This is a genomic window from Mesorhizobium atlanticum (assembly GCF_003289965.1).
GTDB lineage: Bacteria > Pseudomonadota > Alphaproteobacteria > Rhizobiales > Rhizobiaceae > Mesorhizobium > Mesorhizobium atlanticum.
Genome location: NZ_QMBQ01000010.1, coordinates 109,102 through 159,309, shown reverse-complemented (window position 1 = coordinate 159,309; position 50,208 = coordinate 109,102). Strand labels below are relative to the sequence as shown.

Here is a 50,208-nt window from a genome sequence, read left to right as displayed (position 1 = left end):
CGATGTATTCGAAGGCAGGGCGGTCAGCACGACTGGCGACGCTCCGCTCGGCCTCAGGCTGACCGCCGAGACGAGCCGGGCCGGGGAGATGGACGAAATAGCGATTGCGCTGGAGATCGAGGCGGGCGGCGGTGAGGTGGCGACGGTGAAAGTCCACGTCAACGGCGAGCCGGTTTCCATGGAAGACGGCCCCAGCCGCCTTGTTGGTCGCGTGATCCTCCCGGCCGCGACTCATCAAGGCTTTCACAGTGTCTGGCGCGGTTCCTATGGCTCGATCGTCACGGCCATTGTGAGGTTGCCGGATGGGATGGTCGGCGGTGCCTATGTTGTGACGGGCGGGATTGGCTGAGGCGCCGAAGCTGCCGATCTCCCCCACAAGGGGGGAGATTGAGCGCTCCGGCGCCGGCGCTACCTCCACAAAGCATACTCCACCCAGTCCACCATCAGCGCTGCCACCCCGAACAGCGCTCCAACCGCGCATACCGCGTTCCAGCCGCCCCAGGCCCAGGCGAGGCCGGCCAGCAGCGAGCCGATCGCGCCGCCGATGAAGAAGATGCCCACGAACAGCCCGTTGATGCGGCCGCGCGCCTTCGGCTGCAGCAGGTTGACAGCGCGGCGGCCCAGCGTCTGATCGCCGGTGACGCCGATGTCGAGCAGCACGGCGCTGACGCCCATGAGGATGAGCGGCACCCACGCGTCGCCGGTCCTGGCCGCGCCAGCCCACGCGGCGAGGCCGGGCGCCGCGATCAGCGCCAGATGGCAGAGGATCGTGGCGGAGCGTGTAAAACCGCGGTCGCCGGCGCGGCCGAAGATCGGCGTCACCGCCGCGCCCCCGGCGCCGACCAGCGCGAACAGCGCGATGCCTTTCTGGCCGAGGTCGAAGGGCGGAGCGGCGAGGCGCAACGCCACCGCCGTCCAGAACACGCTGAACGCCGCCATCACCAGGCTCGCCGTGAAGGCGCGGCGCCGCAGCACCGGCTCCTGACGCAGAAGAGCGACCAGCGAGGCGATGAGCCCGGCATAGCTCGTATGCGCCAGCGGCTGCCGTCTCGGCAAGGTGAGGCCGAGCAGGATGGCAAGCAACGCAAGCGCCGCGGCGCTGATGCCGTAGAAGGCGCGCCAGCCAAAGGCGTCGGCGACGAGGCTGGCAATCGGACGCGAGAGCAGGATCCCGAACATCAGGCCGCTCATCACGTCGCCGATGACGCGCCCGTCCTGTCGTGGCGGCGCCATCGAGGCGGCCACCGGCACCAGCACCTGGATGCAGGAACAGGCGGCGCCGAGGATGAACAGCACAACCAGCAGCGAGGCGGCGGACGGCGCGAGCGAGGCGACCGCCGCCGCGAGCACGGCCGCGCACAGCATGCGCAGCACCAGCACGCGGTTCTCGACCAGATCCGACAGCGGCACCAGGAAGAACAGGCCAGCCGCATAGCCTAGCAGCGTGGCCATCGAGACCAGGCCGCCCTCCGATGCCGCGGCGCCGAGCGACGGGCCGATCAGCCCGACCAGTGTCTGCGGCGCGAACAGATTGGTGACGATGATGCCGACCGAGGTGGCGAACAACAGGATCTGGGACCTGGTGATGGCGCTGCCGCCGGTATGTCGCGGCCGTTCGGCCAACTCGGCCGTGGCGACCCGCGCATTGTCTGTTCCGTTCATGGGTTGGCCTCACAGTTTCGCGAGGACTTTATTGGCATCAATCATAATGCTACAATTGAAATGATATGATAATGATTATGCGAGTTACGCATGAATATCCACGACCTTGAGGCCTTCGTCGCCGTCGTCGAAACCGGCTCCATCGTCGGTGCTTCGGCAAGGCTCAACCTCACCCAGCCCGGCGTGACGCGTCGGGTTCAGAATCTCGAGGAGCGGCTGGCGACGCCCTTGCTGGACCGCCAGTCGAAGCCGCTCAAGCCCACCGCGTCCGGCCGCGAGGCCTATGAGCATGGCCGCCGCGTTCTGCGCTCGCTGGAGGACCTGAAAGCGGGCGTCTCGCCGGCGGGCGAAGTGAGGGGCGAGTTTCGCCTCGGCATCATGCCCTATCTCTCGACCAGCGCGCTGTCCGAGCCGCTCGACAGTCTTCGAGGGGCCTTTCCGCAACTGACGCTGAAGATCACCTCAAGCCTCTCGCCGCGCCTGGTGGAGCAGGTGCTGCACAGCGAGATCGACGCGGTGGCCGTCTGCCTGGCCGAGGGCGTCGCACCGCCGCCCGAACTCGTCGGCGACGATCTCGGCGTGCAGGCCGTGCTGCTGGTGGCCTCGCCAAGTCTCGGCGTGCCGAAGCCCGCCGAGCTCGATGATCTTGCGCGCTACCCCTGGGTGCTCAACGAAACCGGCTGCGGCTTCCGCGCCTTCATCCGCCACCGCTTCGAGGCGGCGCGGCTGCCCTTCCATGTCGGCGTCGAGGCGCAGGGCGCCGATCTCAGGATGTCGCTGGTGGCCCGCGGTCACGGCATCGGCGTCGTCACGCCCGGCGCGCTGTCGGGCAGTCAATGGCGCGACGCAGTCGAGGTGGTCGACTGCCCCGGCTTCAAGCCGCAGGTGCGCTGCTGGCTGCTGCACCGCCCGCCGGCCGGCAGGCTGGCGCGCCCGATCGCCGTCTTCCGCGACGCGCTGGCGGAAGCGCTGAAGGGGCCGATGCCGTTGATGTCTTGAGGGCTCCTCCTTCTCCCCTTGTGGGAGAAGGTGGCCGCGAAGCGGCCGGATGAGGGGTGTTGGAAGGATCGCCAAGTCTGAGATTTAAGCGCTGGAAGCACTTGTTCTTCCAAGCCCCATTCCTTCGCGCACCCCTCATCCGTCTCGGCGCTATCGCGCCGATCCACCTTCTCCCACAAGGGGAGAAGGGGAAGTCGCGCTGCCTTGACCCACTCCCCGCCGACGCTATCTTCGCGCCATGCCGAACACCGCTCCCTCCGCCGCTGCGCCGCTCATCGTCATCGACCTGCAGACCGGCATGTTCGACGGTCGTTTCGACCCGCCGATCCATGACGCCGATGCCATCGCCGAGCGCTCGCGCGCGCTGATCGACTGGGCGCGGCGTTCCGGTCGCAAGGTGGCGTTCATCCGCCATGACGGGCCGGAAGGCGATCCGCTCGCGCCGGGTGCGTCCGGCTGGCCGGTCTGGCCGCTGCTCGGCCAGGCGGCCGACGAGCCGACCTTCGGCAAGAGCGTCGGCAACGCCTTCTCGAATCCCGAACTCGCAGAATGGGTTGCGGGGCAGGGCGCGAAGGACGTCGTGCTCATCGGCGCCCAGACGGATTTCTGCGTCGCCGCAACGGTCAAGGGCGCCCTGGCCGAGGGCTTGGGCGTCACTGTGGTATCGGATGCGCATTCGACGCTGGATTCGCTCGAGGAGAAAGCGCCCGACATCATCGCCCGCCACAACGAAGCCTTCGCCGGGCAAGGCGCGCGGATGACGACGACGGCGGAGTTGACTGAAGGCTGAGCGCCTTCTCCTTCTCCCACAGAGAGAAGGGAACACCCCAACCCAAGGAGTCCATCTTGCCCACCCTCGCTCTTCCCGCCGAAGGAGGCTGCCGCTGCGGCCGCGTGCGCCTGAAAATCTCGGCAAAACCGCTGCTCACCATGGCCTGCCACTGCACCGGCTGCCAGCTTATGTCATCCAGCGCCTATTCGCTGAGCGCGGCGATCCCCTCGGAAGGTTTCGAGGTGACGAAGGGCGAGCCGGTGATCGGCGGCCTGCATGGCGCCTCGAAGCACTATTTCTGCGCCTACTGCATGACCTGGATGTTCACCCGACCCGAAGGGATCGACTGGTTCGTCAATCTGCGCCCGACCATGCTCGACCACCATGCCTGGTTCACGCCCTTCATCGAGACCTGGACGGCCGAGAAACTGCCCTGGGCGGCGACATCGGCGGTGCACAGCTACGAAACGCTGCCTGCCTTCGCGGACTATGAGGGGCTGGTCGCCGAATACGCCGGAGCGCAAGCCTGATCGAAACAAGGCCGATCGAAAAAAAAACGGCGACCCTGGGCAAGGTCGCCGTCGGCACTTCCTTTCATGGTCGACGCGGCCGTTGGGGGCGCATTGTTGGGGATGTGCTTGGGCGTCCGCGTCGACCACGGCGGCCTCATACCGCAGACTTCATCATGGCACATTTGCCGTCCGCTGAAACTTCCGCGAAAGCGCTATATAACGGGCGTTGTACCTGCCTTCTTTCACAACGGGAGAAGGCAATGGCGAAACACTTTCTATCCCATCCCGCATTGACCTTGGCCAGCCAAGCGACGACCACTGATGCGTTCACTTTCAGTGGGATGCATCTTGAACCAGGCTCATTTTCTCAATGCCAGGCTTGCCGACGGCACCGTCGCCGACCTCGCCATCGTTGATGGGCGCTTCAGCGCCATCGCTCCTGCCGCCAATGCCGCATCGCCGCCGCCAGGCGCCGTCGACCTCGCCGGACAGCTCGTGCTGCCGGCCTTCGTCGAGGGCCATATCCATCTCGATACCTCCTTCTATGGCGATACCTGGCGGCCGCATATTCCCTGCACCAACGGTTTTGATGTGCGCGAGCGGGTTGCTTTCCAGATGCGCAACCTTGAGCAGGCGGCACCCATGGCGGAGCGCGCGAAAAACCAGATCGAGCTTTGCGTCGGCCATGGCAGCCTCGCCATGCGCAGCCATGTCATGGTCGATGCCGCGGTCGGGCTGAAGCATGTCGAGACGATCCTTGGCGTGCGCGAGAGATATCGGGACCTGATCGACATCCAGCTCGTCGCCTTTCCGCAGAGCGGCATCCTGTCCTCACCCGGCACGGCCGAGCTGCTCGACGAAGCGCTGAAGCTCGGCTGCGACCTGGTCGGCGGGCTCGATCCGGCGAGCTTCGACCGCGATGTGAAGGCCCATCTCGACGTGGTCTTCGGCCTTGCCGAAAAGCGCGGCGCCGGCATCGACATCCACCTGCATGACCGCGGCGCGCTCGGCCTCTTCGAGATCGAGGAGATCGTCGCCCGCGCCTCGGCATCGGGCATGCAAGGAGAAGTCGCCGTCAGCCACGCCTACGCGCTGGGCGACATCTCCGCCGAAGCGCTGGCGAGGGCCGGCGAGAGCATCGCCGCCGCCGGCGTCGCCATCATGACCAACGCGCCTGGCGACCATGCTTTCCCGCCGGTGGCGGCACTGCGCAAGGCAGGCGTCACCGTCTTCGCCGGGTCCGACAACATCCGCGATTCCTGGTGGCCCTATGGCGATGGCGACATGCTGAACCGCGCCAACATGATCGGCTACCGCTCGGGCTTCTACGAGGATTGGGAGCTGGAAGCCGCCTATGACGTGGTGAGCCATGCCGGCGCCAGGGCGCTGGGGCTGGAGGGCTACGGCATCAGGGTTGGCGCCAAAGCCGACTTTGTCGCGCTCAGGGCCGAGCATGTTCCGGAAGCGGTGGTGGCGGTGCCGAAGGACCGCGCCGTCTATCGAGGCGGCAGGGCGATCGCCAGGAATGGCGAAATGATCGGCTGAGCGCGGCGCGGGAAACCGGCAGCGGCTCGTTCCGGCATGGATCGTTTCGCCGTCACCGACGTTCCTCCTGATGAAATCGAGATCGGGAGGAACCGATGGCAGATGAAACCAGAGAAGAGCGCATCCGCAGGCGTGCCTACGAACTTTGGGAAAAGGAAGGAAAGCCCGAGGGCGCCGACTTGCGCTTTTGGGAACAGGCGATGGGTGAGATCGACGAAGAGGATCAGCGCAACGATCCGTCGAAGCAGCCTGCCAGCCAATAGCCGCCGGCCGCTTTCGGCGCGGAACGTGATTGAACACCACCACGCACAATCACCACGCACAAAAGCAAAGACCTGAAGCGCGTCGCCTGAATCCGCTTCAGCGCGACGCGCTTTGGTTTGCATGCATATGTTTCAGGCCGCTCCGGTTTCGTGAAGCATTTCACCGTTTCCGCGAAATCCACCGGTTACAGACGCATCGCAAAAGCGGCGCCGGGCTTTCCGCTGCTGATTTATGGGGGCTTTCATGTTCAAGAACCTTAACCGGATCCGCGCCGCCTTCGCCGAAGCAAGCAAGCGCCGCCGCACGACGCGCGAGCTGAACGAGCTGCCGCCGGAGATCCGCAAGGACATCGGCTGGCCGCAGGTCGCGCAGGACGACGAGATTCGTTTGCCGTTCTGAGGCGGACGCAAGGGCGCCACACCGGCGCGGCCGGCATCTCGCGGCTCGTCGCGCCGACGCGCCGGCCCGGCGCGCAAGGCGGCCCGGCCGGCGCCAGACGGCGGCGCCTTCAGCCTATATTTCCGCAACGACCGTGCCGGACACCGGATCCGTCACGCCGAGATCGCCGCCGAGGTCTTCGAGCATATTTCGGAACGTGTCGAGAATGCCGATCATCATCGGGCGCGCCGCGGCGAGGCTGTCCATGTCGTCCCATTCGCCGACCATGCAGAAGGTGCGCTCGCCGGTCTTGATCAAGGCACCCTTGCGAAAGCCCTTGGCGTTCAGTGAGACCTTTTCGTGTGCCTCGACGAAGGCCTTCTCCTTGCCTGGCTTGGTGCGAAAGCGGACTACGTTATAGGCGGTCATGGCGTCCTCCGTTCGATGAGACATCAGCCGGCCGGCTTGTAGGCGCCGGCGGCCTTGTTGGCGGCCGCGATCACAGCCTTCATATCGAGCTCTTCGAGGACGACGAGATCGCTCACCGAGCCGCTCGCCCGCACGGCAAGCGTCATGCCCATGCCGGCAATCTGGTCCGGCACCTCGCCATTGACGATGACGTCATAGATGCCGCGCGTGAACATCAGGCTGTTCATCTTGCCGCCCACGCTTTCAAAGAGCGCCTTGATTGCAACTTCCCGGTTCGATCCTTGCATCAGCCCCTTGGCGGCATGGGGTTCGTAACTCGCCAATATGGTAACCTTCATGCGATCCTCCTCCAGATATCACGACGGCCCGCCTGCCTCGGCAGCGCGGACTTGCCGGTCTTTTCCTGACATTTGCCTGGTTCGTGGACCGCCTGGGCAACATCGCCAGCAGCGGTTCAGCCGGAGCATGGCTTCGGCCTCCTGCAATATGCGCTTCTTCTAATATAACGGCAATCCCGCTATGTGCCTGCGCCGGCGCGCGCCGGCTTATCGACCGTCGTCGGCGGCTGGCGCGACGGTTTTTGTTCGCAATCGCTAACATGTTCGAATCGACCGATTGGTCAGGGTGGCGGTCCCCTCCCGGTCCGCCACCCATGGTTGTAGAGTATGTCAGGCGTGGCCGGCCAGCGCGTTCAGCTTGGCGCAGAATTCGGCATGCGGCTTGCTCATCGCCGCATCCTGGCATTCCTTCATCATCGCCGCCTGGTGCTTCTTGGACATCTTGGCCCAGACCTTCTTCATGTCGGCGTCCGACTTCATCGTCTTCATGGTCTTGTCGGTGAAGAAGGGCGCCATCATCTTCGGCTCGTCGAGAATGCCGGCGAAAGCCGTGCCGGCGATGACGGATGCGGCCAACAGGCTCAGAAACGCGGTTTTGGTTTTCATGCTCGATCTCCCATCTTTTTAGCCCCATGCGGAGCCACCTTCATCAGTACCACCTATGCTGGTTGAATTAGAGGCAGCTGATATTTACCGACGGTCACGTTTCGGTGACTATTGCGGCCTGGGCAGGAGGCAGGGGCGCGGCCGGAGGGATTGGCCTGCGCCCGATGCGCGGCTGGGCTATTCAACTCGGCAGAAAAGCCTGATAATAGGTCAGCCAGGTTGACCTAAATAGAACACGCCCCGTGGGAGGTGCGCCTTGACCCTGATGAACCTTCTGGCCTCGCGCTCGTCGCGCATGAAAGCCTCGGAAATCCGCGAGCTGCTGAAGCTGCTCGACCAGCCCGATATCATCTCCTTCGCCGGCGGCATCCCGGACCCGTCGCTGTTTCCCGCGCAGGCCATCGGCGACGCCTACCAGGCGGTGCTGGGGGGCAAGGAGGCTGGGGCCGCGCTGCAATACCAGGTCAGCGAGGGCTACCTGCCGCTGCGCAAATGGCTGGCCGCCTATATGGGCAAGCTCGGCGTTCAATGCGACGAGGGCAACATCTTCATCACCTCCGGCTCGCAGCAGGCGCTCGACTATCTCGGCAAGCTGTTCCTGTCGCCGGGCGACACGGCGCTGGTCACCTGGCCGACCTACCTTGGCGCGCTGCAGGCCTTCAACGCCTACGAACCGCGCTACGACCGGCTGAATCCCGCCGGCGGCAACATGACGCCGGAGGCCTACCGCGCCGCCGCCGCGGCAAATGGCGGCAAGGTGAAGTTCGCCTATCTGGTGCCGGATTTCGCCAACCCGACCGGCAACACGCTGGACGTCAAGCAGCGCGAGGCGGTGCTCGATCTCGCCGGCGAGCTCGACATCGCTGTCATCGAGGACGCCGCCTATCGCGCGCTGCGCTATGACGGCGTGGGCGTGCCGCCGATCCTGGCGCTCGACTGCGCCCGCTCAGGCGGCATCGACAAGGCGCGGACGCTCTATTGCGGCTCCTTCTCGAAAATCCTCTCGCCCGGCATGCGCGTCGGCTGGGTCTGCGCGCCGCGCCATGTGGTGGAGAAGCTGGTGCTGATGAAGCAGGCGTCCGACCTGCACAGCCCCTCGATCAACCAGATGGTCATGCACCGCGTCGCCGACACCATCTTCGATGCCCAGGTGGAAAAGCTGATCGGCGCCTACCGCAAACGGCGCGACGCGCTGCTCGGCGCGCTCGAGGCCAACATGCCCGACGGCATTTCCTGGAGCCGCCCGGAAGGCGGCATGTTCGTCTGGCTGACGCTGCCGGAAGGCGCCGACGCCACTGAACTTCTGGCGCGTTCGGTCAAGGAGGCCCGTGTCGCCTTCGTGCCGGGCAACGCCTTCTATGCCGACGGCAGCGGCCGCAACACGCTGCGCATGTCGTTCACGCTTGCCGACGACCGCGCGGTGAACGAAGGCGTGCCGCGGCTGGCGAAACTGCTGCGGGATTTGGGCGCCTAAGCCGCCAATCTTCCCCGTCGCGGGAAGTTGAGCAGTTGCATTGCCGCCTATCACCCCGATCTCGCGCAGGCGCAATTGGTAGTGCGCAGGCGTGATTGTCCGCGCGCCCCATTCCTCGGCTAGGGTCGCGGCCGATCCAACACTCCCTGGATCGACCCGACCGTGGGGTTCCCACCTTCATGGTCCGAACGAAAGAGCCCCGACGGCCTCCACCGGCGGGGCTTTTTTCGTTGCCCCGGCGGTCAGCGCGCCGGTCTGCCCTTTTTCGGGCCGCTTTTCCGCTAGGCTATAGCGTTCAGGGAGGATCAGATGACCTTGCGTTTCGGCTTGACCATGCTTGCCGTTGTCGCCTTCGCCGGCCATGCAGCGGCTTTCGAGATCTCCAGCCCATCTGTTTCGGACGGCAAATGGGATGCGAAATATCTCGGCGACAAGGCCGGCTGCGGCGGCAAGAGCGTTTCGATCGCGCTCGCCTGGAAGGACCCGCCGGCAGGCACCAAAAGCTACGCGCTGACCATGTTCGACCCCGACGCCAATGGCGGCAAGGGTTTCTGGCACTGGCTGGCCTGGAACATCCCCGCCAGCGCCAAGGGCCTGGGGGAAGGCGCCGGCGCCGAGGGCGGCAAGCACATGCCGAAGGGCTCGGTGCTGGGCAAGGGCGGCATCGGCCGCGCCGGCTATTTCGGCCCATGCCCGCCGCCAGGCAGCGGCCAGCATCACTATGTCTTCACGCTCTATGCGTTGGGCGAAAAGACCCTGCGCATACCGGAGAACCCGTTGCCGGATATGGTCTCCGTCGCCGCCAAGAGCTCGGCGCTCGGCGAGGCGACGGCGACGTATACTTATGGAAGGTAGCTACAGTTGACCTCCCGGCGACCTTCGCCTTCGTCATCCTAGGTGACGCTAAGGTGTTGCAACGGTTGGGAATTTTGCTCCGTTGCGCCCTTCGGCGGCCGTCACGGCATGGATCCTCGGGTCAAGCCCGAGGATGACGAAGCACTGGCGGAGCCGGAGAACAAGCGCCGAAATGCTGGCGGGACAGCACCCCCTCTGCCTGCCGGCGCGAGGGGAGATCACCTATCACTCCGCTGCTTCCAGCTTGTCCTGCGTCTTCGTCTCGAAGTCGCTGGCGTCGTGGCGCTCGCGCAGCTGGAAGGCCGGATCGCCGGACATGCGGTTGACCATGCGGCCGCGCTTCACCGCCGGCCTGGCGTCGATCGCGTCGGCCCAGCGCTGCACGTTCTTGTATTCATGCACCGACAGGAACTGCGCGGCGTCGTTGTAGCTGCGGCCCTTGGCCAGCCCGCCATACCAGGGCCACACGGCCATGTCGGCGATCGTGTAGTCGGGGCCGGCGAGATATTCGCTCTCCGCCAGACGGCGGTCGAGCACGTCCATCTGCCGCTTGGTCTCCATGGCGAAACGGTCGATGGCGTATTCGATCTTCTCCGGCGCATAGGCGTAGAAATGGCCGAAGCCGCCGCCGAGATAGGGTGCCGAACCCATCTGCCAGAACAGCCAGGAGAAGGTTTCGGCGCGGGCCGCGCGCTCGGTCGGCATGAATTCGCCGAATTTTTCGGCGAGATAGGTGAGGATCGACCCGGATTCGAACACCCGCACCGGCTTTGGCTCGCTGTGGTCCATCAGCGCCGGGATCTTCGAATTCGGGTTGACCTTGACGAAACCCGAGCCGAACTGGTCTCCATTGCCGATCTTGATCAGCCAGGCATCGTATTCGGCGCCCTTGTGGCCGAGCGCCAGAAGCTCTTCCAGCATGATCGTCACTTTCTGGCCATTGGGCGTGGCCAGCGAATAGAGCTGCAACGGGTGCTTGCCGACCGGCAGCTCCTTCTCATGCGTCGGGCCGGCGATCGGCCGGTTGATCGAAGCGAACTCGCCGCCATTCGGCTTGTTCCAGGTCCAGACTTTCGGCGGGATATATTGGTTCATGTGCAAGGGCCTTGCGGGTTCGGGAGGGCAGCGCGTCCGCTGATGGCGCTAAATTTAGGTGCGGGTTTGCCGACGTCAAAGAAAAAAGTTCAATCTTCGTTGAACTAGCGCTTGTGCCAGCCCGGCAAGGGGAAGATCACCCTTGCACCACGGCCCTTTGGCCATACTTATAGAAAAAACCCGCAATGCAGGATGGATCGATGACCATCGAAAAAATTTCGCGCTCCGTCGTTGCCGTGCGCGCCACGGTTCCGGACGATGCCTTTACCGCCAACGCGCTGGGCACGCGCCGCGAAGGCAGCGGCGTGGTGATCCGCGACAATGGCCTGGTGCTCACGATAGGCTATCTCATCACCGAGGCCGAGGAAGTGTGGCTGACCGACCAGGACGGCCGCGTGGTCGCCGCGCATGCGCTGGCCTATGACCAGGAGACCGGTTTCGGCCTGGTGCAGGCACTGTCGCCGCTCAATCTGCCGGCTGTCCAGTTCGGCGACGCCAGGAAGGCCAATATCGGCGACGCCGTCACGTTGGCCGACGGCATCGGCCAGCAGGTCGACGCCCACATCGTCACCAAGCAGGAGTTCGCCGGCTACTGGGAATATCTGATCGACGAGGCGATCTTCATCGCGCCGGCGCATCCGTCCTGGGGCGGGGCCGCGCTGTTCGACCGCGACGGCAAGCTGCTTGGCATTGGCTCGCTGCGCCTGCAGATGAGCCGCGCCGGCGAGGTGGCCGACATCAACATGGTCGTGCCCATCGATCTTCTGACGCCGATCCTCGACGATCTCATCAAGCGCGGCCAGGCGGCCAAGGCGCCGCGTCCGTGGCTCGGCGCCTTCTCGGCCGAGTCGAACGGCATGGTGGTGGTGATGAGCGTCGCCGAAGGCGGCCCCGCCGCAAAGGCGGGCCTGCGCCAGGGCGACATCATCTCCGACGTGCGCGACGGCGAGGTCGACGGTCTGGCCGATTTCTACAGGAAACTCTGGCAGAATCCGGCCGGCGCGGAAATCCCGCTGCGCGTCGTGCGCGACGGCCGCGAGACCTGGCTGCGCGTCAAATCCGCGGACCGCAATTCCTTCCTGAAGAAGCCGCAGCTGCAGTAGCGCCGGATGCATCCCAGGCTGCTGAAGACCTTTCTCGCGGTCGCGCGGACGGGCAACGTCACGCGCGCCGCGCAAGAAGTCAATCTCGCCCAGTCGAGCGTCAGCGACCAGATCCAGGCGCTGGAAACCGAACTTGGCGCCAGCCTCTTCACCCGCGCGCGGCAGGGGCTCAGCCTGACGCCGGCGGGTGAGGCGCTGAAACCCTATGCCGAAGACCTGCTGGCGCTGGCCGACGACGCGCGCGCCGCCGTCGATACCACCAAAGCCGGGATGGCAGGCAGCCTGTCGATCGGCGCGCTGGAGACGATCGCCTCGGCAAGGCTGGCTCCATGGCTCGCCGGTTTCCGCGCGGATCACGCCGGCATCGACATCAAGCTCCGGATCGCCGGCAGCGGCGACTTGCTGCGCCGGCTGGGTGAGGGTGAGATCGACGTCGCCTTCTGCTTCGAGCGGCCGCCTGTGCTCGACACCGACGCATCCGACCAGCGCCTTGCTAGGCGCGTGGTTGCCGTCGAGCCGCTGGCGCTGATCGCCCCGCCCCGCGACAACCGGGCGGATATCGATCTGGCGGCGCTGGCCGAAAAGCGCTTCGTCGCCACCGAGACCGGCTGCGTCTACCGCGCCATGGTCGACAAGGCGTTCGGCGAAGCGGGGCTTGGCAAGCCAAGGCTGGCCGCCGAAGCCGGCAGCATCGACGCGATTGCCGGGCTGGTGGCGGCCGGCGCCGGCTTTGGGCTCGTGCCGCGGCTGGCGGTCGCCGCCGCGATCGAGCGCGGCGAGGTGGCCGAGCTTGCCTGGCCAGGTCCGGTCCGCTCGGCCGACATCGTGATGGTCTGGCGCCGCCGTCGCGCCCAGCCGCCGGCGCTGAAGGCGCTGCTGGAGCAATTCCAGGAAAAGTGTGCAACGGTTTTCCGTCCGGAATTGCGGAAAAACAAATAGCCGCTGCAGGGGGTACTTCGCGCCGGTCACACCAGCCGGTGCCCGCCCTCGACATGCAGCGTCTCTCCCGTCGTAAAGCCGTTGCCGATCAGGAAGCGGATCGCGTCGGCGATGTCCTCGGGCCGTCCGACCCGCCCGGCCGGCAGGCGCTCCGCCATCGCGGCCAGCGTCTCTTCCTTTTTGTCGCCGGCGACAAACTCCCAGATCGGCGTGTCGACCCAGCCGGGCGAGACGGCGTTGACGCGGATCGGCACCAGCTCGACCGCCAAGGCCCGCACCAGCCCTTCGAGCGCCGCATTGACGGCGGCAACCACCGCGCCGCGCGCCGCCGGCCGGTAGGCGGCAATGCCGGAGACGAAGGTGAGCGAGCCGCTCGGCGGCAGTTTTGGCGCGCCGTGCTTGGCGAGCAGCAGCGGGCCGTAGAGCTTGCTCTCCACCACAAGCTGCGCGGCCGAAAGCTCGATCTCGGGCAACAGCCGGTAGGCGCCTTCGATCGCGGCGGCTGTGCTGACGATATGATCGAGCCTGCCGATGCGCGCGAACAGCGCCGCGACCTCATCCTCGCGGCTGATGTCGGCCACCGCGGTTTCGAGCGCTTCCGGCCGGCCGAGCCCATCCCGCGCCGCGCTCAACTTCGCTTCGCCACGCCCGGCGATGATGACGTGCGCGCCTTCCTCGAGGCAGCGCCTGGCAAGCGCCAGCCCCATGCCCGAACTGCCGCCGACGATCAGGATCTTTTCCATGTCCATGCCTTTCCTTTGCATGGACGGTCATGTGGCAGGCCTGCGCTCGTAGCGGAAACGGAAGAAACCGATAGTTATATCGGAAGGTCCGATGATGATGATCCAGCCAATCTCCCCGCCAGGGGGAGATCAGCAGCTTCGACGCCGCGCAAGGAGGAACAACGATGGCCCCGATCAAGGTCGATCCGGAAAAGGTCCGGGAATTCCCCGATGCCGACAGTTTCTATGCCTGGCTGGCCGACAACCACGACCGCGAAAGCGAGATCTGGATCAAGATCCACAAGGTGGGCTCGGGGTTACCCTCGATCACGCCGAAGGAGGCGGTCGACGTCGTGCTCTGCTTCGGCTGGATCGACGCGGTGCGCAAGTCGCTCGACGACAAGAGCTTTCTGCAGCGCTACACGCCGCGCGGCAGGAAGAGCCTCTGGAGCAAGATCAACATCGACAATGTCGCGCGCCTGATCGGGGAAGGCCGCATGACTGAGCACGGGCTGCGCGAGGTCGAGGCCGCCAAGGCGGACGGCCGCTGGCACCGCGCCTATGCCGGCTCGAAGGAGATGACCATTCCGCCAGACCTGCAGGCCGCGATCGATGCCGAGCCGAAGGCGAAAGCGATGCTGGAGAAGCTTTCGGCGCAGAACCGCTTCGCGCTCGCCTTCCGCACCCACAACATGAAGACCAAGGCAGGGCGCAAGAAGAAGATCGCCGATCTGGTGGCGATGCTGAAGCGCGGCGAGACGATCCATCCGCAGAAGAAATAGCGAATGATCCCGAACCGAAGGACCGGCTTGACGAAAGGGGGTTGCCGGTTGCCGGAAAAGACCATGCCGCTTCGAAGATGATACAAAAACGCCGCCCGGTAGGAGGGGCGGCGTTTTCGGGAAGCGATGATCTGAACCCTTTGGAAGCGGTCCGGGATCATCCGGTCATGAAGGTGTTCGCAGTTTTGAAGCGGTTTTCCTGGAATTGCGCGGAAGCAGAGGCAGCGCTTACGCGGCCTTCTTCGCGGCAGGCTTCTTCGCCGCATGCTTCTTCACGTGATGCTTCTTGACGTGATGCTTGTGGTGCTTCGCCACGTGATGATGCTTGCGGGCGTGATGACGGTGATGCTTGCGGTGATGCTTCTTGTGCGGGCCATTGGCGGCGGGCTTCGCCGTCGCGGTGGTGGCTGCCGGAGCAGCGGTGGTCGCGGCCGGAGCGGTGGTCGTTGCCGGGGCGGTGGTCGTCGTCGTGGCGGTCTGTGCGTTGGCGGCCGGCACCGCGAAAGCGAGCGCAACGGTCAGGCCGAGAGCGGAAAGAAGCGTCTTTTTCATGGTCGTCAATCCTTGGTTCAAGATCGATGTCTTTTGTCGCGCGCCGCAATCGTTCGGCTGCTCCGGTACAGTTTATGACAGAGGGTTTTTTCGCGAGTTTTTCCGGATTGTTGAATCTTGTTTCTGGATTGTGTCCGGCGAGGCCTACGCTCCCATGCGGCGAGGGAGGTGGCCGCTTGGCGGCCGGCGGAGCAGCGCTTCGGATGCGATTACACTCCCGCCTCGGTGGTGCGAATCCGGTTGGTTCAGTGCTGAGCCGCGTCGCATGATGATTGCGAACTTTTCGCCCTAATCAAACGGTGCGCTCGATGCCATCTTGCAGGTGGTGCAAGGAACCAAGGGAGCTGCAGCAATGACCCGCGGCACACATCACTCCGCCAAGCTGGCGCTCGTCACCGGCGCCAACCGCGGCATCGGCCTGGAAACGGCCCGGCAACTCGCGCAACTCGACTTCACCGTCCTCTTGGGCGTGCGTGACCTCGCCAAGGGCGAGGTGGCGGCCAGGAAGATCGGCGGCAAGGTCGAGGCCATCGCGCTCGACGTCGCCGCCCATGATGCCGCCGCGCACGCCGCGGCGGAAGTCGAGCGCCGCTTCGGCCGGCTCGACGTTCTGGTCAACAACGCCGCGATTCATTACGACCCGTCGGCGCGGGCGCTCAAGCCCGACTGGACAGTCATCCGCGAGGCTTTCGAGACCAATGTCTTCGGCGCCTGGCGTGTGGCGGCCGCTTTTGCGCCCCTGCTCAGGGCCTCCGGCAATGGCCGGCTGGTCAATGTTTCGTCGGAAGGCGGCTCGCTCGCTTCGATGGGCGCCGGCGCGCCGGCCTATTCGACCAGCAAGGCGACGCTCAACGCGCTGACCCGCATCCTGGCGGCCGAACTGCGCGGCTCGGGCGTGCTCGTCAATTCGATCTGTCCCGGCTGGGTCGCGACCGACATGGGCGGCCCGGGCGGGCGCCCCGTGGCGCAAGGTGCCGCCGGCATCGTCTGGGCCGCGACCCTGCCGGACGATGGCCCGACCGGCGGCTTTTTCCGCGATGGCAAGCGGCTGCCGTGGTGAACGGGAACCCGCGCCGCTTCCTCCGGCGCCAACCGTCGGCGCGACGAAAAGCAATCGCCTTGCAGTTCGCGACGCCTCGCCGACGTCATCTGTCGGGCGAGGTGATCCCGATGACGTCCTACGCCGCGCGCTTGGGTTCGACCGCGAACGGGCTCAGTCCGAGCCATGTCTGCATCTGCTTGCCGATGGCCTGATCGCCGGTCAAGGCGACCTTCGCGCCGGCCTTCGCGACCGTCAGCACCCCCATCCAGATCGCCGTCATCGTGTGTAGGTCGGTCGAGACATAGAGATCGACCTCGAAGCCCGGATCGTACCAGCACAGGTCGACCTCGCCATGCTTCTCGACGATCAGCCACCATGAGCGTTTCGAAGCCGGCAGGTCCTGATACAGGAATTGTATCACCGTTCGCCCCTCGGGCAGCGGCGTGGGGTTCAGATTGCGCCGCATGTCCCACATCAGCAGCGACGGATCGAGATTCTTGAGCGACAGCCGAGACTCGACCCATTTCTGTCCCCAGAAGCCCATGGCCTCGACCACGGGGCGCAAATCCCGCCCCGCTTCAGTGAGCTGGTATTCGAAGATACCCTTCTCGCCGGGCACCTCCTTGCGCTCGACGATGCCCGCTATTTCGAGCTCCTTCAGCCGTTGCGACAGAAGGGTCGGCGACATCTTCGGCACGCCGCGGCGCAGGTCGTTGAAGCGGGTGGACCCTGCCACCAGCTCGCGCATCAGCACCATCGTCCAGCGGGTGCACAGCACTTCGGCGGCCATCGATAGCGGGCAGAACTGCTTGTATCCGTGCTGGGCCATGATCGATGTCCTCCCTCGAAGCCGGGTCGAACATTAGACCTTCATGAATGGAGCCGCGAGTACAGAAACTGTATCGGCCCGGTACAGATCGCGGACTGGTCGGCGGTCGCCTTGCCATGCGAGCCCTTGGTCGGACGCACGGAATTGTCCCGTGCGCCACAACCAGGAGACTATCCAATGACCACCTACATCATTGCGGACATCAAGGTGAAGGATCCGAAATGGATCCCGGACTACGCCGCGTCGGTGCACGACCTCGTCCACAAGCACAGCGGCAGGTATCTGGCGCGCAGCGGCAATGTGAAGACGCTCGAGGGCAGGCCGCTCGACACGACGCTGATCGCGCTCATGGCCTTCCCGTCGGAGGCGGCGGCGCGCGCCTTCACCAATGATCCGGCCTACGCGCCCTTCCTGTCGGCCCGCCAGGGCGGTAGCGACAGCCGCTTCCAGATGATCGACAACACCGATCTGGCCGGAACGATTTCGTACCTGCCGAAGGGATGATCGGCGGCCACCGCATCGAACCCGGGATCATGAAGCACAAACAGCCACGGCGCTTGCCCGTCGCGCCGCCATATTTCCGGCGGCCGGCCAGCCGGGCTTTCTCAGGAAGAACGGAATGAACATGACATCGAACTTTTGCATCAGGCTTCTCGCGGCTGCGGTCGTGACCGCGGCCTGCACAAGCCTCGCGAGGGCCCATCAGGAAGACGCCGCGCCCATCTCCGGCGACAGTCCGCTGGCCGGCAAGGTGCGGGCGGCCAACAGCCGGTTCCTCGACGTCAAGGCCGCGACGGCCGAAGGCTATGCGCCCATTCCCTGTGCCAGCGGCATTACCGGCGGCGCCATGGGCATCCACTACGTCAACGGCCAGTACCTGAAGGACGACAAGATCGACATCGCCCGTCCTGAAGCGGTCATGTATGAACCGATGGCGGACGGCACGCTGAAACTCGTGGCGGTCGAATACATCACCTCAAAGGGTCCGGCATCGCTCGACGGCCAGTTGTTCAACTTCAACAGCGCGCCCAACCGCTATGGTCTGGGCGAGTTCTACGAACTGCATGTCTGGGCCTGGAAAGGCAACCCGACCGGCACCTTCGCCGATATGAATCCGAAAGTGTCATGCGAACACGCGATGGCACCGACCCAGTAGGACCAGACGCCAGGCGGCGCCATGCCGCCTGGCGTTCTATGCCAACGGCACCTCCAACCCCACCTTCACCCGGTCCATCGCCACGAAAGTGCGAAACCTTTTGACATTGTTGTTCGCGAAGAACAGCCGCCTGGTCAGCGCTTCATAGTCGGCCATTGTCGCCACGGTGATGATAAGGATGAAGTCGGCCTCGCCGGTGACATAGTAGCATTGCTGCACCTCGGGCACTTGCGCGAAGCCGCGCTTGGCCGCGTCGATCAGTTCGGCGCGCTCGCTCTCCACCTCAACCTCGACGAAGATGGTGATCGGGTGGCCGACCTTGGCCGGGTCGACCAGCGCGACATTGGCGCGGATGACGCCTTGCTCCTCCATGCGCTTGATGCGCCGCTGCACGGCCGGCGCGGACAGGTTCACCTTCTCGCCGATCGTGCGCTGCGGCGTGGCATTGTCCTTCTGCAGGATGGCCAGGATGGCGCGGTCGAAAGCGTCGAGGTCGGACGAAAGGGACATGCGGTGCTCCAAACGAAACAAACTTGCAATTCAAACGGCAAAACAGAGCGCCTTTCTCGCCTGGCTTGCAATAAATTTCAGCGACCAAGACGGAGAAACCCATGTTCCTGCTCAACCGCCATCCCGACCATCGCCGGCCGCTGACCGAGGAAGACGCCGCGACGCTTGGGCTCGCCGGCGCCGGGGAGGCCGAGCGCTTCCTCGCCGCGCGTGAAAATCATGCCGAGACGCCGCTGCATGCCTTGCCGGCGCTGGCAGGCGAGCTCGGCATCGGCGCGTTGCATATCAAGGATGAGGGCAAGCGCCTCGGCCTCGGCAGCTTCAAGGCGCTGGGCGGCGCCTATGCGGTGATGCATCTGGTGCTGGAAGAGGCCGGCAGGCGGCTCGGCCGCGCCGTCGCGGTCGAGGAACTGAACAAGCCTGAGGCGAGGGGGATCGCCGCGCAAATGACCTTCGCTTGCGCCACCGACGGCAATCACGGCCGCTCGGTGGCGCAAGGTGCCGGCCTCGTCGGCGCGCGCTCGGTCATCTTCGTGCACTCGGGCGTCAGCAACGAACGCGTGGCGGCTATCGCCCGCTTTGGCGGCGAGATGGTCCGCGTCGCCGGCGATTACGACCAGTCGGTCAGGGAAGCCGCCCGCGTCGCCGCCGAACGCGGCTGGACCGTCGTCTCCGACACCTCATGGCCGGGCTATGAACGCATCCCGGGGCTGGTCATGCAGGGTTACACCGTGATCGTGCGCGAAGCGCTCAAGCGCTTGCCGCAACCGCCAACCCACGTCTTCCTGCAGGCCGGCGTCGGCGGTTTCGCAGCGGCCGTGGCCGGCCATCTCGCCGTCGTGCTTGGCGAGGATCGGCCGACCGTGACGGTGGTCGAGCCCGCGCGGGCGGCCTGCGTTTACGCCACCGCCAAGGCCGGACACCCGGTCACGATCGCGCACAGCCAGCCGACCGTCATGGCGATGCTCGAATGCTGCGAGCCGTCGCTGGTCGCCTGGCGGGTGTTGTCGCGCCTCGGCGATGCCTTCATGACCGTGGACGAGGAGGAAGCCGTCGCGGTGATGAACCGCCTGGCGCGGCCTTCCGGCACAGATCCGGCGATCGTCTCCGGCGAAAGCGGCGGGGCAGGGCTCGCCGGGCTGATCCGCGCCGCCGGCGACAGGAAGATACGCTCGGCGCTTGGCCTCGATGCCGGTTCACGCGTGCTGATCGTCAACTCCGAAGGCGCGACGGATCCCGGCCGCTATGCCGAGCTGGTCGGCATGGCGCCGGACGAGGTCGCAAGCGCAATGCAGCCGGCGTGAGCAACCTGACGATCAATCCAGGCCGGCTTCTGGGGCCGCATCCAGGAACCCGGCGGCAGAGACCCTGACCCGCAGGGCCGGCTCGTGCGCGTCGCCGCCGGCGGCCGATTTATCGCGGGAGGAACGCAGATTGGTGTGGCCCACACCGTGTCGCGGCGGCGAAATACCCCCAAAAATAGTCAAGTTGGCCGTATCGGGCCCCTCCGAAACGAACATTCGGCGACATCCAATCGAAACAAACTTCAATCACTTAGCCAATGAAAGCGTCCAGAATCGCGCCTTAAGCGCGCCCGCCGACAGAATTCAGTGCCTAGCAGGAAGACTAGCATGCTGCTTCTCAACCAACGCCCAGAACACAACCAGCCGTTGGTTGCCGCCGATGCCGAGTCGCTCGGCATGGCGGGAGGCGAGCGGGCCGAGCGTTACCTCAAGGCGCGCCATGACGACGCCGAAACGCCGCTGCACGCCTTGCCGGCGCTCGCCGGCGAGCTCGGCATCGCGGCGCTTCATGTCAAGGATGAGGGCCAGCGTCTTGGCCTTGGCTCCTTCAAGGCGCTGGGCGGCGCCTATGCCGTCATGCGGCTGGTGCTGGAGGAGGCCGGCAAGTGGCTGGGGCGCGACGTCGATATCGGCGAGATAAACGACGCCCGGGTGCGCCAGATCGCGTCCGGCATGATCTTCGTCTGCGCCACCGACGGCAACCATGGCCGCTCCGTGGCGCAGGGCGCCAGCCTCGTCGGCGCGCGTTCGGTGATCTTCGTCCATGCCGGCGTCAGCCGCGAGCGTGTCGCGGCCATCGCCCGCTTCGGCGCCGAGATCGTCGAGGTCGAGGGCGGCTATGACCATGCGGTGCGCGAGGTCGCGCGCGTCGGCGCCGAGCGCGGCTGGAAAATCGTCTCCAACACCTCCTGGCTCGGCTATGAGCGCGTCCCCGGCCTTGTCATGCAGGGCTATACGGTGATCGTGCGCGAGACGCTGCGGCGCATGGCCGAGCCACCCACGCATGTCTTCCTGCAAGCCGGCGTCGGCGGCTTCGCGGCGGCGATTGCCGGCCATATGGCGGTCATGCTTGGCTCCAGGCGGCCGAAGGCCGTGGTGGTGGAGCCGAAGCGCTCGGCCTGCGTCTACGCTTCGGCCGAGGCCGGACGTCCGGTGACCATCGGCCATCAGCAGCCGACCGTCATGACGATGCTCGAATGCGCCGAGCCGTCCCTCGTCGCCTGGCGCGTGCTGGCGCGCGTCGGCGATGCCTTCATGACGGTGGACGAGGAGGATGCGGTGGCGGTGATGAAGCGGCTGGCGCGGCCCTTGGGCAGCGATCCTGCGATCGTTTCGGGCGAGAGCGGCGGGGCAGGCCTCGCCGGGCTGGTCCGCGCCGCGGGCGACAGGCATATGCGCAAGGCGCTCGGCCTCGACAGGCATTCGCGCGTGCTCGTCATCAATTCCGAGGGCGCGACCGACCATGGCCGCTTTGCCGAGCTGGTCGGGATGGCGCCCGAAGAGGTCTTCCTGCAAACTGCCTGAGAGCAGTTCCGGTTCTCCGTGTTAAGAAAAGGCTTTGGGCGACCGATGGCCAGACTCGACCTCGAAGCTCTTCACCGCGAGATGACCGCGTGGCGGCGCGATCTCCACGCTCATCCTGAGTTCGGCTTCGAGGAAAAGCGCACCGCCGCTTTCGTCGCCCAGAAGTTGCGGGAGTTCGGGCTGGAGGTGGCCGAAGGCGTCGGCGGCACCGGCGTGGTCGGCACGCTGACCCGGGGCAGCGGCAATCGCGCCATCGCGCTGCGCGCCGACATGGACGCGCTGCGCATCGCCGAGCAGGGCACGCAGGCCTGGCGCTCGCAAACGCCCGGCACCATGCATGCCTGCGGCCATGACGGCCACACTTCGATGCTGCTCGGCGCGGCAAAGCTGCTCGCCGGCGAAGGCGGCTTCGACGGCACGGTGCGCTTCGTCTTCCAGCCGGCCGAGGAATGGGGCAGGGGCGCGCTGGCAATGCTGGACGACGGCCTGCTCGAGCGCTTCCCCTTCGAGGAGATTTTTGGGCTGCACAACATGCCGGGCCTGCCCGTCGGCCATTTCGAGACCCGAAGCGGTCCGGTGATGTCGGCGGAGGACAATTTCGAGATCGTGCTCAAAGGCCTAGGCGGCCACGCGGCGCGGCCGCATGCCGGTCAGGAGACGCTGGTCGCCGCTTGCGCGCTGATCGTCAACCTGCAAACCATCGTCTCGCGGCGCCTGAGCCCCGCCGATATCGGCGTCGTCTCGGTGACCGAGCTCGTCACCGACGGCACCCGCAATGCGCTGCCCGGGCTGGCGCGCATCCTGGGCGACTGCCGCAGTTTTCGGCCTGAGGTGAGCGCCGCGATCGAGAAGGAGATGCGCCGCATCGCCGAGGGTACTGCGCAGGCTTATAATGTCGCCGCTGAAGTGACTTACACACGCGAGTTCGTCCCCTTGATCAACGACGCGGCGCTGGTCGCCGAGGCACTTGCGGCAGCCCGCACGGTGCTGGCCGACGATGCCGTTGGCATCGCGGCCGACGACGCGGTTCGCATCGCGGCTGAGCCGATGACCGCGTCGGAGGATTTCGCCCGCTTCCTGACCCACGTGCCTGGTTGCTTCGTCTTCATGGGCAATGGCGGCACCGCCCCGCTGCACAACCCCGCCTACGACTTCAACGACGAAGCCCTGCTGCACGGCGCGCGCTTTCATGCGGCTGTGGTGCGGAGACGGTTGGCGGTGGCCGCGTGAGGTCGGCGGTTGACGAAGGCGGTCGAGCGCTAGTCTCCCCCCTTGTGGGGGAGATGCCCGGCAGGGCAGAGGGGGGCGCTGTCCCGCCGGCGTAACGGTGCCTGGGTTCCTCTCCCCCGCCAAAGGCGGGGGAGAGGTGTCCGCGAAGCGGACGGAGAGGGGCCTTCGTAGGGCGCTCCCCTCTCCGTCTCGGCTTCGCCGAGCCACCTCTCCCCACATTCGTGGGGCGAGGAACCTTGATCCTGAGGCGCCCCGAGGGGGAGATTGCTCGGTAACTCTTTCTTCTCTGCTTTCATGCAATGCTGCCGGGACCGGGTGGCAAGAACAAAACATGGCGGACGACAATAAACGCAACGGCAAGTTCTGGGCGCTGGCGCTTGATCGCGCTCATCTCGGCCTTTGGGACTGGAATCTGTCGACCGGCGATTGCTACTATTCACCGACCTGGTCGAAGATGCTGGGCTATGAGCCCGGCGAACTCGCCGACACGCCCGATCTCTGGCTGAAGCTTACCCATCCCGACGACCGCCAGCGCGCGCAGGAAAGCGGCGACCGGCACATTGCGGGCATTGCCGATTCCATCGAGACGGAGCTGCGCCTGCGCCACAAGGACGGCCACTGGGTCTGGGTGCTCGACCGTGGCGGCACCGTCGAGCGCGACGCCGACGGCAAGCCGCTTCGGCTGATGGGCGTGCAGACCGATATCACCCGCCAGAAAGAGGCCGAGGCGGCGCTCGAGCAGGTCAATGTCCGCTTCCGCCTCGCGCTTGCCGCCAGCGGCACCGGCATCTGGCACCACGATATCGGCACCAGGAAAAGCTTCTGGGACGCGCGCACCCGCGAGATATTCGGCCTCGTCGCCGACAGGGACGAGGTGTCGGCCGAGCTGTGGCACACCTATCTTCACCCGGACGATAAGGAAGCCACCGAACGCGCCCATCAGATCGCGCCGGGCTCCAACGACGTCGTGGCCTCGCAATACCGCATCATCCGGCGTGACGGCCAGGTCCGTCATCTCGAGACGCTGGTGCGCTTCATCGCCGATGTCGGCTCGGCCGGCCAGGTGCTTGGCACCGTGCGCGACATCACCGAGGAGAAGATGCGCGCCGAGGGACTCGCCTTCGCCGCGCGTCACGACGCCCTGACCGGGCTGCTCAACCGCGCGGCCTTCGACCGGCTGCTCGCCGAGAACATCGCCATGGCCGAGCGCCTGCCGCTGGCGGTGTTTTATGTCGATCTCGACTACTTCAAGGCGCTCAACGACTATGCCGGTCATGCCGCGGGCGACCTGGCGCTGAAGAGCGTCGCGGCGGGCATCCTCGCCAGCCTGCCCGCGTCGGCGCATGCGGCGCGCCTCGGCGGCGACGAATTCGCGCTGATGGTGCCGAACTGCAATGACGCTTGTGCCGAGCGGATCGCCCGCGCCGTGCTCGCCGCGGTGCGCGATGCCGATCTCGGCTCGGCGGTCACCTCGCGCAGGCTTGCCGCCAGCATCGGCATCGCCTTCGTGCGCGACCGCAACATGAGCGTGGCCGATGCGCTCGCCTGCGCCGACGACGCCTGCTACGCCGCCAAGGCCGGCGGCCGCGGCCGCTTCGCCGTGTTCTCGCCCGACACGACGTCGGGCGCCGGCGGGCTCAACGCCGCGCGGCTGGCGGCCGACCTTGTCGACGCGATGGAGGATGGCCGGCTGAAGCTTTACGGCCAGGAGATCCACCGGCTCGGCCTGCCATGGGAGGACAGCCGCCATGTCGAGGTGCTGGCCAGGCTCGAGGCCCGCACCGGCGCGATGATCCCGCCCGGCGATTTCATGCCGGTCGCCGAACGCTTCGGCCTTGCCGCGCGGCTCGACCGCTGGATCATCCGCACCGCGCTGACGCGCCACGGCCAGGCGATGCGCGCGGGCGCCATCGCGCTCGACTTCAACCTGTCGGCGCAGACGCTTTCCGACCCGCAGCTCTGGGATTTCGTCGACGAGGCCATCGCCGCGAGCGGCGCGCCGCCGTCGGCCGTCGGCTTCGAGATCACCGAGACCGCCGCCGTCACCAATTTCGACGCGGCGGCCGAGTTCGTGCGCAAGGCGAGGCTCCGCCATTGCCGGGTCAGCCTCGACGATTTCGGCGCAGGCATGAGTTCGTTCGAATATCTCAGGCGCTTCCCCATCGACGCCATCAAGATCGACGGCTCCTTCGTCGAGCACATCGCCGACAGCCGCTTCGACCGCGAGATCGTTTCGGCGATCGCCGGCATCGCCCGCTCGATGGGCGCCGCCGTGGTGGCCGAGAAGGTCGAGGAGAAAAACGCGCTGGAGATCCTCATGGGCATGGGCGTCGCCTATGGGCAGGGCTATTTCCTGCACCGGCCCGAGCCGCTGGAGGCGATCGTGGCAAGAGCCGCCAGCGGCACGATGTCACCGGAACGGCCGCATGCCAGGTTAGGCGTAAAATAAGCGGTTGCTAAAATTGCAATCACTCACTTAAGGGCGCCGTAATCCGCTACGATGATGATCCGAGGTCACAAAACGAATCGGAGCGCCTGGATGAAAACCCTTCCCTTGCTTGCGGCAACCGCAATCGGTCTGCTCGGCATCCTCGCCACCCAGCCATCCCATGCGGGCTCGGATAATGGCGGCGGGGTGACGGCGGCGTCGACGGCCGACGATGATGAGGAGCAGGTCAACACATCCAGTGTCGGCGACGACCAACAGGCCTCCGAGAATGACGAGGCCGGCGGGGACAGCGCCGCCTCCGGCTCGCATGAAGGCGACCAGGAAGCCGATGATCAGGGCGACGATCACGAGGGCGACCACGAAGGTGGGGACGGCGGCAGCCATGATGGGGGCGGCGACAGCGGCGGCCATGACGGCGGCGGCGACAGCGGCGGGCATGATGGCGGCGGCGGTGGCAGCGGCGGCGGTGGCGGCGACGACTGAATCACCGAGGCTCAGGGCGGCAATCCCGGATGGACAAGACCGGCAGGCAGGGGTAGCCCCTGCCTGCCGGCGTGGTTTAAGGCAAGTTCGGAAGGGTTCGGCCCAGAGACCTGGCCTTGGCCCTCAGCGATTGAGCCGGAACAAAGAGATGGCGCCAGTCATCGTTAAAAGGCGAACCATCATTCTATCGAACTTTTAGGACAGTCGGGCTACTGCCAGGGAAACGCTCTGTTCGGGACATGACGTCTTGGCTCGACTGTCCGGCGTCCGGTCCATGACGGACAGGCGCGCGCGAGACCCGGCAATGTCTTCGACGTTCAACACCACGCTTGTGATCCTGCAGCCGCTGCGCCTGCCTCCGACGGCGAGGCCGGCCGCGAGCATCGACAGCGCTTCCGGTCCGGCGGCTTTGCCGCTCACCCAGGCGGAGCCCGTCGTCGCCAAGTTCAGCCTCGACAGCCTCAACATCACGGCGACGAAGGTCCGGCTGATGCAGCGCGCCGGCAAGGAATTCGCCGTTGATCAGACAGACTACGATTCCGTGTCTTCCTACGGCTCGGCGATCAAGAACGCCGTCGAGGCGCTGAAACGGCAATCGCCGTCGGCGGTCCCCAGGATCGAAAGGCAGCTTGGCCTCGACCAGCTTGGCGTTTCGCTGGATACGCTCGTCAACGCGATCGTCCGTCCGCAAGGCGGCGACAACGACAGGCTGGATACCGCGTTGAAGCAGCACGCGGGCGGGGAGGGCGACCAGCCGGACGAGCTTGGACTCTACAGCCCCTGAGGCCGGTTATCCTATCAGCCATCTCAGGACGCCCGCCGAGGCCACCCCGATCACCACTGTCGGCAGCATCGACAGCCTTGTCGCGGCAAGCAGGGTGATGGCCAAAGCCGCAAGGTCGGCCGGGTTCCTCGAGACGAAGTCGGGCGCGATCACCGAGATCAGCACGCAGCCGGGCGCGGCTTCCATCACCGCCGTGGCGCGTGGGCTGAGCGCGCGGTTCTTGAGCACAACATAGCCGCCGATACGGGTAAGATACGTCACGCCGGCCATCGCCAGGATGGCAAGCACGGTCAGCGGATCGATCATGTCTCGCCTGCCAGGAACCACGCGGCCGCCAGGCCGGACACCGCGCCGGCCGCGACATACCAGGCGCCGGGGACGAGGAGATAGGCGAGCGCCGCCACCACGAGGCTGGCCAGCCAGGGCCGCGCCGCGGCAAAGCCTTTCCACATGCCCCGCAGCAGCACCAGGAAGACGGCCGGGAAAGCCATGGCGAAACCATATTTCTCGACGTCGCCGAGCACCGGGCCGAGCGCCGCGCCGCAGGCCGTGAACGCCACCCAGGCGAGGTAGACGGACAAGCCCGCGGCCAGATAGAACGGCAGGCTGAAGGCCGGCCGCATGCCGGCGGCGGCGCGCCGCTGCGCGTCCGCCAGGCCCACCGCCCAGCTTTCGTCGCACATCAGGAACAGCGCCGGAAAAACCTGGCGCTTCGGCAGGTGCCTGATGAAAGGCGCAAGGGCCGCGCCCATCAGGAAATGCCGGCTGTTGACCAAAAGCGTGATGGCGGCGATCAGCAGGACATGCGGCGGCGAGGTCCAGAGCTGGATCGCGGCGAATTCCGAGCCGCCGGCGAAATTGAGCCCGGTCATCAGCGGCACCTCGGCGACGGAAAGGCCCTTCTGCGCGGCTTGCGCGCCAAGGACCAGCGCATAGGGGATGATGCCGAGCAGCACCGGCGTCGAGGCGGCAAGCCCGCGCCGGAACTCGGCGCCGCGCCCGCCGGTGGCCCGGCCCTCGGCGAGGGGGATCTCTGAAACGCTCATGGCTCTGACTGCGGCCGGCCTCGCGGCCGCCGTTCTCCTGCTCAGTTGTCTGTCATCGGTGCGCGCACCATAGCCGAAACGCGCGGCAATCGGGTTGCGAAAATGCGCCATTTCTGCCAAGATTTGGCATTGGATAGCGCATTCAGGCAAGCGATTGGAATCTGGAACCATGAAGCTCGACGAGATCGACAGGCGCATCCTGCGCGCCCTGCAGCGCGACGGGCGCATGGCCAACAACGATCTGGCGAAAGAGGTCGGCCTGTCGCCGTCGCCCTGCCTGCGCCGCGTGAAGCTGCTCGAGGAGGCGGGCGTGATCGACCGCTATGTCGCGGTGCTCAACCCGGCCAAGATCGGCCGCGGCCAGACCTTCTTCACCCGCATCTGGCTGAAGCAGCAGGACGAGGACACGATCGAGCATTTCGCCGCCGAGGTGGCGAAATTCCCCGAGGTGATGGAATGCTATCTGATGCTGGGCGATTGCGACGCGATGGTGCGGATCGTGGCGGCCGGCATCGACGACTACCGCCGCTTCCAGTCGGAGCATCTGAGCCGCATCAAGGGCGTGCAGAACGTCAAGACGGACGTGCCCAGCCAGACGATCAAGCAGACCTCGGAGATGCCGTTGTAGGGCTTTCCCTTCGCCCCTTGTGGGAGAAGGTGGCCGCGAAGCGGCCGGATGAGGGGTGCTCCAGGGAATGCCAACGTCTCACTCCGCTGGAACACCCCTCATCCGTCTCGGCGCTGCGCGCCGATCCACCTTCTTCCACAAGGGGAGAAGGAAAGTCCTCAGTGATGCGCGTGGCGCTCCGCATTCCGCTTGCGCGTCGCGGCAGCCTTCTTCGCCGAAGCCGATCTGTCCGCCGCGGAGCGCTCGCCGGAGGCCTTGCCGCCCATCCTGCCGCCCTTGTGCGCGGCCGGATTGCCGGTGTGCTTGCCGCGCCCCGATCCGCCTTCCTTCTTGCCGCCGCCGTCGTCCCTGTTGACGGTCGCCCAGGCGCGCCGCTCGGCTTCTTTCTCCGAGACGCCGCGCTTCTCGTAGCCTTCGGCGATATGGTCGGCCTTGCGTTCCTGCTTGTCGGTGTATTTCGATTTGTCGCCACGTGGCATCGTCTTGCTCCTTGTTGCGCTGAATGGAATCGGGAAGGGATTCAATCGCCCTTCTTCTTGGCGACGTCGCCAAGGTCGGACCGCTCCGGGTCCTTGTTGTTCTCGCCGGCCGCATCGCGGTTCTCGTCGGGATCGTCCTTCGGCGGCAGGTAGCCGCGCGGCTTGTTGGCCTTCGGACCTTCCCATCGCGGCCATTGATCGGAGGTGCCGGGACGTCCCGGACGTGGTGCGTTGCTCATGTCTTCCTCGCTTGCGATTTTGAGAGAGCGCTCAGCCCTCCGCCTTCATGGTTCGTGCGATCTCGAGCAGCTTGGCGCGGTCGTGTCCGTGCTCGCGGATCAGCTCGCGCGCCTGCTTCGGCGAGAGGTCTGTGTTCTCCGCCAGGAAACGCACGTCGGGATCGTCGCCGCCCTTGACCGGCAGCTTGCCGGAGGAGGGAGCTTGTGCAGCGCCGGGGCGATGCGGGATGTTGTCCTTTGCCTGGGTCACGCAGGTCTCCTTTGATATCCGCTGATCAGTCCGCCGTCTGCGACTGCTTGCGGCGTGCTTCCTTCTTGCGGCGCAGCACCTCGTCGGTCCCGACAATGTCCTTGGAGCCGCCGGTGATCGCCGTGGAAACCACGGCCGGCGGATCGCTGGCCGGAAAGGAGTCCTCGAGGCCCGACTGCAACTGCTCTTCGAGCGTGTCCGGGTCCTCCGAGCGGCCTTCCGTGCGGCGACCGTCGATCTCCTCCAGATCCTGCTTGGCGTCGGGATGCTCACGCGCGTTGCGCAGCGTCGAGACGACGAGTTCGACCGCGAACTCCTTCATGGCCTCGGCATCCGGAGCCGTCACGTCGGTCTCCTCGACCAGACGCACCAGCGACTGTTCGATCCTGTCCAATTCGCGCACGCCCTGGCAGCGCGCCAGCTTTTGCGCCAGGGCATTGATCAGCAGCGGACCGAAGGTCGAATAGGCCTGCATGCGGGTCTCATCGACGCGTTCGGGATGAAGTGTATGCAAGGACATTGTTGCCTCCGTTGAACATCCTGCGGCGACGGCTGCCTGTTTGCGGCGGCCGGTCCTGAGGTCAACTGGAGGGCGGGGAAGATGTTCCATCCAGGCATTGATCTCGCGGGGCAAATGAAACGGCGTCCGCGACCGCGGACGCCGTTTTGAACTCAGCGCTGGCCGCCCTTCCGGCCTGCTTCCGAGGCGCGCTGACGGTCTTCGGCGAAGTTGCCGCTGCCGCCCCTGTGCTGGCCCGCGCTGCGCTGACCCATGTTGCGGTCCTCGGCCTGCTGCTGTCCGCCGCCGCGATGCTGATCCTCGCGGTTCTTGTGGCTCTGCTGGCCGGCCTTGACGTGCTGTTCGTGGGTTCCGCCTTGATTGGGCATATCCAATTCTCCGTTGGTCGGATTTTTCGTCAGGGGTGAAATCAAGGACGCGTTCGACATCCTTGAGTTAGGGGAACCAGTGCCGGCAACCCATGTTCCGGTCGAAATATTTCGTGACTCCGCCCGACTGAAGTCTGATCCGCAGAGCGCATTGGGCTGGCTTGTGCAACCAATGTGCTTTTTGCGAATTGGTGAGCGGCCGACGAGAAAAGCCCCCTCCATCGGCGGCCGTACTGGTGCCCGTCGATCGCTCCCCGCGCAGTTCGGCGGGGGCGCAATTCGGCGGGCACCAATATCCACCAACAAGAAGGCCGCGAAGCCGGCCTCGGAGCGAGACGACGTTTTGACCTATATCTCTGCAAAGCCCGCCAGGCAGACTGTCGAAACCCTGCCTGCCAACGACAACAACCAAGCCGCCCTTGCCGATCTTTCGTTTCTCGATGCCATCAACAACGAGGACGAGGTCGCCGACCTTGCCAGGCGCGCGGAGCGTCTGGGCCATGTGACGCTCATCATCATGGCAATCGGCCTGGCGGCTGCGCCGTTGCTTTACCTGATGCTTGCGTGAGCCGTACCGTCAGGTGCCTGGCTGGCCCGCGCCAACTCCCGCAAGGCGGGTCGCTATCTTCCGGAGAAGAATGCGTCGAGCGTGGCTGCCGTTTCGATCGGCGACTCCTCTGGAAAGAAATGACCGCCGGGCAAGGCGCCGCCGCTGACGTCGTCCGCCCAGTTCCGCCAGTGCGCCTCCGGGCCGCCTTCCTCGACGTACCATTCGGCCAGCGCCCCATGCTCGCTCCATAGCGCCAGCAGCGGGCAGGCGATGCGCCGGCCGGTCTTCCTGTCGGCATGGTCATGGTCGCGGTCGAGGGACGCCGCCGCGCGATATTCTTCGCAAATGGCATGGATGTGCGCCGGGTCGCGCAGCGCGTCGATATAGAGTTGCCGCACCCCGGGCGGGAACGCGTCGGGCGACGATCCCCAACCCGAAAGCGCATTGTCGACGATGGCATCGGCGGCGGCCGCAAGCATCGTCTCCGGCAGCGGCTCGGGTTGCGCCAGCAACGACCACGGCCAGTAGCCGAGGGCCAGTCTTGCGTCGGCGCGGTCCCACGCATCGGCGGTGGGAATGATGTCGAGCACGGCGAGCTTCTCGACGCGGTCCGGATGATCGAGCGCCAGCCGGTAGGCGACGCGCCCGCCGCGATCGTGACCGGCGACCATGAAGCGCCTGAAACCCAACGTCTCCATCAGCACCACCATGTCGGCGGCCATGGCGCGCTTGGCATAGGGTGCATGATTGGCGGCCGATGGCGGGCAAGAGCTTCGCCCATAGCCACGCAGATCGGCGCAGACGACAGTGAAATCCCGCGCCAGGCTTGGCGCCACCTCGCGCCACATCGCATGCGTCTGCGGAAAGCCGTGCAGCAGGAGCAGGCCGGGGCCGGCGCCGGCGCGGCGAGCGAAGATCCTGGCCTTACCGGTGTCGATCTCACGGCTGTCGAAACCGTCGAACATTGCTTTGCCTCCGGTATCTGGACCGGCGCCGGCTGCCTCAGGTCCAGGCCGAATCGAGCGTCAGCGACGCTTCGAAAATCTGGTCGCGCTTTTCGTCCAGCACTTTCACGGTGATGGTCAGATGCTCGCCGACCGGCATCTCGTCGCGAGCGACGTCATGCAGGATCCGCAGCGCCTCCATGCCGGCGCGCTCACGGCTGGGGAAGAGCTGTCCTTCGCTATCCCTCTGGCAGTGCTCGCTGTTGCAAAGGTCGAAATAGAAGCGTTGCATCGGGCTCGTCGATCCCCAATCTCGACGTTCAATTCGCGGACGCGGTCATGGTTCCAAACATCTGATCCGGAGGCAGAATCGGCCGTGCGCCGGCCTTGTGCGCGGGATCGCTCGCAACCAGCATCGGCCCCTCAGCGTTAGCAGTGGCGAACAGAGGACGGCGGATGCTGGAATCGCTTTATCTCAATCTCGGCCAGCACGACGCCCTGTCGGAGGAAGAGAAGGCGCTGCTCGCCGGCGCCATGTCGCTGGAAAGATATGTCGCTGCCGGCGAAGACCTCGTGACGGAAGGAACGCGCCCGACCTACAGCACGCTCATCGTCGATGGGCTCGCGGCCCGCTACAAGGTTCTGGAGGATGGCGGGCGCCAGTTCACCTCGCTGCAGGTCGCGGGCGATTTCGTCGACCTTCATGCCTTCCTGCTGAAGACGATGGATCACGGCATCATCGCGTTGTCGCCCTGCCATGTGCTGGCCGCCGAGCATAGCAAGCTGAAGACGATCACCGAACGGGCGCCGCATCTCACCCGGCTCCTGTGGCTGAACACGCTGGTCGACGGCGCCATCCATCGCGAATGGATCGTGGCCATGGGCCGGCGTTCCAGGCTCTCCCATCTCGCGCATCTGATCTGCGAGCTGTTCGTCAGGCTGCAGGTGGTGAACAAGACGCGCGAGATGAGCTTCCATCTGCCGCTGTCGCAAGCCGAGCTCGCCGACGTTCTGGGCCTGTCCGTCGTCCATATGAACCGCGTCATCGGCACGCTGCGCCGCATGAACGTGATCAACTGGACGAGCCATATGATCACGATCCTCGACTGGCAGCGGCTGGTCGCGATCGCCGAGTTCGATCCGACCTATCTCAGCATGGTGCACGAGCCTAGATAGACCGGCAGGACGGGGCGGCCTTCCAGAGCAATTTCAGGAAAAGTGTGAACGGTTAGGCTCGGCGACTTCGCCGTAGCCTTCCGCCTGGAAATTGCGACAAAACAAAGAGATAGAGCGGTTCGCCGTTTCCGTGAAACGGTGAAACGCTCTAGCCTGGCGGAACCTTGGAGCGCGACCACAGCTCGTCCAGCATGGTGAGCGCGGCGCTAGGCGCGGCCGACTTCAGCATTCCCTGCTGCGCGGCGGCCTTCTTGAAGGCGGCGAAGGCGACCGCCGGCCGGCAGGTGCCGGCGATCGCGTCGTCCACCAGCCGGGCCGCTTCGAGATAGGCCGGCGCTTCCTTGTTCTTCCATGTGCCGGCGAGCGCCTTCTTGGCCTCGGCCACCGTGGTGACCACCATCGTGCCGCCGCTGATGAAGCGGATGGTGAGGGGGAGGAAACGGCTCATCGGGTCCTCACCATCCGAGCCATTCGCGCGTGCGCCAGGCAAGGCCGACAAAGGGCGCCAGAGTGATCACGGCGGCGGCAAGGACGAGAACGGGGCTGTTGATAGGCAAGGTTTTCATGATGCACCACAAGATTGGGGATGGGCCTAAACGATGAGGTCGCCGGTCGGTTGCATCCGGCCGGCCAATCAGCACGACAAGCCTCGGGTTACATGTTGCTCGCGGGCCGGATCGGCGGCGCCGGCCGGTGCGGCGGCCGCGGGCGCGGCCTGAGCGGCACGTCGGCGAGCGAAGCGCGGATCACCCTCACCGGGATTGGCGGCGCGGCGGGGCGCCGGCGCGACAAAGCGGCCGACAGGCTGCCGATGAAAATTCGAACGTCCATTGGGACTCCTCCTCGAGAGTCCCCCCAATGACGAAGGGTTAGCACCCCGGACCGGTCAGCCGCATTTAACTTTGATGTATGCCGGCATCTCGGCAGTCGACGAACCGGGGCCAACCTTTTCTGGTGACAAGCGTTGTCCCCTGAAAGGAGACCATCATGCCGATCAGCAGCCGAACGAAATCAGATGCAGCCCGGAAATCGGTGACTGGCGAGAAACCAGACACCGCCAAGGCCGCGCGCAGGCAGCGCAGCGTCCAGCGCCAGGTCGATGCCACCGATCGCGGCAAGCCGAAGCCGAAAGCCTCCGGCGCGATGCAGGCCGGCGCGCGCCGCTATCCCACGCCGCCTTTCCCGAAGCAGCATCACCCCAAGCCCGGCGAGGAATGGGCGATCGAGCCGGCGCCGCTCTATGACGCGCCGTTCTGGCAAGGGTCCGGCAAGCTCAAGGACAAGGTCGCGCTCATCACCGGCGGCGACTCCGGCATCGGCCGCGCGGTCGCCGTGCTGTTCGCGCGCGAAGGCGCCGATGTCGCCATCGTCTATCTCAGCGAGGACCGCGACGCCAAGGCGACGAAGCAGGCGGTCGAGGCCGAGGGCAGGCGCTGCGTCACGCTGCGCGGCGACGTGGCCAAACGCGCCTTCTGCCGCAAGGCGGTGGCCGAGACGGTCAAGGCCTTCGGCAGGCTCGACGTGCTCGTCAACAACGCGGCCTTCCAGGTCCACTCAGCCGACTTCGCCGATCTCACCGAAAAGCATTTCGACACCACGCTGAAGACCAATCTCTACGGCTATTTCCACATGGCGCAGGAAGCCGTGCCGCACATGAAACCCGGCTCGGCGATCATCAACACCGGTTCCGTCACCGGCATCGAAGGCTCAAAGGAACTGGTTGATTACTCGATGACCAAGGGCGGCATCCACGCTTTCACGCGCGCGCTCTCCGGCAACCTCATCGCGAAGGGCATCCGCGTCAATGCGGTGGCGCCCGGTCCGGTCTGGACGCCGCTCAATCCGTCGGAAAAGCAGGCGGGGGACGTTTCGCAGTTCGGCGCCAAGACGCCGATGAAGCGGCCCGCCCAGCCGGAGGAGATCGCGCCGGCCTATGTGTTCCTGGCCTCGCCGCAATGCTCCAGCTACATCACCGGCGAGATCCTGCCGATCATCGGGGGCTACTGACCATCAGGAGGATCCCATGAAGAAAGCACTTCTCATAGTGGCCTTCGCTCTGATCCCCGCCATGCCGGCGGCGGCGCAGACCGCCGCCCAACCGAAGGGTCAGCCGACGCAGAACTGCCAGGCCCAGACCGACGCCAACGGCCAGCAGCAGAAACAGAAGCAACAGGCCGATACCGACGAACTGTCAAAACAGCTCAGCAATTGCGGCGGCGTGCTGAAGCCGCCGCCGACCGGTGACGACAACGCGACGCCCCCGCCGCCGACCGGCAGCGAAATGCCGATTATCAAGCCGGGCGAGGTGCCGCCGCAGACGAGCAAATGAGGTCCCGCTCCTTTGAGCAATACGGATCAGTGTTTGCGCTTTTCGCTTCCGGCCGGCTTGAGGACCGGCGAGGCGTGCGCCTCGCGGATCATCCGCAGGGCTTCGTCGCGGGTGAGGCCGCATTTGCGGGCAAAATAAGCCGCCTCATGGATTTCGGCGGGGGACGCCTCCGCGATGCCCGAACTGGCCTGTCTGTCCTTCTTCTTGGCCATCGGTTCACCGTGCCATGAATCACTTAGTCAGCTAAGTATATACCCGTTCGTTGCTGTTTCAATTGCGCTGCATCGCGATGGGATGAGGTTTCGTGCCCAGGGTCGCGAGGTCAGGACGTCGAGAGCTTCGCCAGAACCTCCAGGAGGTTCCGCTCCGATGTCGGTTTGCCCACATTGGGCACCCCCGCCAGCACGGCCCCGCCGACGAGTTCCGGCTTGTCATAAGCGCTCGCCACCGCGAAAGGCACACCACGGCTGCGCAAGGCCTCGGCTACGAGCGTGACGAGTTGGTCGCCTAAATTCACGTCGAGCAGGGCGACCGTCGGCCGTTCGTCTTCCAGCAGGCGGAGCGCGTTTGCGACTCCGGCGACTGGGCCCAGTACCCGCCATCCCTGGCGCTCGAGCATGACCTTAAGATCCATCGCGATGACGAATTCATCCTCGACGATCAAGATGGTCTTTTGCACCGGCCATCAATCTGGGCGAGCGGCCCTTTCGAGTGGGACGACTATCTCGGCTTCGAAACCTTCGGTTCGGTATTTCTGTTCCACCTGGCCACCGAGATTGTAGGCGATGGCGAATTTAATGAGTTGGGTTCCGTACCCTGTCGAGGCAGGCTTGCGTACCGGCGGGCCGCCGCTCTCGCGCCATGACAGTCGCAGCAATGGATGATCGCCTTGCTCGACCTCCCATCGTATTCGGACCGTCCCCGCCGGGGCTGACAAAGCGCCATACTTGATGGCATTGGTCGCCAGTTCGTGCAGCAGAAGACTGAGCGACATGATCTCCTTCGAGGCCAATGCCACCGGCGGCCCGGGCTCGACGATGATCGTCTCCGGAGTGGTTTGGAAGGGCTTTGTCGCTCGCGCCACCAAAGCTTCGAGGCTGTCTTCACCATGATCGCTGAATGCCAGATCATTTGCGTCCGCAACGGCGTGCAGCCGGCCGAGGAACACCTTGCGATATTCCTCTCCCGAAATGCCTTCCGCCTTCGTCTGGTTGGCCAGCGCCCGCACCAGCCCAAGCACGTTCTTGAGCCGGTGCCGGAGTTCGCCAAACACCGCTTCGAATTCCGCTTCCTTCCGGCTTCTCTCCGTAATGTCCACGATCGACAGCAACATGAGGTGGCTGACATTGTCCGGATTGAACACGGTGCGCGCTGTGAGAAGCATGATTTTCTTCCCGATTTGCGGGAAATCATGCGTCACTCTGTAGTCCATCACTGCCGAGCTTTTCGGGATCACCTCTCCCAGAAGATGACGCAGCTCGGGGATATCCCATTGACCGTTGCCCAGCTCGTACAGGTGCTGTCCTATGGTGTCGTAACGGTCCACCGCGAATGTTCTGAAGAAGGCGCGGTTTGCGCTTTGCACGGTCAGGGCGGAGTCCAGCACCAGCATGGGATCGGGAACAGTGTCGACAATGCCTTGGGCCTGCACGTGACCTGTCCGAAGAATCCGGTAGAGGTCCTCCAAATCCATTGCCAAGATACCCGTTAGCCCGACAGCTGTAAGCTAGCCGCCGATCATACAACTGCGCCTCCCCAAAGCGAAGATCGCGCGGCACGGTTTTATGGCATCGGCGCTGGGCTCCGCATTCCTCCAGCTTCCGGCCCTCGGGGTGTTCGCGGAACCATAGGGCCGGCACCGGGTTGTGATTGGCGGGCCGTGTCAGCCGGACCTGGTGGCAAAGAGAACAGGGCTGGTTTCTCCGGCTTCCCGCCCTGGCCAACGAAAAGGCAGCGGAGTTCTTGTCCCACCCGGCCCGCTTCGCATCGGGCTTGGGCAGCAAATGGCAGATAAGACGCAATCCGACAGAGCCGACACCGAACCGCGCCCGGTCCGTGTCCGAAACAGGTGAGGGGGCGATGCCGCGCTGGGTCGACGAAGGCTGGATACTGCTGAAGGAAAGCGTCACCGGCTACATCAAAGACAATGCACTGAGCCATGGCGCGGCGATGGCCTTCTACGCCACCACGTCGCTGGCGCCGATCCTGTTGATCGTCGTCGCGATCGCCGGTTTCGTCATCGGCAACGATGCGGCCCAGCTCGCGCTGTCGGCCGAGATATCGGGCGTGATGGGTCCACAGAGCGCCGATCTGCTGAAGGCCACGATTGAGACCGCTTCGCATGGCTGGTCGAGCACGCTTGCCACGCTGATCGGGCTGGTCACGCTTTTCATCACCGCGTCGGGTGTCTTCGGCGAGATGCAGCAGTCGCTCAACGAAATCTGGAAGGTCAGGCCCGGCGGCGTGTCGCTGCCGCGCCTGATGCGGGCGAGGGCGGCCAGCCTCGGCCTCGTGGCGGCGCTCGGCTTCCTGCTCCTGGTCTCGCTGGCGGCCAGCGCTGCGATCGCCGCCTTCGGCGAGATCATCAACCGGAGCCTGCCGTTCGGAGAACTGATCGTCAGCGCGATCAACACCATCGTCTCCTTCGTGCTGATCGCGCTGCTCTTCGCCGCCATCTACAAGGTCCTGCCGGACCGCAGGCTCAAATGGCGCGATGTCGGCGTCGGCGCGCTGGTCACCGCGCTGCTCTTCACCATCGGCAAGTCGCTGATCGGCTGGTATATCGGCACCAGCGCCATCGCCACCTCCTATGGCGCGGCCGGAGCGCTGATGGTGGTGCTGGTATGGGTCTACTATTCGGCGCAGATCTTCCTCTTCGGCGCCGAGATCACGCGCGCCTATTCGGTGCGCCGTGGCAGCCGGCGGGATCTCGCGCCAGTGGTGGCCGCCGATCCGCCGACGGCCGCCGCCGCCCCGCCGCCGGCGCGCGGCGCCTCCGGCATCGAAGTCGCCGTGTGGATCGTCATCTCCGCCCTGATCACCGCGTTGATGTCGAAAACCGGCACCAGGCAATAAGCCGAACCGCCGCGATGGAAGTGCGTAAGATCAAGGAGATAGCGCGTTTCGCCCAGGGACCGGTGAAACGCACCCGGCCTCATTGGACGCGAGCTTACCGCTCCTCCTGGCGCTTCTCGATCTGGTAGGACAGCCAGCGGCAGAACATGCCGGCGATCGAGGCCGCGGCGCCGCCGAGCAGACAGGCAACCAGCAACGGACTTTGCGACGCGCTCGACCAGCTTACGATGGCAAGCAAAATCACGCTGACCGTCGAGATCAGATAGCCTATGCCCTTCAGCAGGTGGAGCGACGCTTTTGTCATCGCAAGGGTTTCCGCTTACGGCAACTCCCGGCGGGCGCTGAAGTTCCATGGGTCGATGGCGGGTCGGGAAGACAGGCCCTGCGGCTTGCCTTCCCGTATGGCGTGGCAACTTGCTCGAAGCTCAGGCTGCCTCCGCCGCGACATTGACCGCGGATTCGGCGAGCTTGGTGAGCGCGACGTCCGTTTCCTTCTCTTCGTTCAGCGTCTTGTCCAGCAAGGTGACGGCCTCGGTCAGGCCGAGTTCCTGCGCCCAGGTCCTGAGCGTGCCGTAGCGCGAAATCTCATAGTGCTCGACGGCCTGCGCCGCGGCCAGCAGGCCTGCGTCGAGCGAGGGCGAGCCCTTGTACTCGTCCATGATCTCGGCGCCTTCCTCGGTAATGCCCATGATCGCCTGGCAGGTCTTGCCCGCCGGCTTCTTGTCGATCACCTCGAACACTTCCTCGAGCCGCGCGACATGTTCTTCGGTCTGGTCGCGGTGCTTTTCGAAGGCGGCCCTCAGCGCATCGTCCTGCGCCGCCTTGGCCATCTTGGGCAGCGTTGCCAGGATCTTCTTCTCGGCGAAATAGATGTCCTTCAGCGTGTCGTGAAACAGTTCGTTGAGGCCCTTGTTCGAGGCCGCTTTCGTTGTCGGCATTTCCGCATCTCCTGAGTGGGGTGGATAACCAACCCAACACAGTTTTTTCGAACTTGTTCCAAACTGAATTTTTCGGCGAATGCGACCGGAAACCTCATTTGTTGTTGACCGCCGCCCGAAGAAATCGAGAGCCGATCGAAGGAGGCAGGCCGACGGTCCTCGGGCGGCAATTCGCACGGCTGCATTTCTTTGATTCCGTCTGGAACTTTTTGCCAGGACACGCGCTGTTGAAAAGCAGTTGTTTGCAACGAAGGCAGGGAGCAGGAAAATGAATACCAAGATCCTTTGCATGAGCGCGATCGCGCTTTCGCTCGCCACCGGCGCGGCGATGGCCAGCAGCGCCAAAGGAACGTCGGCCTTGGACGACCCGCAAAAGATGGCGCCTTTCTTCACCGATGCGGGGATGAAGACGATGAAATCCGGCGATGAGTTCAAGAAGGCATGGCTGGCCATGAACGAGGAAGACCGCACCTCTATCAAGAAGGATTGCGGCGACGAGGCCATCGCCAAGCAGCATGACAATTTCTGCAAGATGACCAAGGAGCTCGGCGGCGCGAACTGACGCCGATCGATGAACAAGGAACGGCGGCTCTTTCGGCCGCCGTTTTGTTGTTGGGCCGCCGGGACGGCGATGCCGCCTTCATCCACATTTGTTTAATGGGCGCCGATTCGAGCCCGCTAGACCCAGAAATCCAGGATTTCATCCACCGGAGCGACCTCCACGTGGTGCGAGTATCTCTTGGTGAACAGTCTCACGATGGCGTCATAGGCTTCGTCGGATGTGCTGCAGATCGCGTCTTCGGCCAGTATCGTGCGAAAGCCGAAGTCGATCGCGCCGAGCAGCGTCGCCAGGACGCACATATCGGCCTCGCCGCCACTGACGATTATGGTGTCGGCGCCTTCGGTTGCGAGGGTGCGACCCAGCGTGCCGTCGAACCAGGGCGAGTAGACGGGCTTGTCGAATTGCCGGGCCGGCGGGACGAAGCTCTTCAGCTCCGGCGCCAGTTCGATAATGTCCGCGCCAGCGTTCTGAAGCGTCATATCGGCCCAGTGTTCGTAGTAGCTGCGCCACTGGCCCTGACCGTCTCCCGGGCGCATCGCTGGAATGAAGCGCGTGAATATGGTTCGCTCCGGCCTTTTCTGCGTGAGCCTGATGATCATGGGCAGGGTCTGCGGGAACCATTCGACCGCCCATGGGCCGGGGGGCATGAACATGCGCTGCATGTCGACACAGATATGCACGGCGTTGGCGGGGATTGGGCGGGAGACAGGCATCGGCGCCCGTTCAGCGGGCGCGTTTTCGCCTGAAGGACTTCATCCCCTTCGTCAGGGATGCCTTGGCTTCGGCGGCGCTCTGCCAGCCTTTCAGTTTGATTTTCTTGCCGGTGCCCAGCACCGAAGAAAGGAAGAACTGCTCGATTTCCCGGCGAAGGTCCTCGGGCACATCGGCGGAGACCACCGGTTGATCCGGCGCGTCTTCCTTGTGAGGGCAGAAGATATACCTGTCGTTGCGGACCTTCGAGCCGTCGGGATCGCGCTGCTTTATCCTGAGCGCGCCCAGCAGGTCGCATTTTATGACGACGCCCGGAGCGGCGGCGGCCTGATGGATGACGAGCCCGTCCAGCGGATCGCCATCGTCTCCCAGCGTGGATGGCACGAAGCCCCAGTCGTACGGATAGGTGTTGCCCACCGGAAGCGGGCGGGAATATTCGAACACGCCGGTCTTCGGCTCATAGGCGAGCTTGGCGGCCGATCCCCGCGGCGTTTCAATGACCACGCGGAAGAGGTTGCGAGAAATAGCCGGAAGCGTCAGATAATCAGCCATCGAAAAGACCGGAGCCAGGACCAAACCACCTTGCGCAAGGTGAACTTCGCCGGCACCTAAATGTTCCGTGGCGATGGAGATGGCCGGCTGATCGCTCGAGTGGGGAGGGTTGGAACCGCTTTGCGTTGTTCCGTGCGGAATCAACCCTTCCGGCCGACAATCCGGAACTCGAAGACGCCGGGGTGTAGCCGCGTTGGCGGCTTGTCGTTCAGCTCGACCACCCGGATCCATTTCCCGGCGCCGCCGCGCAGCGTGACCTCGGCGCCGAGCGCCTTTTGCGCAGCCTTGAACGCCGCCATCGCCTCGACAGCATGGCTTGCAAGGACGGTCTCGCCATCCACCTCGTCTACGCGATAAGCCCTCAATCCCGCGCTCCCGACATGGCCAGGCTGGCCGGGAATGCGAGGCGGCGAAATCACATTTGATAGCGGTCAGCGCGGCTCGCGCGTCATTGAGAGATAGGTCGGGTCGAATTCGGCGATCTGCTGCAGCTTCTGCCAGTCGAGGATCGTCACGGTATGGTTCGCCCAGGCGATCACGCCGCTGTTGCGCAGCGCGCTGATGACGCGGTTCATATGCACCACCGACAGGCCGAGCACATCGGCGAGCTCGGCTTGCGAAACGGGCAAATGGAAGCTCATGTCGTTGGTCCGCTTCACCACCTGCAGCCTGACGAACAGCTCACAGAACAGATGCGCCAGATGCGAGACTTTCGAGCGCCGTCCCATGGCGACGATCCACTCGCGATGGATGGCGCCGTCGATCAGCGTGTCGAGCCACAGAAGCCGCGTCAGGTGCGGCGCCCGCTCGGTGATGCTGCGCAGCTTGGAATGGTCGGCCAGGATGACGCGGCAGGGCGACAGCGCGATGACGCCATGGTCCATGGTCTTCAGCAGGAAGGCGTAGAGGTCGACGAAATCGCCTGGAACCTGCAGCGAGGTGAACTGCCGGCCGCCATCGGCCAGCACCTTGTAGCGGGCGGCGAGGCCGTCGAGGATGAGCGTGCTGTAGGCCGGCCGCGATCCCGAAGCGACGATGTCCTGCCCGGCGGCGAAGCTGCGCTCGCCCGCCATCAAGTTGCCGAGTAAGGCCTGCTCCTCGTCGGATAGGCTGTCATGCTGGCCGAGGTTCAGGAAAAGCGATTCAAGCATTCATGTCTTCCATGAGCAGGCCGGGCGGCCCGATCACAGGGGATGTCACAGTGATTCAAAAACAGGCGCGTTTGACGAGGTATGGGGTTGTTGGACAGAGTGCGCTAACATTTGATAACTCGGCGCTTTTTCTCCCGCGAAATGCCGACGAACGCGTCTGCGCCGGGCGTTGGCGAATGGCCGGCGCCGCCGGGATCGCCTGATGCCATGGCTTTCTGGAAGCGACGCAAGGTGGCGCGCCGGGAGCGTCGCGAAGGCAAGCCGAATCCGGATACTGCGGCGTGCCCGCGCCATCGAACCTGCCGCGCCGGCCTAGGAATTCCACATGTCGGCTTCACCGGCTCCTGAACATCGCGAAGCAACGGACTTCATCGCCGCGGCCTACCGTCCCGCGCGTGATGATGCCGGCCTGGAAGCGATCGAGAAGGCGGCCGACCGGGTGCTCGAGGAAACCGGCATCCGCTTTCTGGACGACCCGGAGACCATAGATATCTTGAAGCAGGCTGGCGGCATTGCGACCGGCGATGTCGTGCGCCTGGACGGGGCTGAGCTGCGCCGCATCGTGCGCCGGCATGCGCCGGCAAGGGTCCTGCTGCGCGGCAGGAACCCCGCGCGGGACACGGCGCTCGGCGAAGGAGCGGCGCCCGTCTTCGCGCCGATCTACGGCGCGCCCAATGTCGTGCTCGACAATGGGGCGAGAGTGGCCGGCGACCGGCGGGTCTATGGCGAGCTCGTCGGCGCCGCGCATGCCGCCGCCGGGCTGAACAACACCGGGCAGATGATCTGCGTCATGGAGGACGTCGCCGAGGACCGGCGGCCGCTGGAGATGCTGCTTGCGCATCTCACTTGTTCCGACAAGCCGTTCATGGGCAGCATCGCTTCGCCGGCGGCGGCCGAGGCGGTGATCGACCTGACGGCGGCCGCGGTCGGGCGGCCGTGGCTTTCCGGCGAATGCAACCTCGTTCACCTCATCAACGCCACGCCGCCGCTCACCTATTGGCCGAATCCATTGAAGTGCCTGCGGGCGATCGCGTTGAAGGGCGAGGCAAGCATGGTCTCGTCCTACATGATGATGGGCGCCACCGCCCCCGTCACCGTGGCTGGCGCGCTCATCCAGGGCTATGCCGAGGTGCTGGCGGGCCTCGCGCTGGCGCAGCTCTGGCGCCCGGGCGCGCCGGTGGTGATGGGGATCCTGGCCTATCCGTTCGATATGCGCCGGATGCTGCCCAACTTCGGCGATCCGGCCTCGCAGCTCGTCCAGTTCCACGCCGCCGAACTGGGCAGGCGGCTCGGTGTGCCGGTGCGTGGCGACGGCGCCATCACCTCGGCCAAGGTCGACGACGCGCAATCGGGCGCCGAAGGGGGCAGGGTGGTTTCAGCGGCGCTGGCTTCCGGCGCGCATTTCATTCTCCACGCCGCCGGCTGGCTGGAGCAGGGCCGCACGGTGTCGCTCGCAAAATTCCGCCGCGATGCCGCGGCGCTGGCGGAACGCGGCCAAGGCAAGCTGGCCGATTTGCCGATGCCGCTCGACCGGGGGATCGAGATGGAGATACGCGGCCGCCTCGCGCAATCCTGAGCCGCACCAAAAAGGGCGCTGCCGCGCGGCAGCGCCCTAGGCTTCGGGCCGCCGGCTGTCACCAGCCCTGGCGGTCGTACCAGTCATCGATGTCGCGGCGCACGCGATCCTTCTCGATGCCGTAGCGCTCCTGGATCTTGCCTTCGAGCTGGTCGCGCTTTCCCGCGATACGGTCGAGGTCGTCGTCGGTGAGCTTGCCCCACTGTTCCTTGACCTTGCCCTTCACCTGTTTCCAATTGCCTTCGACGCGGTTCCAATCCATTTGCCGGACCTCCTGTTGGACACGGAAGGCTAACGGCAGCGCGGTCGCGAGGTTCCTGCCGAAAGGCTTTTTCTCCGGTGATGTCGGTCGCTGGATTTCGTTGGCTGGTGGGCGACATCCGGCCGTCATAATGACCCGGCAAATCAGCAGGCGCAGTACGAACGGCCCCTTCGGTCGACTTGCCCCTTTGGCTGGCTTGCCCTCCGGTCGGCTTGGTTGTTTGCAAGACCTCTCTGCCCGGCTTGCGAGCGGGCTTCTTTTTGGGCGCATCGGTCTAGCGTGGAACGGCGGCGCCGCGTCCTCGAAAATCCCTTAGCGGCGGGGAACATTCCCTCGATGCCGATGTTCTTCAAGGCAGGATGGCACGCCACCCCGCTCCCCCCGCGAAAGGCGCGCCACCTACCGGTCCAGACCCGAGCAAGCCCGCCTCGGCCGTCCCTCGCCGGGGCGGGCTCTATTGTGACGAGATTGGAAGGACCATGCTTCACCGGGCAGCAAAGATCGCCGAGCAGGCTCACCGCGGCCAGAAGGACAAGACCGGCCGGCCCTATATCGAACATCTGAGGCGCGTTGCCGATGCGGTCGAGACGCTGGACGAAAAGACCGTCGCCTACCTGCATGACGTGGTCGAGAAAGGCGACGGCTGGACCTTGGAAAGGCTGCAGGGCGCCGGTTTCGGACAGCCGGTGGTGGCCGCGGTCGATGCGCTGACGCGCCGCATGGACGAGAGCGAGGAGGGCTTCCTCTGCCGCGCCGCCTCGAACGAGCTGGCATTGCCGGTGAAGATAGCGGATCTGCGCGACAATCTCTGGCAGGCGTACCAGGTGGGCGTGGCGCCCGAGAAATACGAAACCGGCCTCGCCATTCTCGACCATCTGGAGTCCAGGGTCTGAAGCCGGACTTAACCCATGTCGTTGTCCCAGAACCGCTGCACACTTCAGGGCGACATGCATTAATCCCGGGGCGGCGAAGCGATCAATTTGGCCTCGCGGACAAGAGAACTCCAGTCCAGGCCGATAAGGTGAACGAGTTCGCGTGCCTGTGCCTCGCTGATGCCCGTCTCCTGCACGAGACGCTTCACCAGATCGTCCTGAGTTGGGTTGTCCCTTTCGGCCATTGCTGCCCCATTCACGAACCCGACGCCTCGTCGAATTCAAGAGACCAACGCTTTGCCGGATCGGCCGTTCCAGCGGGGACCGGTTTCGGCTGGAAAACCGTGTTTTGGAAGTATTATTCCAGGAGCCCTTGTCGATGATGAAATCAAGCGCTATATATTCCAAATCGATCTTGCTGAAAGAACGTTGTTTTCGCGCAAAATTGCGCTCTTACGATCTTCCCTCTCAATTTCGAACATAGCGTCACCTGGCGGTTGCCGGGTGCGTATGATTTTGCGTCGATTTGTAAGGAGATCGCAATGACTACTGGAACGGTGAAGTTTTTCAATTCCACCAAGGGTTTCGGCTTTATCGAGCAGGGCGGCGGCCAGCCGGACGTGTTCGTTCACATCTCGGCCGTGGAGCGCGCAGGACTTCGCTCCCTCGTCGAAGGCCAGAAGGTCAGCTTCGACGTCGTGAAGGATGCCCGCAGCGGCAAAAGCTCGGCAGAGAATCTGCAAGCCGCCTAATCACGGCGCCTCGGGGCCCGTGACCACGGATGTACTGGCATCGGCCGCGGAGGCGCGTTGGAGAAGGTCGGGCTTTGCCCGGCCTTTTTTGATTAAGGAGATGACAATGAAGTCGCTACCGGATACCGGCCTGTTCAAGCCGGTCCCATCCCGTACGGAAGCCAAGACCGACACGACCTCTCGTGTCTCTCGGCAGATTCAGGACCTGGAAGCAAAGGAGAGGGCGGCCAAGACCGAGCGCTTGCGCGCCGCCAGACTGGCGCAGGAAGCCGAAGCGCCAGTGGTGCTGCCAAGGAAAACCGCTCCGAAGCGCCCGAAGAAGCGGTGAGCGGGACCGTGGCGTCTCTCCGGTTTTGGGACGACGACATGCGCAAAACAACAATCTAAAGCGCGTCGCATGAGGTCGTTCAGACGCGACGCGCTTTAGCACCGTTTCATATGCAGGACTTCGATCGTGATATCACCGGCGGGCGTGCGCCCATCCAGCATCTTTTCGAGGTCGTTGCGATTGTCGGGCCCAAGGACCTCCGGCAGGTCGAGCGCCGTCAGAGCCTCGTCGTCGAACTCGATCGGCGCCCCGTAGAGCTGTGATACCTCCATCACCAGGCTTTCGATGTCCTCGCGGGCGATGTTCTCGGCCAGATTATCCAACCTGATCTCTTCGGAAAGTCGGATGATGTTGACGATACCCTTGGTCCGCAAGGCCTGTTGGACCTTGTGGTGGGCGTCGTCGCGCAAGCGGATGGAAAATCGTCGGAACATGGACTGCCTCCTCCCTGGAGGTTATCCCTCTATTCCGACCATGCGCCCGGTGGTCACGGATTGCAAGCAAAAAATCCGAAAAGCGGCAAGAAAATCAATAAGTTAGCATAGAGCAACAAATGTGATTTCGGCGCATCGTTGGCATCGTTAGTTTGTGCCGTCTTTCACCGCTTGGTCATTCTTGACGTTTTGTGCGGCAAATCCTATTTTTACTCAAAATGAGGCACTTACTCATTTGTAGCGTTTTGTCTGTCAAGGAGGCAGGCGATGGCTGAGCTGGAACGACCACAAAGGTTGCAGATCATGCTGACCGACGAGGAGTTGGCGGCGCTGGAGAACTGGCGTTTCGAAAAACGCATGCCGAGCCGTTCGGCCGCGGTCCGCGAACTTTTGCGCAGAGGATTGTTGTCGGATGGGTTCCTCACCGCGAATGCGGGCGTGAGGTCCCAGGATTTCGGCGTGATATCCGCGGACAGGGTGGCTGGCGATGGCCCCAGCAATTCCAAGCCGTGATCCGATGCGATCCGGCCCTCAACAAATTGCTTATTCTCGACAAATTCCCGCCCCTCGACAAATTGCCTTGACGCCGGCCGGCCCTAGCTACTGTCCATGACCAGATCCGGGGGGACTATCCGACAGGGCCTGAACGCCGACGCGCGCCTAGCGGCGATCGTCGATTCGTCTTACGACGCCATCATCGGCAAGGACCTCGACAGCGTCATCACCGATTGGAACCACGCGGCCGAGCGCATGTTCGGCTACAGCGCCGAGGAGGTGATCGGCCAGTCGATCCTGATCTTGATCCCCGAGCACATGCACAGCGAGGAGACCGAGATCATCGGCCGTATCCGCCGGGGCGAAGGCGTGGGGAGTCTTGAGACGACGCGCAAGCGCAAGGACGGCTCGTTGATCGCGGTGTCGATCACCGTCTCTCCCATCAGGAACAGCGCGGGCGAGATCGTCGGCGCCTCGCAGATCGCCCGCGATATCACCGCCGCAAAGGAAAGCGAGCGCCGCATCCGGCTCCTGATGCGCGAGGTCAATCACCGCGTGAAGAACCAGTTCGCGGTGATCCTGTCCATGGTCAGGGAAACCAGCAAGCGCTCGACCGATCCTGCCGAGTTCGAGCAGATGATCCGCGCGCGCATCATGGCGCTGTCACGCTCACATGACCTTCTGGTCACCTCGGAATGGGCCGGCGCCAGCCTGTTCGACCTCGTCCAGGAGCATTTGAAGCCCTTCGGCCACGAGGAGCGCATTTCGCTTTCCGGCCCGTTGCTGACGCTGCAGTCGAATGCGGTACAGAATCTCGGCATGGCCTTTCATGAGCTCGGCACCAACTCCTCCAAATATGGCGCTCTAGCCGCCGACGGCGGCCATGTGGAAATCACCTGGAAGGTCGAGACCGGTCCGGATGCGCGGCGGCGGTTTCATCTTCTGTGGCAGGAAACGTCCGGCGTGGAAGGGACCGCGCAGAAGACTGGAAAGGAGAAGGTAGCCGGCGAACGCAAGGGCTTCGGCACCGTGGTGCTGCAGCGGGTGGCTCCGCAGTCGCTGAGCGGTTCTTCCGGTCTCGAACGCTCGCCCGGCAGTTTGAAATGGACGCTCGACGCCCCGCTAGAGGCAATCATCGTCCCGCAGCTCGGCGCCGAGACCGACGGCGACATCAGCGTTTGAGGCGTCGGGCCCGGTGAGGGGCTTTATCTCCTCGGGACAGGAACTATTCCAGTCTACTAATGGTTAATATTGGTCGTCCGCACCGAGCAGAGGCACACGGACGTTTGGGAGTGACCATCGCGCTTTCGCCCGGAACAAAGGGGAGGCGCGTATGCCCTTCAAAGATTCTTCGCGCGTCCATATGCACGCGCCAGCTTCAACCACATTGCAACTGGGTCAGCGGGTCATCCGTAAGGACAGCCCCGAAGGCGGGACGGTCGTGGAGACCACTGCCACCCAGATCAAAGTCAAATGGGATCGCGGCAGGACCAGCTATTACCGTCGCGGTGCGGAAGGCAACGTGCTGGCCGCGCCGGCCATGGAATGATGGAGGCCGTCTTTCCCTCCCGGACCTATCTCAGTTCCGACGATCTGGACATGCTGACCAGGATATTCGCGGACCACTGTCAGGCCTTTCGTATTCCGGCCGGTCCGGAACAGGATGACGTGGCGCGCCTTATCATGGTGCTGTTCATCAGCGGGACAGATGATGCCGACGATATAAGAGCCGCACTGACGGCATCGAGGCCGGTTCACTAAAGCAGGTCTCTCGAAAGTGGGAACCGGTTTCGGGATAAAGACACGCGTAAAATCAAAGAACCTAAAGCGCATGCAGCGAATCCGAAGGATCGCGACGCGCTTTAGGGCCTCGTTCGCCCGACCCGTGATGCTTCGCGTGACCACCGTTTTCCGAAGCGCCGACGATGCGCGGCCTCGGCCGATGGCGCCTCCTTGCAGAGCGGTAAAAGCGTAATTACATCAATGGTGAGCGTGCAATGTCCACGCGGATACAGTTGCTTTGGTCAAGCTTCATCTATGGAGGTTGTCATGGCAATGATGGAAGCAAGAAAGAGCTTGGACTGGATCACTCTGGTCCTCGCGATCTGCCTGTTCATCTCACCTTGGGTCATCGGATTCACCGCGGCGATGGTGCCTGCGTGGAACGCCTGGATCGTCGGCGTTCTGCTCGGCGCGCTGGCGTTGGCGACGCTTTCGGTGTTCGCCGAGTGGGAAGAATGGGTAAGCGCGGTCCTCGGGCTCTGGCTGATCGTGTCGCCCTGGCTCCTGGGCTTTGCGGCTGACACGCATGTCATGGCCACGCATGTCGTCCTCGGCGTGCTGGTGGTCGTGGCTTCGGCCTGGGCCGTATGGGACTTCCGTCATCCCCACGCGCATGCGTGAGCGGTGATCGGTCGGGAGCCCGCCGCGCGAGCGGCGAGCTCCTGCTCCGCGCCGAAACATATCGGGGCATCGGGCTGGACGGCGGCAGGCGGCTTCACGCAATTGCTGCAACCGGAAAGTTTTTCGTGCATTCTTGGGAATGGCCTCGATGCTCCACCCCGACACCCCCGCCAAATGCTGCTCCTATTGCGGCGGCCGCGACCACGATTTCGAGGAATGCCCGAAGCGCAAGGCCGACGCCGAGAAGGAAGAGGCGGCGCGGGTGGCCGGCTCCAAGCCTCCGCTCACCGGCGCTCAGGGGCAGGAGCAGGAGGGTTAGGATCATTCGCGGGGCGCGATGATGAAGGCCGTCGCCAATGCAAGTGACCGGCGCCCGTTGCCTGTTGGGGTGGATTTCCCGGCGCCGGCCCGGCGAATCGGAGTTCGCCGCATCAACAAGGTGAGCTGTCTGGGCGGGTTGCGCGACCTCAAATTCTGACAGTGCACAGGCTAATTTTAGCGTTGCTGCATATTTTTTAAATGACGTTCAGGCCTGCCGGCCAGATCGGCGGGCGGCCTTCAGTGAGGGGTCAGCGAGCGGGATGCGACGTTTCCCGGACGTTGCCGGCGATCCACCACGCCGGTCGCGAGCCAGCGCCGGGTCGCTTATTTTAGTTCGGACTAACAAAAGTTATCGCCAAGCCTCGCGCAGCCCGGTCATTGTTCCAGCTCTCCGCTCCCCTCGAAGCGGAGGATGGGAGGAGCCAGCCTTTAGCTGGCGGGCAAAAGGCAGGCCACTTGGCCCGTTGCGCGGACCGCAGGCTGCTGCGACGGGCCAAGCTCGTTTGACCCAGTAGAGGCGGTCCATGTCGCCTGCTTGTTGGCCTTTTCTGACCTACGCACAGCCCTGACTTTTTCTGGGACGATCGAAGACCGGGCGTTGAACCGGTCTATGATTGCGATGGGGGGTGCGCGGGTGGCGGATATCATCTCAATCAGGATAGGTGCGCGGCCCGCCGGTCGGCTGTCGGCTGGACGCTTGCGGCTTTGCGCTTTCATGGCGATCGCGGGCTTCATGATCGCCGGTCCGGCCGCGGAGCAGATCTTCGGGGTACAATCGCCGTGGCTGCGTTCCTGGACCATGTTCAGCGCGATCGGGCTGGGCGTCATCGACGCTTCCTTCGAAATCCGCGGGCCCGACGGCGCGCTGGTGCCGCTCGACCGGTTCGCGATGCTCGGCGCGCCTCGCAA

The 50,208-nt window shown here is 64.8% G+C and carries 72 protein-coding genes (2 of these 72 cut by a window edge); 39 read left to right on the top strand and 33 right to left on the bottom strand.

The window, feature by feature from the left end:
- Positions 1-349, top strand: the 3' portion of a protein-coding gene (locus DPM35_RS28145) for an amidase (protein WP_112130455.1). 1,655 nt of this gene lie to the left of the window's left edge; 349 of the gene's 2,004 nt are visible here — the last part of the coding sequence; its start codon lies off the left edge, out of view; its stop codon occupies positions 347-349.
- A gap of 59 nt (positions 350-408) precedes the next feature.
- On the opposite strand, the gene DPM35_RS28140 is transcribed toward DPM35_RS28145, so the two are convergent.
- On the bottom strand, positions 409-1,662 hold the full coding sequence (locus DPM35_RS28140; protein ID WP_112130453.1) for an MFS transporter: 1,254 nt from the start codon (positions 1,660-1,662) through the stop codon (positions 409-411).
- 90 nt (positions 1,663-1,752) lie between these two features.
- Here DPM35_RS28140 and DPM35_RS28135 point away from each other — a divergent pair, with 90 nt between their 5' ends.
- The 6 genes from DPM35_RS28135 (at position 1,753) to DPM35_RS28110 (ending at position 6,153) form a co-directional block, all read left to right on the top strand.
- On the top strand, positions 1,753-2,661 hold the full coding sequence (locus DPM35_RS28135) for a LysR family transcriptional regulator (RefSeq protein ID WP_112130451.1): 909 nt from the start codon (positions 1,753-1,755) through the stop codon (positions 2,659-2,661).
- Positions 2,662-2,899: 238 nt separating this feature from the next.
- On the top strand, positions 2,900-3,451 hold the full coding sequence (locus DPM35_RS28130; RefSeq protein ID WP_112130449.1) for an isochorismatase family protein: 552 nt from the start codon (positions 2,900-2,902) through the stop codon (positions 3,449-3,451).
- A 56-nt stretch (positions 3,452-3,507) separates the two neighbouring features.
- Positions 3,508-3,963, top strand: a complete 456-nt coding sequence (locus DPM35_RS28125) for a GFA family protein (RefSeq protein ID WP_112130447.1) — start codon at positions 3,508-3,510, stop codon at positions 3,961-3,963.
- A 303-nt stretch (positions 3,964-4,266) separates the two neighbouring features.
- Entirely contained in the window at positions 4,267-5,490 is a 1,224-nt protein-coding gene (locus tag DPM35_RS28120; protein ID WP_112130445.1) for an amidohydrolase family protein, read from the top strand.
- 95 nt (positions 5,491-5,585) lie between these two features.
- On the top strand, positions 5,586-5,753 hold the full coding sequence (locus DPM35_RS28115) for a DUF2934 domain-containing protein (RefSeq protein WP_112130443.1): 168 nt from the start codon (positions 5,586-5,588) through the stop codon (positions 5,751-5,753).
- Positions 5,754-5,997: 244 nt separating this feature from the next.
- On the top strand, positions 5,998-6,153 hold the full coding sequence (locus DPM35_RS28110) for a DUF1127 domain-containing protein (RefSeq protein WP_112130627.1): 156 nt from the start codon (positions 5,998-6,000) through the stop codon (positions 6,151-6,153).
- A gap of 114 nt (positions 6,154-6,267) precedes the next feature.
- Here DPM35_RS28110 and DPM35_RS28105 read toward each other — a convergent pair whose 3' ends face one another.
- From DPM35_RS28105 to DPM35_RS28095, 3 genes are all read right to left on the bottom strand, one after another.
- On the bottom strand, positions 6,268-6,561 hold the full coding sequence (locus DPM35_RS28105) for a putative quinol monooxygenase (protein WP_112130441.1): 294 nt from the start codon (positions 6,559-6,561) through the stop codon (positions 6,268-6,270).
- 23 nt (positions 6,562-6,584) lie between these two features.
- Positions 6,585-6,899 carry a GYD domain-containing protein gene (locus DPM35_RS28100; RefSeq protein WP_112130439.1) on the bottom strand — a complete coding sequence of 105 codons (315 nt, stop codon included), beginning with the start codon at positions 6,897-6,899 and terminating at the stop codon, positions 6,585-6,587.
- A 330-nt stretch (positions 6,900-7,229) separates the two neighbouring features.
- Positions 7,230-7,505: a hypothetical protein gene (locus DPM35_RS28095; RefSeq protein WP_112130437.1), complete on the bottom strand. Its 276-nt coding sequence runs from the start codon at positions 7,503-7,505 to the stop codon at positions 7,230-7,232.
- A gap of 265 nt (positions 7,506-7,770) precedes the next feature.
- On the opposite strand from DPM35_RS28095, the gene DPM35_RS28090 reads away from it, so the two are divergent.
- Both DPM35_RS28090 and DPM35_RS28085 read left to right on the top strand, forming a co-directional pair.
- A complete protein-coding gene (locus DPM35_RS28090; RefSeq protein WP_181592186.1) occupies positions 7,771-8,979 on the top strand; it encodes an aminotransferase-like domain-containing protein in 1,209 nt (402 codons plus the stop codon).
- A gap of 309 nt (positions 8,980-9,288) precedes the next feature.
- Complete coding sequence (locus DPM35_RS28085; protein ID WP_112130433.1) at positions 9,289-9,834, top strand: YbhB/YbcL family Raf kinase inhibitor-like protein; 546 nt, start codon at positions 9,289-9,291, stop codon at positions 9,832-9,834.
- 225 nt (positions 9,835-10,059) lie between these two features.
- On the opposite strand, the gene yghU is transcribed toward DPM35_RS28085, so the two are convergent.
- Complete coding sequence (yghU, locus tag DPM35_RS28080) at positions 10,060-10,929, bottom strand: glutathione-dependent disulfide-bond oxidoreductase (protein WP_112130431.1); 870 nt, start codon at positions 10,927-10,929, stop codon at positions 10,060-10,062.
- A gap of 200 nt (positions 10,930-11,129) precedes the next feature.
- Between yghU and DPM35_RS28075 the strand changes: the two genes are divergently transcribed.
- Positions 11,130-12,032: a S1C family serine protease gene (locus DPM35_RS28075; protein ID WP_112130429.1), complete on the top strand. Its 903-nt coding sequence runs from the start codon at positions 11,130-11,132 to the stop codon at positions 12,030-12,032.
- A 6-nt stretch (positions 12,033-12,038) separates the two neighbouring features.
- On the top strand, positions 12,039-12,971 hold the full coding sequence (locus tag DPM35_RS28070; protein ID WP_112130427.1) for a LysR family transcriptional regulator: 933 nt from the start codon (positions 12,039-12,041) through the stop codon (positions 12,969-12,971).
- A gap of 26 nt (positions 12,972-12,997) precedes the next feature.
- On the opposite strand, the gene DPM35_RS28065 is transcribed toward DPM35_RS28070, so the two are convergent.
- Complete coding sequence (locus tag DPM35_RS28065; RefSeq protein WP_425373423.1) at positions 12,998-13,714, bottom strand: SDR family oxidoreductase; 717 nt, start codon at positions 13,712-13,714, stop codon at positions 12,998-13,000.
- Between the two features lie 164 nt (positions 13,715-13,878).
- On the opposite strand from DPM35_RS28065, the gene DPM35_RS28060 reads away from it, so the two are divergent.
- Complete coding sequence (locus DPM35_RS28060; RefSeq protein ID WP_112130423.1) at positions 13,879-14,475, top strand: YdeI/OmpD-associated family protein; 597 nt, start codon at positions 13,879-13,881, stop codon at positions 14,473-14,475.
- A 228-nt stretch (positions 14,476-14,703) separates the two neighbouring features.
- Here the strand turns inward: DPM35_RS28060 and DPM35_RS28055 are convergent, their stop codons facing one another.
- On the bottom strand, positions 14,704-15,027 hold the full coding sequence (locus tag DPM35_RS28055) for a hypothetical protein (RefSeq protein ID WP_112130421.1): 324 nt from the start codon (positions 15,025-15,027) through the stop codon (positions 14,704-14,706).
- A gap of 352 nt (positions 15,028-15,379) precedes the next feature.
- Between DPM35_RS28055 and DPM35_RS28050 the strand changes: the two genes are divergently transcribed.
- Positions 15,380-16,087, top strand: coding sequence for an SDR family NAD(P)-dependent oxidoreductase (locus tag DPM35_RS28050; RefSeq protein WP_112130419.1), 708 nt, complete (start codon positions 15,380-15,382; stop codon positions 16,085-16,087).
- Positions 16,088-16,205: 118 nt separating this feature from the next.
- Here DPM35_RS28050 and DPM35_RS28045 read toward each other — a convergent pair whose 3' ends face one another.
- Positions 16,206-16,898 (bottom strand): winged helix-turn-helix transcriptional regulator, encoded by a 693-nt coding sequence (locus DPM35_RS28045; protein ID WP_112130417.1) that lies wholly within the window; start codon positions 16,896-16,898, stop codon positions 16,206-16,208.
- A gap of 177 nt (positions 16,899-17,075) precedes the next feature.
- On the opposite strand from DPM35_RS28045, the gene DPM35_RS28040 reads away from it, so the two are divergent.
- Together DPM35_RS28040 and DPM35_RS28035 are read left to right on the top strand one after the other, a co-directional pair.
- On the top strand, positions 17,076-17,402 hold the full coding sequence (locus tag DPM35_RS28040; RefSeq protein WP_112130415.1) for a DUF1330 domain-containing protein: 327 nt from the start codon (positions 17,076-17,078) through the stop codon (positions 17,400-17,402).
- 115 nt (positions 17,403-17,517) lie between these two features.
- Complete coding sequence (locus tag DPM35_RS28035; RefSeq protein ID WP_181592178.1) at positions 17,518-18,054, top strand: hypothetical protein; 537 nt, start codon at positions 17,518-17,520, stop codon at positions 18,052-18,054.
- 36 nt (positions 18,055-18,090) lie between these two features.
- Here the strand turns inward: DPM35_RS28035 and DPM35_RS28030 are convergent, their stop codons facing one another.
- A complete protein-coding gene (locus DPM35_RS28030) occupies positions 18,091-18,564 on the bottom strand; it encodes an Lrp/AsnC family transcriptional regulator (RefSeq protein WP_112130413.1) in 474 nt (157 codons plus the stop codon).
- A gap of 101 nt (positions 18,565-18,665) precedes the next feature.
- Between DPM35_RS28030 and DPM35_RS28025 the strand changes: the two genes are divergently transcribed.
- On the top strand, positions 18,666-19,868 hold the full coding sequence (locus DPM35_RS28025) for a diaminopropionate ammonia-lyase (RefSeq protein WP_112130411.1): 1,203 nt from the start codon (positions 18,666-18,668) through the stop codon (positions 19,866-19,868).
- Positions 19,869-19,880: 12 nt separating this feature from the next.
- Here DPM35_RS28025 and DPM35_RS28020 read toward each other — a convergent pair whose 3' ends face one another.
- On the bottom strand, positions 19,881-20,084 hold the full coding sequence (locus tag DPM35_RS28020) for a hypothetical protein (protein ID WP_112130409.1): 204 nt from the start codon (positions 20,082-20,084) through the stop codon (positions 19,881-19,883).
- A 111-nt stretch (positions 20,085-20,195) separates the two neighbouring features.
- Between DPM35_RS28020 and DPM35_RS28015 the strand changes: the two genes are divergently transcribed.
- The 5 genes from DPM35_RS28015 to DPM35_RS27990 all read left to right on the top strand — a co-directional run bounded on the left by DPM35_RS28015 (position 20,196) and on the right by DPM35_RS27990 (position 26,338).
- On the top strand, positions 20,196-21,392 hold the full coding sequence (locus DPM35_RS28015) for a diaminopropionate ammonia-lyase (protein ID WP_112130407.1): 1,197 nt from the start codon (positions 20,196-20,198) through the stop codon (positions 21,390-21,392).
- 45 nt (positions 21,393-21,437) lie between these two features.
- A complete protein-coding gene (locus DPM35_RS28010) occupies positions 21,438-22,622 on the top strand; it encodes a M20 aminoacylase family protein (RefSeq protein WP_112130404.1) in 1,185 nt (394 codons plus the stop codon).
- Between the two features lie 331 nt (positions 22,623-22,953).
- Complete coding sequence (locus tag DPM35_RS28005; protein WP_112130402.1) at positions 22,954-25,071, top strand: EAL domain-containing protein; 2,118 nt, start codon at positions 22,954-22,956, stop codon at positions 25,069-25,071.
- Between the two features lie 90 nt (positions 25,072-25,161).
- Entirely contained in the window at positions 25,162-25,554 is a 393-nt protein-coding gene (locus DPM35_RS32610; RefSeq protein ID WP_181592177.1) for a hypothetical protein, read from the top strand.
- 304 nt (positions 25,555-25,858) lie between these two features.
- Positions 25,859-26,338, top strand: a complete 480-nt coding sequence (locus DPM35_RS27990; protein WP_112130400.1) for a hypothetical protein — start codon at positions 25,859-25,861, stop codon at positions 26,336-26,338.
- A 6-nt stretch (positions 26,339-26,344) separates the two neighbouring features.
- Here DPM35_RS27990 and DPM35_RS27985 read toward each other — a convergent pair whose 3' ends face one another.
- Both DPM35_RS27985 and DPM35_RS27980 read right to left on the bottom strand, forming a co-directional pair.
- The gene (locus tag DPM35_RS27985) at positions 26,345-26,644 is read right to left on the bottom strand and encodes an AzlD family protein (RefSeq protein ID WP_112130399.1); all 300 of its coding nucleotides are present in this window, start codon (positions 26,642-26,644) and stop codon (positions 26,345-26,347) included.
- Positions 26,641-27,384, bottom strand: coding sequence for an AzlC family ABC transporter permease (locus tag DPM35_RS27980; protein WP_112130624.1), 744 nt, complete (start codon positions 27,382-27,384; stop codon positions 26,641-26,643). Before DPM35_RS27980 ends, DPM35_RS27985 begins: the two co-directional genes overlap by 4 nt.
- Positions 27,385-27,553: 169 nt before the next feature.
- Here DPM35_RS27980 and DPM35_RS27975 point away from each other — a divergent pair, with 169 nt between their 5' ends.
- A complete protein-coding gene (locus DPM35_RS27975) occupies positions 27,554-28,012 on the top strand; it encodes an Lrp/AsnC family transcriptional regulator (RefSeq protein WP_040981044.1) in 459 nt (152 codons plus the stop codon).
- 158 nt (positions 28,013-28,170) lie between these two features.
- On the opposite strand, the gene DPM35_RS27970 is transcribed toward DPM35_RS27975, so the two are convergent.
- The 5 genes from DPM35_RS27970 to DPM35_RS32990 all read right to left on the bottom strand — a co-directional run bounded on the left by DPM35_RS27970 (position 28,171) and on the right by DPM35_RS32990 (position 29,868).
- On the bottom strand, positions 28,171-28,491 hold the full coding sequence (locus DPM35_RS27970; protein WP_112130398.1) for a plasmid stabilization protein: 321 nt from the start codon (positions 28,489-28,491) through the stop codon (positions 28,171-28,173).
- Between the two features lie 41 nt (positions 28,492-28,532).
- Positions 28,533-28,730: a hypothetical protein gene (locus tag DPM35_RS27965; protein ID WP_112130397.1), complete on the bottom strand. Its 198-nt coding sequence runs from the start codon at positions 28,728-28,730 to the stop codon at positions 28,533-28,535.
- Between the two features lie 31 nt (positions 28,731-28,761).
- Positions 28,762-28,980 carry a hypothetical protein gene (locus DPM35_RS27960; protein ID WP_112130396.1) on the bottom strand — a complete coding sequence of 73 codons (219 nt, stop codon included), beginning with the start codon at positions 28,978-28,980 and terminating at the stop codon, positions 28,762-28,764.
- Between the two features lie 25 nt (positions 28,981-29,005).
- The gene (locus tag DPM35_RS27955; protein ID WP_112130395.1) at positions 29,006-29,500 is read right to left on the bottom strand and encodes a hypothetical protein; all 495 of its coding nucleotides are present in this window, start codon (positions 29,498-29,500) and stop codon (positions 29,006-29,008) included.
- Positions 29,501-29,652: 152 nt separating this feature from the next.
- Positions 29,653-29,868 (bottom strand): KGG domain-containing protein, encoded by a 216-nt coding sequence (locus tag DPM35_RS32990; RefSeq protein ID WP_245431675.1) that lies wholly within the window; start codon positions 29,866-29,868, stop codon positions 29,653-29,655.
- A gap of 13 nt (positions 29,869-29,881) precedes the next feature.
- Here DPM35_RS32990 and DPM35_RS32255 point away from each other — a divergent pair, with 13 nt between their 5' ends.
- The gene (locus tag DPM35_RS32255) at positions 29,882-30,436 is read left to right on the top strand and encodes a hypothetical protein (RefSeq protein ID WP_146768003.1); all 555 of its coding nucleotides are present in this window, start codon (positions 29,882-29,884) and stop codon (positions 30,434-30,436) included.
- Positions 30,437-30,489: 53 nt separating this feature from the next.
- Here the strand turns inward: DPM35_RS32255 and DPM35_RS27940 are convergent, their stop codons facing one another.
- Together DPM35_RS27940 and DPM35_RS27935 are read right to left on the bottom strand one after the other, a co-directional pair.
- The gene (locus DPM35_RS27940; RefSeq protein ID WP_112130393.1) at positions 30,490-31,383 is read right to left on the bottom strand and encodes an alpha/beta fold hydrolase; all 894 of its coding nucleotides are present in this window, start codon (positions 31,381-31,383) and stop codon (positions 30,490-30,492) included.
- 37 nt (positions 31,384-31,420) lie between these two features.
- Positions 31,421-31,654, bottom strand: a complete 234-nt coding sequence (locus DPM35_RS27935) for a DUF6894 family protein (RefSeq protein WP_112130392.1) — start codon at positions 31,652-31,654, stop codon at positions 31,421-31,423.
- Between the two features lie 164 nt (positions 31,655-31,818).
- Between DPM35_RS27935 and DPM35_RS27930 the strand changes: the two genes are divergently transcribed.
- The gene (locus DPM35_RS27930) at positions 31,819-32,538 is read left to right on the top strand and encodes a Crp/Fnr family transcriptional regulator (protein WP_112130391.1); all 720 of its coding nucleotides are present in this window, start codon (positions 31,819-31,821) and stop codon (positions 32,536-32,538) included.
- A gap of 148 nt (positions 32,539-32,686) precedes the next feature.
- Here DPM35_RS27930 and DPM35_RS27925 read toward each other — a convergent pair whose 3' ends face one another.
- Together DPM35_RS27925 and DPM35_RS32605 are read right to left on the bottom strand one after the other, a co-directional pair.
- Entirely contained in the window at positions 32,687-32,986 is a 300-nt protein-coding gene (locus tag DPM35_RS27925; RefSeq protein ID WP_112130390.1) for a DUF982 domain-containing protein, read from the bottom strand.
- A 206-nt stretch (positions 32,987-33,192) separates the two neighbouring features.
- Positions 33,193-33,369, bottom strand: coding sequence for a hypothetical protein (locus DPM35_RS32605; RefSeq protein WP_181592176.1), 177 nt, complete (start codon positions 33,367-33,369; stop codon positions 33,193-33,195).
- A 156-nt stretch (positions 33,370-33,525) separates the two neighbouring features.
- Here DPM35_RS32605 and DPM35_RS27920 point away from each other — a divergent pair, with 156 nt between their 5' ends.
- Positions 33,526-34,545 carry an SDR family oxidoreductase gene (locus DPM35_RS27920; RefSeq protein ID WP_112130389.1) on the top strand — a complete coding sequence of 340 codons (1,020 nt, stop codon included), beginning with the start codon at positions 33,526-33,528 and terminating at the stop codon, positions 34,543-34,545.
- Between the two features lie 16 nt (positions 34,546-34,561).
- The gene (locus tag DPM35_RS27915; RefSeq protein ID WP_112130388.1) at positions 34,562-34,867 is read left to right on the top strand and encodes a hypothetical protein; all 306 of its coding nucleotides are present in this window, start codon (positions 34,562-34,564) and stop codon (positions 34,865-34,867) included.
- A gap of 26 nt (positions 34,868-34,893) precedes the next feature.
- On the opposite strand, the gene DPM35_RS27910 is transcribed toward DPM35_RS27915, so the two are convergent.
- The 3 genes from DPM35_RS27910 to DPM35_RS27900 form a co-directional block, all read right to left on the bottom strand.
- Positions 34,894-35,079 carry a hypothetical protein gene (locus DPM35_RS27910; RefSeq protein ID WP_112130387.1) on the bottom strand — a complete coding sequence of 62 codons (186 nt, stop codon included), beginning with the start codon at positions 35,077-35,079 and terminating at the stop codon, positions 34,894-34,896.
- Between the two features lie 110 nt (positions 35,080-35,189).
- On the bottom strand, positions 35,190-35,546 hold the full coding sequence (locus tag DPM35_RS27905; RefSeq protein ID WP_112130386.1) for a response regulator: 357 nt from the start codon (positions 35,544-35,546) through the stop codon (positions 35,190-35,192).
- A gap of 6 nt (positions 35,547-35,552) precedes the next feature.
- Entirely contained in the window at positions 35,553-36,560 is a 1,008-nt protein-coding gene (locus tag DPM35_RS27900) for an HWE histidine kinase domain-containing protein (RefSeq protein WP_112130385.1), read from the bottom strand.
- 386 nt (positions 36,561-36,946) lie between these two features.
- Here DPM35_RS27900 and DPM35_RS27895 point away from each other — a divergent pair, with 386 nt between their 5' ends.
- Entirely contained in the window at positions 36,947-37,942 is a 996-nt protein-coding gene (locus DPM35_RS27895) for a YihY/virulence factor BrkB family protein (protein ID WP_112130621.1), read from the top strand.
- A gap of 94 nt (positions 37,943-38,036) precedes the next feature.
- Here DPM35_RS27895 and DPM35_RS27890 read toward each other — a convergent pair whose 3' ends face one another.
- Both DPM35_RS27890 and DPM35_RS27885 read right to left on the bottom strand, forming a co-directional pair.
- Entirely contained in the window at positions 38,037-38,246 is a 210-nt protein-coding gene (locus DPM35_RS27890) for a hypothetical protein (RefSeq protein WP_112130384.1), read from the bottom strand.
- Between the two features lie 121 nt (positions 38,247-38,367).
- Positions 38,368-38,880: a YciE/YciF ferroxidase family protein gene (locus tag DPM35_RS27885; RefSeq protein WP_112130383.1), complete on the bottom strand. Its 513-nt coding sequence runs from the start codon at positions 38,878-38,880 to the stop codon at positions 38,368-38,370.
- Between the two features lie 268 nt (positions 38,881-39,148).
- Between DPM35_RS27885 and DPM35_RS27880 the strand changes: the two genes are divergently transcribed.
- Positions 39,149-39,442 (top strand): hypothetical protein, encoded by a 294-nt coding sequence (locus tag DPM35_RS27880; protein ID WP_112130382.1) that lies wholly within the window; start codon positions 39,149-39,151, stop codon positions 39,440-39,442.
- Between the two features lie 116 nt (positions 39,443-39,558).
- Here DPM35_RS27880 and DPM35_RS27875 read toward each other — a convergent pair whose 3' ends face one another.
- The 4 genes from DPM35_RS27875 to DPM35_RS27860 form a co-directional block, all read right to left on the bottom strand.
- Positions 39,559-40,155, bottom strand: coding sequence for a cysteine hydrolase family protein (locus tag DPM35_RS27875; protein ID WP_112130381.1), 597 nt, complete (start codon positions 40,153-40,155; stop codon positions 39,559-39,561).
- 10 nt (positions 40,156-40,165) lie between these two features.
- Positions 40,166-40,705, bottom strand: a complete 540-nt coding sequence (locus DPM35_RS27870; protein ID WP_112130619.1) for an inorganic diphosphatase — start codon at positions 40,703-40,705, stop codon at positions 40,166-40,168.
- Between the two features lie 140 nt (positions 40,706-40,845).
- Positions 40,846-41,070, bottom strand: coding sequence for a hypothetical protein (locus DPM35_RS27865; protein ID WP_146768002.1), 225 nt, complete (start codon positions 41,068-41,070; stop codon positions 40,846-40,848).
- A gap of 66 nt (positions 41,071-41,136) precedes the next feature.
- Positions 41,137-41,856, bottom strand: coding sequence for a Crp/Fnr family transcriptional regulator (locus DPM35_RS27860; protein WP_112130379.1), 720 nt, complete (start codon positions 41,854-41,856; stop codon positions 41,137-41,139).
- Between the two features lie 325 nt (positions 41,857-42,181).
- Between DPM35_RS27860 and DPM35_RS27855 the strand changes: the two genes are divergently transcribed.
- A complete protein-coding gene (locus DPM35_RS27855; protein WP_112130378.1) occupies positions 42,182-43,432 on the top strand; it encodes a trimethylamine methyltransferase family protein in 1,251 nt (416 codons plus the stop codon).
- A 58-nt stretch (positions 43,433-43,490) separates the two neighbouring features.
- On the opposite strand, the gene DPM35_RS27850 is transcribed toward DPM35_RS27855, so the two are convergent.
- Positions 43,491-43,694, bottom strand: a complete 204-nt coding sequence (locus tag DPM35_RS27850) for a CsbD family protein (RefSeq protein WP_095820012.1) — start codon at positions 43,692-43,694, stop codon at positions 43,491-43,493.
- A 479-nt stretch (positions 43,695-44,173) separates the two neighbouring features.
- Between DPM35_RS27850 and DPM35_RS27845 the strand changes: the two genes are divergently transcribed.
- Positions 44,174-44,587 (top strand): HD domain-containing protein, encoded by a 414-nt coding sequence (locus DPM35_RS27845; protein WP_112130377.1) that lies wholly within the window; start codon positions 44,174-44,176, stop codon positions 44,585-44,587.
- Between the two features lie 59 nt (positions 44,588-44,646).
- Here the strand turns inward: DPM35_RS27845 and DPM35_RS32600 are convergent, their stop codons facing one another.
- The gene (locus DPM35_RS32600) at positions 44,647-44,811 is read right to left on the bottom strand and encodes a hypothetical protein (RefSeq protein ID WP_181592175.1); all 165 of its coding nucleotides are present in this window, start codon (positions 44,809-44,811) and stop codon (positions 44,647-44,649) included.
- 297 nt (positions 44,812-45,108) lie between these two features.
- On the opposite strand from DPM35_RS32600, the gene DPM35_RS27840 reads away from it, so the two are divergent.
- Positions 45,109-45,318 carry a cold-shock protein gene (locus DPM35_RS27840; protein WP_112130376.1) on the top strand — a complete coding sequence of 70 codons (210 nt, stop codon included), beginning with the start codon at positions 45,109-45,111 and terminating at the stop codon, positions 45,316-45,318.
- A 106-nt stretch (positions 45,319-45,424) separates the two neighbouring features.
- A complete protein-coding gene (locus DPM35_RS27835) occupies positions 45,425-45,646 on the top strand; it encodes a hypothetical protein (RefSeq protein WP_245431674.1) in 222 nt (73 codons plus the stop codon).
- A 95-nt stretch (positions 45,647-45,741) separates the two neighbouring features.
- Here DPM35_RS27835 and DPM35_RS27830 read toward each other — a convergent pair whose 3' ends face one another.
- On the bottom strand, positions 45,742-46,080 hold the full coding sequence (locus tag DPM35_RS27830) for a hypothetical protein (RefSeq protein ID WP_146768001.1): 339 nt from the start codon (positions 46,078-46,080) through the stop codon (positions 45,742-45,744).
- A 267-nt stretch (positions 46,081-46,347) separates the two neighbouring features.
- Between DPM35_RS27830 and DPM35_RS27825 the strand changes: the two genes are divergently transcribed.
- The 7 genes from DPM35_RS27825 to DPM35_RS27795 all read left to right on the top strand — a co-directional run.
- Complete coding sequence (locus DPM35_RS27825) at positions 46,348-46,593, top strand: hypothetical protein (protein WP_112130374.1); 246 nt, start codon at positions 46,348-46,350, stop codon at positions 46,591-46,593.
- Between the two features lie 96 nt (positions 46,594-46,689).
- Positions 46,690-47,757 carry a sensor histidine kinase gene (locus tag DPM35_RS27820; RefSeq protein WP_112130373.1) on the top strand — a complete coding sequence of 356 codons (1,068 nt, stop codon included), beginning with the start codon at positions 46,690-46,692 and terminating at the stop codon, positions 47,755-47,757.
- A gap of 151 nt (positions 47,758-47,908) precedes the next feature.
- A complete protein-coding gene (locus tag DPM35_RS27815; protein ID WP_112130372.1) occupies positions 47,909-48,124 on the top strand; it encodes a hypothetical protein in 216 nt (71 codons plus the stop codon).
- A complete protein-coding gene (locus DPM35_RS27810; protein ID WP_112130371.1) occupies positions 48,121-48,336 on the top strand; it encodes a hypothetical protein in 216 nt (71 codons plus the stop codon). The genes DPM35_RS27815 and DPM35_RS27810 overlap by 4 nt, the downstream gene beginning before the upstream one ends.
- A gap of 288 nt (positions 48,337-48,624) precedes the next feature.
- Complete coding sequence (locus tag DPM35_RS27805) at positions 48,625-48,978, top strand: SPW repeat protein (RefSeq protein WP_112130615.1); 354 nt, start codon at positions 48,625-48,627, stop codon at positions 48,976-48,978.
- 148 nt (positions 48,979-49,126) lie between these two features.
- Positions 49,127-49,297 (top strand): hypothetical protein, encoded by a 171-nt coding sequence (locus DPM35_RS32595; RefSeq protein ID WP_181592174.1) that lies wholly within the window; start codon positions 49,127-49,129, stop codon positions 49,295-49,297.
- A gap of 717 nt (positions 49,298-50,014) precedes the next feature.
- Positions 50,015-50,208 carry the 5' portion of a hypothetical protein gene (locus tag DPM35_RS27795; protein WP_112130369.1) on the top strand. Its footprint extends 166 nt past the window's final position, so 194 of the gene's 360 nt are visible here — the first part of the coding sequence; the start codon lies at positions 50,015-50,017; its stop codon lies beyond the right edge, outside the window.

What these genes read in the sequence shown, in the direction of transcription:
- DPM35_RS28140 (WP_112130453.1), bottom strand. Translation starts at nt 1,662, where the DNA reads ATGAACGGAACAGACAATGCGCGGGTCGCCACGGCCGAGTTGGCCGAA.
- DPM35_RS28135 (WP_112130451.1), top strand. Translation starts at nt 1,753, where the DNA reads ATGAATATCCACGACCTTGAGGCCTTCGTCGCCGTCGTCGAAACCGGC.
- DPM35_RS28130 (WP_112130449.1), top strand. Translation starts at nt 2,900, where the DNA reads ATGCCGAACACCGCTCCCTCCGCCGCTGCGCCGCTCATCGTCATCGAC.
- DPM35_RS28120 (WP_112130445.1), top strand. Translation starts at nt 4,267, where the DNA reads ATGCGTTCACTTTCAGTGGGATGCATCTTGAACCAGGCTCATTTTCTC.
- DPM35_RS28115 (WP_112130443.1), top strand. Translation starts at nt 5,586, where the DNA reads ATGGCAGATGAAACCAGAGAAGAGCGCATCCGCAGGCGTGCCTACGAA.
- DPM35_RS28110 (WP_112130627.1), top strand. Translation starts at nt 5,998, where the DNA reads ATGTTCAAGAACCTTAACCGGATCCGCGCCGCCTTCGCCGAAGCAAGC.
- DPM35_RS28105 (WP_112130441.1), bottom strand. Translation starts at nt 6,561, where the DNA reads ATGACCGCCTATAACGTAGTCCGCTTTCGCACCAAGCCAGGCAAGGAG.
- DPM35_RS28100 (WP_112130439.1), bottom strand. Translation starts at nt 6,899, where the DNA reads ATGAAGGTTACCATATTGGCGAGTTACGAACCCCATGCCGCCAAGGGG.
- DPM35_RS28095 (WP_112130437.1), bottom strand. Translation starts at nt 7,505, where the DNA reads ATGAAAACCAAAACCGCGTTTCTGAGCCTGTTGGCCGCATCCGTCATC.
- DPM35_RS28090 (WP_181592186.1), top strand. Translation starts at nt 7,771, where the DNA reads ATGAACCTTCTGGCCTCGCGCTCGTCGCGCATGAAAGCCTCGGAAATC.
- DPM35_RS28085 (WP_112130433.1), top strand. Translation starts at nt 9,289, where the DNA reads ATGACCTTGCGTTTCGGCTTGACCATGCTTGCCGTTGTCGCCTTCGCC.
- yghU (WP_112130431.1), bottom strand. Translation starts at nt 10,929, where the DNA reads ATGAACCAATATATCCCGCCGAAAGTCTGGACCTGGAACAAGCCGAAT.
- DPM35_RS28075 (WP_112130429.1), top strand. Translation starts at nt 11,130, where the DNA reads ATGACCATCGAAAAAATTTCGCGCTCCGTCGTTGCCGTGCGCGCCACG.
- DPM35_RS28070 (WP_112130427.1), top strand. Translation starts at nt 12,039, where the DNA reads ATGCATCCCAGGCTGCTGAAGACCTTTCTCGCGGTCGCGCGGACGGGC.
- DPM35_RS28065 (WP_425373423.1), bottom strand. Translation starts at nt 13,714, where the DNA reads ATGGAAAAGATCCTGATCGTCGGCGGCAGTTCGGGCATGGGGCTGGCG.
- DPM35_RS28060 (WP_112130423.1), top strand. Translation starts at nt 13,879, where the DNA reads ATGGCCCCGATCAAGGTCGATCCGGAAAAGGTCCGGGAATTCCCCGAT.
- DPM35_RS28055 (WP_112130421.1), bottom strand. Translation starts at nt 15,027, where the DNA reads ATGAAAAAGACGCTTCTTTCCGCTCTCGGCCTGACCGTTGCGCTCGCT.
- DPM35_RS28050 (WP_112130419.1), top strand. Translation starts at nt 15,380, where the DNA reads ATGACCCGCGGCACACATCACTCCGCCAAGCTGGCGCTCGTCACCGGC.
- DPM35_RS28045 (WP_112130417.1), bottom strand. Translation starts at nt 16,898, where the DNA reads ATGGCCCAGCACGGATACAAGCAGTTCTGCCCGCTATCGATGGCCGCC.
- DPM35_RS28040 (WP_112130415.1), top strand. Translation starts at nt 17,076, where the DNA reads ATGACCACCTACATCATTGCGGACATCAAGGTGAAGGATCCGAAATGG.
- DPM35_RS28035 (WP_181592178.1), top strand. Translation starts at nt 17,518, where the DNA reads ATGAACATGACATCGAACTTTTGCATCAGGCTTCTCGCGGCTGCGGTC.
- DPM35_RS28030 (WP_112130413.1), bottom strand. Translation starts at nt 18,564, where the DNA reads ATGTCCCTTTCGTCCGACCTCGACGCTTTCGACCGCGCCATCCTGGCC.
- DPM35_RS28025 (WP_112130411.1), top strand. Translation starts at nt 18,666, where the DNA reads ATGTTCCTGCTCAACCGCCATCCCGACCATCGCCGGCCGCTGACCGAG.
- DPM35_RS28020 (WP_112130409.1), bottom strand. Translation starts at nt 20,084, where the DNA reads ATGTTCGTTTCGGAGGGGCCCGATACGGCCAACTTGACTATTTTTGGG.
- DPM35_RS28015 (WP_112130407.1), top strand. Translation starts at nt 20,196, where the DNA reads ATGCTGCTTCTCAACCAACGCCCAGAACACAACCAGCCGTTGGTTGCC.
- DPM35_RS28010 (WP_112130404.1), top strand. Translation starts at nt 21,438, where the DNA reads ATGGCCAGACTCGACCTCGAAGCTCTTCACCGCGAGATGACCGCGTGG.
- DPM35_RS28005 (WP_112130402.1), top strand. Translation starts at nt 22,954, where the DNA reads ATGGCGGACGACAATAAACGCAACGGCAAGTTCTGGGCGCTGGCGCTT.
- DPM35_RS32610 (WP_181592177.1), top strand. Translation starts at nt 25,162, where the DNA reads ATGAAAACCCTTCCCTTGCTTGCGGCAACCGCAATCGGTCTGCTCGGC.
- DPM35_RS27990 (WP_112130400.1), top strand. Translation starts at nt 25,859, where the DNA reads ATGTCTTCGACGTTCAACACCACGCTTGTGATCCTGCAGCCGCTGCGC.
- DPM35_RS27985 (WP_112130399.1), bottom strand. Translation starts at nt 26,644, where the DNA reads ATGATCGATCCGCTGACCGTGCTTGCCATCCTGGCGATGGCCGGCGTG.
- DPM35_RS27980 (WP_112130624.1), bottom strand. Translation starts at nt 27,384, where the DNA reads ATGAGCGTTTCAGAGATCCCCCTCGCCGAGGGCCGGGCCACCGGCGGG.
- DPM35_RS27975 (WP_040981044.1), top strand. Translation starts at nt 27,554, where the DNA reads ATGAAGCTCGACGAGATCGACAGGCGCATCCTGCGCGCCCTGCAGCGC.
- DPM35_RS27970 (WP_112130398.1), bottom strand. Translation starts at nt 28,491, where the DNA reads ATGCCACGTGGCGACAAATCGAAATACACCGACAAGCAGGAACGCAAG.
- DPM35_RS27965 (WP_112130397.1), bottom strand. Translation starts at nt 28,730, where the DNA reads ATGAGCAACGCACCACGTCCGGGACGTCCCGGCACCTCCGATCAATGG.
- DPM35_RS27955 (WP_112130395.1), bottom strand. Translation starts at nt 29,500, where the DNA reads ATGTCCTTGCATACACTTCATCCCGAACGCGTCGATGAGACCCGCATG.
- DPM35_RS32990 (WP_245431675.1), bottom strand. Translation starts at nt 29,868, where the DNA reads ATGCCCAATCAAGGCGGAACCCACGAACAGCACGTCAAGGCCGGCCAG.
- DPM35_RS27940 (WP_112130393.1), bottom strand. Translation starts at nt 31,383, where the DNA reads ATGTTCGACGGTTTCGACAGCCGTGAGATCGACACCGGTAAGGCCAGG.
- DPM35_RS27935 (WP_112130392.1), bottom strand. Translation starts at nt 31,654, where the DNA reads ATGCAACGCTTCTATTTCGACCTTTGCAACAGCGAGCACTGCCAGAGG.
- DPM35_RS27930 (WP_112130391.1), top strand. Translation starts at nt 31,819, where the DNA reads ATGCTGGAATCGCTTTATCTCAATCTCGGCCAGCACGACGCCCTGTCG.
- DPM35_RS27925 (WP_112130390.1), bottom strand. Translation starts at nt 32,986, where the DNA reads ATGAGCCGTTTCCTCCCCCTCACCATCCGCTTCATCAGCGGCGGCACG.
- DPM35_RS32605 (WP_181592176.1), bottom strand. Translation starts at nt 33,369, where the DNA reads ATGGACGTTCGAATTTTCATCGGCAGCCTGTCGGCCGCTTTGTCGCGC.
- DPM35_RS27920 (WP_112130389.1), top strand. Translation starts at nt 33,526, where the DNA reads ATGCCGATCAGCAGCCGAACGAAATCAGATGCAGCCCGGAAATCGGTG.
- DPM35_RS27915 (WP_112130388.1), top strand. Translation starts at nt 34,562, where the DNA reads ATGAAGAAAGCACTTCTCATAGTGGCCTTCGCTCTGATCCCCGCCATG.
- DPM35_RS27910 (WP_112130387.1), bottom strand. Translation starts at nt 35,079, where the DNA reads ATGGCCAAGAAGAAGGACAGACAGGCCAGTTCGGGCATCGCGGAGGCG.
- DPM35_RS27900 (WP_112130385.1), bottom strand. Translation starts at nt 36,560, where the DNA reads ATGGATTTGGAGGACCTCTACCGGATTCTTCGGACAGGTCACGTGCAG.
- DPM35_RS27895 (WP_112130621.1), top strand. Translation starts at nt 36,947, where the DNA reads ATGCCGCGCTGGGTCGACGAAGGCTGGATACTGCTGAAGGAAAGCGTC.
- DPM35_RS27890 (WP_112130384.1), bottom strand. Translation starts at nt 38,246, where the DNA reads ATGACAAAAGCGTCGCTCCACCTGCTGAAGGGCATAGGCTATCTGATC.
- DPM35_RS27885 (WP_112130383.1), bottom strand. Translation starts at nt 38,880, where the DNA reads ATGCCGACAACGAAAGCGGCCTCGAACAAGGGCCTCAACGAACTGTTT.
- DPM35_RS27880 (WP_112130382.1), top strand. Translation starts at nt 39,149, where the DNA reads ATGAATACCAAGATCCTTTGCATGAGCGCGATCGCGCTTTCGCTCGCC.
- DPM35_RS27875 (WP_112130381.1), bottom strand. Translation starts at nt 40,155, where the DNA reads ATGCCTGTCTCCCGCCCAATCCCCGCCAACGCCGTGCATATCTGTGTC.
- DPM35_RS27870 (WP_112130619.1), bottom strand. Translation starts at nt 40,705, where the DNA reads ATGGCTGATTATCTGACGCTTCCGGCTATTTCTCGCAACCTCTTCCGC.
- DPM35_RS27860 (WP_112130379.1), bottom strand. Translation starts at nt 41,856, where the DNA reads ATGCTTGAATCGCTTTTCCTGAACCTCGGCCAGCATGACAGCCTATCC.
- DPM35_RS27855 (WP_112130378.1), top strand. Translation starts at nt 42,182, where the DNA reads ATGTCGGCTTCACCGGCTCCTGAACATCGCGAAGCAACGGACTTCATC.
- DPM35_RS27850 (WP_095820012.1), bottom strand. Translation starts at nt 43,694, where the DNA reads ATGGATTGGAACCGCGTCGAAGGCAATTGGAAACAGGTGAAGGGCAAG.
- DPM35_RS27845 (WP_112130377.1), top strand. Translation starts at nt 44,174, where the DNA reads ATGCTTCACCGGGCAGCAAAGATCGCCGAGCAGGCTCACCGCGGCCAG.
- DPM35_RS32600 (WP_181592175.1), bottom strand. Translation starts at nt 44,811, where the DNA reads ATGGCCGAAAGGGACAACCCAACTCAGGACGATCTGGTGAAGCGTCTC.
- DPM35_RS27840 (WP_112130376.1), top strand. Translation starts at nt 45,109, where the DNA reads ATGACTACTGGAACGGTGAAGTTTTTCAATTCCACCAAGGGTTTCGGC.
- DPM35_RS27835 (WP_245431674.1), top strand. Translation starts at nt 45,425, where the DNA reads ATGAAGTCGCTACCGGATACCGGCCTGTTCAAGCCGGTCCCATCCCGT.
- DPM35_RS27830 (WP_146768001.1), bottom strand. Translation starts at nt 46,080, where the DNA reads ATGTTCCGACGATTTTCCATCCGCTTGCGCGACGACGCCCACCACAAG.
- DPM35_RS27825 (WP_112130374.1), top strand. Translation starts at nt 46,348, where the DNA reads ATGGCTGAGCTGGAACGACCACAAAGGTTGCAGATCATGCTGACCGAC.
- DPM35_RS27820 (WP_112130373.1), top strand. Translation starts at nt 46,690, where the DNA reads ATGACCAGATCCGGGGGGACTATCCGACAGGGCCTGAACGCCGACGCG.
- DPM35_RS27815 (WP_112130372.1), top strand. Translation starts at nt 47,909, where the DNA reads ATGCCCTTCAAAGATTCTTCGCGCGTCCATATGCACGCGCCAGCTTCA.
- DPM35_RS27810 (WP_112130371.1), top strand. Translation starts at nt 48,121, where the DNA reads ATGATGGAGGCCGTCTTTCCCTCCCGGACCTATCTCAGTTCCGACGAT.
- DPM35_RS27805 (WP_112130615.1), top strand. Translation starts at nt 48,625, where the DNA reads ATGGCAATGATGGAAGCAAGAAAGAGCTTGGACTGGATCACTCTGGTC.
- DPM35_RS32595 (WP_181592174.1), top strand. Translation starts at nt 49,127, where the DNA reads ATGCTCCACCCCGACACCCCCGCCAAATGCTGCTCCTATTGCGGCGGC.